The following is a 57462-nucleotide window of genomic DNA, read 5'->3' as shown; positions in this document are numbered from 1 at the left end:
GCATCAGCGTCAACGTCACGCTGATCTTCTCGCTGGAGCGCTACCGCGAGGTGATGGACGCCTACCTGGCCGGTCTGGAGAAGGCCAAGGCGGCCGGCCTGGACCTGTCCCTGATCCGTTCGGTGGCGTCGTTCTTCGTGTCCCGTGTGGACAGCGAGATCGACAAGCGGCTGGAGAAGCTGGGCACGGACGAGGCCAAGGCGCTCAAGGGCAAGGCCGCGCTGGCCAACGCCCGGCTGGCGTACCAGGCGTACGAGGAGGTCTTCTCCTCGGAGCGCTGGGCCGCCCTGGAGAAGGCCGGCGCGCACAAGCAGCGTCCGCTGTGGGCCTCGACCGGTGTCAAGGACCCGGCCTACAAGGACACCCTGTACGTGGACGAGCTGGTCGCCCCGGGCACGGTCAACACCATGCCGGAGGCCACGCTGGAGGCCACCGCGGCGCGCGGCGAGATCACCGGTGACACGGTGCGCGGCACGTACGCGGCGGCCCGGGCCGACCTCGACGCGCTCGCCGCGCTCGGGATCTCGTACGACGAGGTCGTGCAGCTCCTGGAGGACGAGGGCGTGGAGAAGTTCGAGGCCTCCTGGAACGACCTGCTCAAGTCGACCGAGGCGGAACTCAAGCGCCTCGCACCTTCGGAGGGCTGAACCCTTGACCGCTGTTCATGGAGCGAACCCGCTTCGTGACGCCGCGGACCGGCGGCTCCCGCGTATCGCGGGGCCGTCGGGCCTGGTCATCTTCGGCGTCACGGGCGATTTGTCCCGCAAAAAGCTGATGCCTGCCGTCTACGACCTGGCCAACCGCGGACTGCTTCCGCCGGGTTTCTCGCTCGTCGGGTTCGCCCGCCGCGAGTGGGAGAACGAGGACTTCGCCCAGGAGGTGTACACAGCGGTCAAGGAGCACGCGCGTACGCCGTTCCGCGAGGAGGTCTGGCAGCAACTCAGCCAGGGCATGCGCTTCGTCCAGGGCACCTTCGACGACGACGTGGCCTTCGAGACCCTCCGGGACACCATCAACGAGCTCGACAAGGCACAGGGCACCGGCGGCAACTTCGCCTTCTACCTGTCCGTGCCGCCGAAGTTCTTCCCCACGGTCGTCCAGCAGCTGAAGAAGCACGGGCTGGCCGACCAGAAGGAGGACTCCTGGCGCCGCGCCGTCATCGAGAAGCCCTTCGGGCACGACCTGGCCAGCGCCCAGGAGCTCAACCGGATCGTCCACGAGGTCTTCCCGCCCAACGAGGTCTTCCGGATCGACCACTACCTGGGCAAGGAGACGGTCCAGAACATCCTGGCGCTGCGCTTCGCCAACACGATGTTCGAGCCGCTGTGGAACCGGTCCTACGTCGACCACGTGCAGATCACCATGGCCGAGGACATCGGCATCGGCGGCCGGGCCGGCTACTACGACGGCATCGGCGCCGCCCGTGACGTCATCCAGAACCACCTCCTCCAGCTGCTCGCGCTGACCGCGATGGAGGAGCCCGCGTCCTTCGACGCGGACGCGCTGGTCGCCGAGAAGACCAAGGTGCTGGGCGCGGTCCGGCTGCCCAAGGACCTCGGCAAGGAGACCGTACGGGCGCAGTACTCGGCGGGCTGGCAGGGCGGCGAACAGGCCGTCGGCTACCTCCAGGAAGACGGCATCGACCCGAAGTCGAAGACCGACACCTACGCCGCGATCAAGCTGTCGATCGACAACCGCCGCTGGGCGGGCGTCCCCTTCTACCTGCGCACCGGCAAGCGGCTGGGCCGCCGGGTCACCGAGATCGCGGTGGTCTTCCAGCGTGCGCCGCACTCCCCGTTCGACACCACCACCACCGAGGAGCTGGGACAGAACGCCCTGGTCATCCGGGTGCAGCCGGACGAGGGCGTGACCGTGCGGTTCGGGTCCAAGGTGCCCGGCACCTCCATGGAGGTCCGGGACGTGTCGATGGACTTCGCGTACGGCGAGTCCTTCACGGAGTCCAGCCCCGAGGCGTACGAGCGCCTGATCCTGGACGTGCTGCTGGGTGACGCCAACCTCTTCCCGCGGGTGGAGGAGGTCGAGCAGTCCTGGCGGATCCTCGACCCGATCGAGGAGTACTGGGACAGGCACGGCAAGCCCGCGCAGTACCCGGCGGGCACCTGGGGCCCGGCCGAGGCGGACGAAATGCTCGCACGAGACGGACGGAGCTGGCGTCGGCCATGAAGATCGATCTGACGGAAACCACGGCCAGCAAGGTCAACAAGGCGCTGGTGCAGGGCCGTCGCGCCGTCGGCACCCCGGCCATCGGCATGGTACTCACCCTCGTCATCGTCACCGACGAGGAGCACGCCTACGACGCCCTGAAGGCCGCCAACGAAGCGTCCCGCGAGCACCCCTCGCGCACGCTCGTCGTCATCAAGCGGGTCAGCCGGTCGCCGCGCGACCGCGCCAAGGCTCGCCTGGACGCCGAAGTGCGGGTCGGCACGGACGCCGGTACCGGTGAGACGGTGGTGCTGCGGCTGTACGGCGAGGCGATCGACCACGCCCAGTCCGTGGTGCTGCCGCTGCTGCTGCCGGACGCGCCGGTCGTCGTCTGGTGGGCGGTCAACGCCCCGCTGGACCCCGCCAAGGACCCGCTCGGTGCGCTGGCCCAGCGCCGGGTCACCGATGCCTACGCCTCCGAGGAGCCCGTCCGGGAGCTGTCGGCGCGTGCGGAAACGTACACTCCGGGTGACACCGACCTGGCGTGGACGCGCATCACGCCCTGGCGTTCGATGCTGGCGGCGGCGCTCGACCAGGCCCCGTGCACGGTCACCTCGGCCGAGGTCGAGGGTGAGGAGTTCAACCCCAGCTGCGAGCTGCTCGCCATGTGGCTGGCGGACCGGCTGAACGTCCCGGTGACCCGCAAGGTGTCGCCCGGCCCCGGCCTGACCTCCGTGAGCATGGAGTCCGCCGTCGGCTCGATCGTGCTGCACCGGCCGAACGGCTCGGTGGCCACGCTCTCCATGCCGAACCAGCCGGACCGCCATGTGGCGCTCAAGCGGCGGGAGACCTCGGACCTGCTCGCCGAGGAGCTGCGCCGGCTCGACCCGGACGACATCTACGCCGCCGCGCTGAAGTTCGGCGTGGACCGGATCGGCGACGGGCAGCCGGCCGGGCGGCCCGCCGCGGAGCCGGCCCCGTCGGGCGACGCCCCCTCCGGACCTGCGGCGAAGAAGGCGAAGCAGGCACCCGTCAAGGGCGCCAAGAAGGCGGCCGCCTCGTGAGCGCTCCGCAGGTCGTCGTCCACCGCGACAAGGAGCTGATGGCCCAGGCCGCGGCGGCCCGGCTGATCACGAAGATCGTGGACGCCCAGACCGCCCGCGGCTCCGCCTCCGTGGTCCTGACCGGCGGGCGCAACGGCAACGCGCTGCTCGCGGCGCTGGCCGAGGCGCCCGCGCGGGACGCGGTGGACTGGTCCCGGCTCGACCTGTGGTGGGGCGATGAGCGCTTCCTGCCGGAGGGGAACCCCGAGCGGAACCACACCCAGGCGTGCCAGGCGCTGCTGGACAGCGTGCCGGTGGACCCGGCGAGGGTGCACCCGATGGAGCCGTCCGGGGGCCGGTTCGGCCAGAACGCGGACGCGGCGGCCGAGGCGTACGCCCTCGAACTCGCCGCCGCGGCCGGGCCCGAGAACCACGCGAGCGTCCCGTCCTTCGACGTCCTGTTGCTGGGCGTCGGACCGGACACCCATGTGGCCTCGCTCTTCCCGGAGTTGCCCGCCGTCTACGAGCAGGAGCGGACGGTGGTCGGGGTGCACGGCGCGCCCAAGCCGCCGCCCACCCGGATCACGCTCACCCTGCCCGCGATCCGCGCGGCACGGGAGGTCTGGCTGCTGGCGGCCGGCGAGGACAAGGCCAACGCCGCGGCCATCGCGCTCTCCGGCGCGGGGGAGGTCCAGGCCCCGGCGGCCGGCGCCCGCGGCCGCGGCCGCACCCTGTGGCTGCTGGACGAGGCGGCGGCTTCACAGCTGCCGCGGGATCTCTACCCGCCGGCCTAGCCGCGGACGCGGCATCGGCGCGTACGGGGAAGGGCCCCACACCCGAGAGGTGTGGGGCCCTTCCCGTGCGGCGAGCCTCAGCGCCCGCGCAGCTCACGGTACTTGGCGACCAGCGCGGACGTGGAGGCGTCCAGCCCGGCCACCTCCGCCCCCTCGGTCAGCGCGGGCTCGACCCGCTTCGCGAGGACCTTGCCCAGCTCCACGCCCCACTGGTCGAAGGAGTCGATGTTCCACACCGCGCCCTGGACGAACACCTTGTGCTCGTAGAGCGCGATCAGCTGCCCGAGCACGGAGGGGCTGAGCTCCCCGGCCAGGACGGTGGTGGTGGGGTGGTTGCCGTGGAACGTCCGGTGCGGGACCAGCTCCTCGGCGACGCCCTCGGCGCGCACCTCGTCCGCCGTCTTGCCGAAGGCCAGCGCCTGGCCCTGGGCGAAGAGGTTGGCCATCAGCAGGTCGTGCTGGGCGGCCAGGCCCGGCCACAGGTCGTCGACCGGCCGGGCGAAACCGATGAGGTCGGCCGGGATCATCTTCGTGCCCTGATGGAGCAGCTGGTAGTAGGCGTGCTGGCCGTTCGTGCCGGGTGTGCCCCAGACGACGGGGCCGGTCTGCCAGCCGACCCGGTGGCCCTCGCGGTCCACGGACTTGCCGTTGGACTCCATGTCCAGCTGCTGGAGGTACGCGGTGAACTTGGACAGGTAGTGGCTGTACGGCAGCACCGCGTGCGACTGGGCGTCCCAGAAGTTGCCGTACCAGATGCCCAGCAGGCCCAGCAGCAGCGGGGCGTTCTCCTGTGGCGGTGCGGTGCGGAAGTGCTCGTCGACCAGGTGGAAGCCGGCCAGCATCTCCCGGAACCGTTCCTTGCCGATCGCGATCATCAGCGAGAGGCCGATCGCCGAGTCGTAGGAGTAGCGTCCGCCGACCCAGTCCCAGAACTCGAACATGTTGTCCGGGTTGATCCCGAACTCGGTGACCTTCTCGGCATTGGTCGACAGCGCCACGAAGTGCTTGGCGACGGCCTCTCCTCCGGCCCGCAGGCCGGTGAGCAGCCAGTCGCGCGCCGAGGTGGCGTTGGTGATGGTCTCGATGGTGGTGAAGGTCTTCGAGGCGATGATGAACAGCGTCTCGGCCGGGTCCAGATCGCGGATCGCCTCGTGCAGATCGGCGCCGTCCACGTTGGAGACGAAGCGGAACTGCATGTCCCGGTGGGTGAAGGCGCGCAGCGCCTCGTACGCCATCGCCGGGCCCAGATCCGAGCCGCCGATACCGATGTTGACGACGGTCCTGATGCGCCTGCCGGTGTGGCCCTTCCAGTCGCCGGAGCGCACCCGGTCGGAGAAGGTGCCCATCTTCGTCAGGACGGACTGCACGGCGGGGACGACGTTCTCCCCGTCGCTCTTGATGACCGCCGAGCCGGGCGCGCGCAGCGCGGTGTGCAGGACGGAGCGCTGCTCGGTGTTGTTGATCTTGTCGCCGCGGAACATCGCGTCCCGGAGCTCCGCCACACCGGTCGCCGCGGCCAGGTCACCCAGCAGCCGCAGCGTCTCGTCCGTGACGAGGTGCTTGGAGTAGTCCAGATGCAGATCGCCGACCTGGAGCGTGTAGCGCTCGGCGCGCGCCGGGTCCCGTTCGAACAGCTCGCGCAGCTGCACCTCCCCCAGCTGCTCCCGGTGCTTGCTCAGCGCGGTCCACTCAGGCATCTGGTCGAGCCTGCTGCGGCCTTCTGCGTTCATCTCGGACATCAGCCTTCTTCATCTCGTACCGGCCCCGCCACCCCCAACCTAAGGGATCAGCGCGCGGGATGCGGTATGGGGCATCCGTCCGCTTCCGGCGGAGGCGCCGGGGGACACGGGACGGCCCGGCCGGAGGGGTCGTTCTCCCTCCGGCCGGGCCGTCCGGTGTACGTACGGGTCCGTCAGATCTCACCGCGGAGCTTGGCGAGCGCCTCCGCGAGAATCGCCTCGCCGTCGGCGTCGCTACGGCGCTCCCGGACGTAGGCGAGGTGGGTCTTGTAGGGCTCGGTGCGCGGCGGGTCCGGCGGGCTGTCCCGGTCCTTGCCGGCCGGGAAGCCACAGCGCGGGCAGTCCCAGGTGTCCGGGACCTGCGCGTCGCCGGCGAAGCTGGGCTGCGTCTCGTGCCCGTTGGAGCACCAGAAGGAGATGCGGATGCGCGGCGCGGACTCGCCGCGCTCGGCCTCCCCCATCGGCCCCGCTCCGACCCGACTTCCTCGGATCGCGTTGCCACTTGCCACGGTCGTAACTCCCTGCGTAAAGGTGCTGCAAAGCCTTCACATCAGCTGCGCTGCGGAACGTCACAGTCTACGTAAAGCCCAACGCGCGTCCAGTGGCCGGAGTTACCCGTCCGGGGACGCCGCCTCATGATAGGCCGCGTCTCCGACGGGACATCAGCTGCCGAGCTTCATCAGGACGCCGAGAACGACGATGCAGGCGAACCACAGCAGACCGATCACGATGGTGATGCGGTCCAGGTTGCGCTCGGCGACCGAGGAGCCGCCGACCGAGGACTGCATACCGCCGCCGAACATGTCGGACAGACCGCCGCCCTTCCCCTTGTGCATGAGCACCAGCATCATCAGCAGCAGGCTGAAGACGATGAGGGCGATCGAGAATCCGATGACCACGGCTGGACCAACTCTCTAGGACTGACTGACAGACGTACGTACGGAACGGGTGCGGGGCCGGAGGCGGTGCCGCCGCACCGATCCCGGCCCCGACAGGGTACGACGAGGGCTCCCCCTCGTCATAGCTGCTACTGGTCGCGGAAGCGGACGATCTTCACGAATTCCTCCGCGTCCAGCGAGGCGCCGCCGATCAGCGCGCCGTCGACGTCCGGCTGCGCCATGATCGCCGCGACGTTGCCGGACTTGACCGAGCCGCCGTACTGGATGCGGACCTTGTCGGCCAGCTCCTGGCTGTAGAGCTCGGCGAGGCGGCCGCGGATCGCACCGCAGACCTCCTGCGCGTCCTCCGGGGTGGCGACCTCGCCGGTGCCGATGGCCCACACCGGCTCGTAGGCGATCACGATGGTCTCGGCCTGCTCGGCCGGGACGTCCTTCAGACCGCCGTCGAGCTGGGCGAGGGTGTGCGCGACCTGGTTGCCGGCCTTGCGGACGTCCAGGCCCTCGCCGACGCAGAGGATCGGGGTCAGGCCGTGCCGGAAGGCGGCCTTGACCTTGGCGTTGCAGATCTCCTCGTTCTCGCCGTGGTACTGGCGGCGCTCACTGTGGCCGATGGCCACGAACGCGCACTTGAGCTTGGCGAGCATCGCGCCGGAGATCTCACCGGTGTAGGCACCGGAGTCCTGCGCCGAGACGTCCTGGGCGCCGTACTTGATCTTGAGCTTGTCGCCGTCGACCAGGGTCTGGACCGAGCGCAGGTCGGTGAAGGGCGGCAGGACCGCGACCTCCACGGCGTCGAAGTCCTTGTCGGTGAGGGCGAAGGCGAGCTTCTGGACGTGCGCGATGGCCTCGAGGTGGTTGAGGTTCATCTTCCAGTTGCCCGCCATCAGCGGGGTGCGGGTGGTCATGCGGTGTCAGTCCTCCAGAGCGGCGAGGCCGGGGAGCGTCTTGCCTTCGAGGTACTCGAGGCTGGCGCCGCCGCCGGTCGAAATATGGCCGAAAGCATTCTCGTCGAAGCCGAGCGAGCGCACGGCGGCGGCCGAGTCACCGCCGCCGACGACGGTGAAGCCGTCGCAGTTGAGCAGCGCCCGCGCGATGGCGGTGGTGCCGCCCGCGTAGTCGGGGTGCTCGGCGACGCCGACCGGGCCGTTCCAGAAGACGGTCTCGGCGTCGGCGATCTTCTCGGCGAACAGCTCGCGGGTCTTCGGGCCGATGTCCAGGCCCTCCTTGTCGGAGGGGATCTGGTCGGCGTCGACCGTGACGAAGTCCGCGGGGGCCTTGGTCTTCAGGTCCGGGAAGTCGGCCGAGGCCAGGATGTCGACCGGGAGCACCAGCTCGACGCCGTTCGCCTCGGCGCGCTCCATGTACTCGGTCACCTTCGGGATCTGGTCCTCCTGAAGGAGGGAGATGCCGACCTCGTAGCCCTTGGCCTTGAGGAAGGTGTACGCCATACCGCCGCCGATCAGCAGGCGGTCGGCCTTGCCCAGCAGCTCGTCGATGACGGCGAGCTTGTCGGAGACCTTGGCGCCGCCGAGCACGACCACGTACGGGCGCCTGACGTCCTCGGTGAGCTTCTTCAGGACACCGACCTCGGTGGCGATCAGGTCACCGGCGGCGTGCGGAAGGCGCTTGGGCAGGTCGTAGACGGAGGCGTGCTTGCGGTGCACGGCACCGAAACCGTCGCCCACGTACAGGTCCGCCAGGGCGGCAAGCTGGTCGGCGAAGGCGCCCCGCTCGGCATCGTCCTTGCTGGTCTCCCCGGCGTTGAAGCGCAGGTTCTCCAGCACGGCGACCTGGCCGTCGGACAGGCCGGCGACCACGGCCCCGGCGGACTCGCCGACCGTGTCGGTGGCGAACGCGACGTCCTGCCCGAGGATTTCGCCGAGCCGCTCGGCGGCCGGGGCCAGCGAGAAGGCCGGGTCCGGGGCGCCCTTGGGACGGCCCAGGTGGGAGGCGACGATCACCTTGGCGCCGCGCTCGGCGAGCTTGGCGATCGTCGGGGCGACGGCGCGGATCCGGCCGTCGTCGGTGATGGTGGTGCCGTCCAGCGGCACGTTCAGGTCGGCGCGGACGAAGACCCGCTTACCCGCTACCTGGAGGTCGTCGATCGTCTTCATGAGGAGTGACTCCATCACATGGGTCGGTCGGTCGCGGAACGGGGCCCGTACGACGCGTCCTCGCGCCGTACGAGCCCCTTCCTCACATCTCGGTGCCTGGGTGTCAGCCAGGGATCAGAGCTGGCCGCCGACGAACACGGTCAGATCCACCAGGCGGTTGGAGTAGCCCCACTCGTTGTCGTACCAGCCGACGACCTTGACCTGCTTGCCCTGGACCATGGTCAGCTGCGAGTCGAAGGTGCAGGAGGCCGGCCAGTTGACGATGTCCGAGGAGACGATCGGGTCCTCGGTGTACTCCAGGACACCCTTGAGCTGACCCTCGGCGGCCTTCTGGAAGGCGGCGTTGATCTCTTCCTTGGTGGTCTCGCGGCCGAGCTCCAGGACGAGGTCGGTGACCGAGCCGGTGGGGACCGGAACGCGCATGGCGATACCGTCCAGCTTGCCCTTGAGCTGCGGGAGGACCAGCGCGGTGGCCTTGGCGGCACCGGTCGAGGTCGGGATGATGTTCTCCGCGGCGGCGCGGGCGCGACGCAGGTCGGAGTGCGGGAAGTCCAGGATGCGCTGGTCGTTGGTGTACGCGTGGACCGTGGTCATCATGCCCTTGACGATGCCGAAGTCCTCGTCGAGAACCTTGGCCATCGGCGCCACGCAGTTGGTGGTGCAGGAGGCGTTGGAGATGACGTGGTGCTGGGCCGCGTCGTACTTGTCCTGGTTGACGCCCATCACGATGGTGATGTCCTCGTTCTTGGCCGGGGCCGAGATGAGGACCTTCTTCGCACCGGCGGCGAGGTGCTTGGCGGCGTCCTCGCGCTTGGTGAAGATGCCGGTGGACTCGATGACGATGTCGGCGCCCAGCTCGCCCCAGGGGAGGTTCGCGGGGTCGCGCTCGGCCATCGTCTTGAAGGTCATGTCACCGACGGTGATGGTGTCGTCGGTGTGGCTGACGTCGGCCTTCAGGCGGCCCAGGATGCTGTCGTACTTCAGCAGGTGGACCAGGGTGGCGTTGTCGGTCAGGTCGTTGACACCGACGACCTCGATGTCGGCACCCTGCTCCAGCAGCGCGCGGAAGTAGTTGCGGCCGATACGACCAAAACCATTGATGCCTACGCGGATCGTCACGAACCGATCTCCTCGTTGGTACGCCGGCTCCGACACCGGCGAGCTGTATGGGATGTCCCCGACCGCCTCCGACCCTACCCCCTGAAGGAGACGCACGTGACATTGACATTGAGCCTGCACATGCGTAGATGGGCGCGCCCAAATGGGCTCGCTTCCGGCCGTCCGACGGCGCTTGTCAGCCGACCATGCCCTCGGCGAGTTCCTCGGTGAGGTTGGACTCCGTGCCGGGGATGCCCAGGTCCTGGGCGCGCTTGTCGGCCATCGCCAGCAGGCGGCGGATCCGGCCGGCGACCGCGTCCTTGGTCAGCGGCGGGTCGGCGAGGGCGCCCAGCTCCTCCAGGGAGGCCTGCTTGTGCTCCATACGGAGCCGGCCGGCCGCCGCGAGGTGCTCGGGGACCTCCTCGCCGAGGATCTCCAGGGCGCGCTGGACCCGGGCGCCGGCCGCGACCGCGGCGCGCGCCGAGCGGCGGAGGTTGGCGTCGTCGAAGTTGGCGAGGCGGTTGGCGGTGGCCCGGACCTCGCGGCGCATCCGCCGCTCCTCCCAGGCGAGCACCGACTCATGGGCGCCGAGCCGCGTCAGCAGCGCGCCGATCGCGTCACCGTCCCGGACGACCACCCGGTCCACACCGCGGACCTCACGGGCCTTGGCGCCGATGCCGAGCCGGCGGGCCGCGCCGACCAGGGCGAGCGCCGCCTCGGGACCGGGGCAGGTGACCTCCAGGGAGGAGGACCGGCCGGGCTCGGTGAGGGAGCCGTGGGCGAGGAAGGCGCCGCGCCAGGCCGCCTCGGCGTCGCAGGTCGCCCCGGAGACCACCTGCGGGGGCAGGCCCCGGATGGGACGGCCGCGGCCGTCCACCAGGCCGGTCTGGCGGGCCAGCTGATCGCCGCCGGCCACCACCCGGACCACGTACCGGCTGCCGCGCCGCAGCCCGCCGGGGGCCATCACCACCAGGTCGGAGCTGTGCCCGAAGATCTCCAGGATGTCCTTGCGCAGCCGGCGGGCGGCGATGCCCGTGTCCAGCTCCGCCTCGATCACAATGCGTCCGCTGACCAGGTGCAGACCTCCCGCGAACCGCAGGATCGACGAGACCTCCGACTTCCGGCAGCAGGTCCGGGTGACGGGGAGCCGGGAGATCTCATCCTTCACCGCAGCCGTCATCGCCATGGGCCGATCCTTCCATGCATCCGAAAAATACGGTCGTACGCGGCTGCCAGCAGCTCCGGGTCGTGCCGGTCAGGGGCTCCCCCGGCACCCGGCCGGGCGTCGTCACCTTGCGCGGCGACCGCCGCCAGCTCGACCTCGCTGCCGACGAGCTGCTTGGCGGCAACCGTCAGACCGTCGATGTCGGGCACGGCGGCCCTGTCGGCCAGCACCACGTCGAAGGCGAGTTTAGGGGCGTGTCGGGCCAAAACCTCCAAATGACGCTGCGGGGAGAAGCCATCGGTTTCGCCGGGTTGCGGCGCGAGGTTGAGGGAGAGGACCTTCCGGGCCTTGGTCTCCTCCAGTGCCTCGCGCAGCTCCGGCACCAGCAGATGCGGGATCACGGAGGAGAACCAGGAACCGGGGCCGAGCACCACCCAGTCGGCGTCCCGCACCGCGGCGACCGCCTCGGGGACGGCCGGCGGTTCCTCGGGGACGACATGGACGGCCAGCACCTCGCCGGGGGTCAGCGCGACGGTGGCCTGGCCGCGGACCGTGGAGACGTCGTCCGGGCGCGCCGGGTCATGGCCCCGGACCTGGGCCTGGAGCTCCAGGGGCACCGCCGACATGGGCAGCACCCGGCCGTGCGCGCCGAGCAGCCTGCCGACCAGGTCGAGCGCCTGGACATGGTCGCCGAGCTGCTCCCACAGGGCGACGATCAGCAGATTGCCGACCGCGTGGTCGTGCAGCTCGCCCTCGCTCTGGAAGCGGTGCCGGATCACCCGGGCCCAGGTCTGGCCCCAGTCGTCGTCGCCGCACAGCGCGGCCAGCGCCTTGCGCAGGTCGCCGGGCGGCAGCACACCCAGCTCGTCGCGGAGCCGGCCGCTGGAGCCGCCGTCGTCGGCGACCGTGACCACGGCCGTCAGGTCGCCGGTGATACGGCGCAGCGCGGCCAGCGAGGCGGACAGGCCCATGCCGCCGCCGAGCGCCACCACCTTGGGCGTGGCGCCCTTCGTCGTACGGACGCTCGGGACGAATCTGCGGACCCGGCGGAGCCGTGGGGTACGGCCGCTCACTCGCGCCCCATGTCCCGGTGGACGACGACCGTTTCCACGCCCTCGGAGACCAGGCGGCGGGCCAGCTTCTCGGACATCGCCACGCTGCGGTGCTTGCCGCCCGTGCAGCCGACGGCGATGGTCACATAGCGCTTGCCCTCGCGGCGGTAGCCTTCGGCGACGATCCGCAGCAGCTCGACGTAGCCGTCCAGGAACTCCTTGGAGCCGGGCTGGCTGAAGACGTAGCCGGCGACCTCCTCGTTCAGGCCGGTGAAGGGGCGCAGCTCGGGCACCCAGTGCGGGTTGGGGATGAAGCGGCAGTCGACGACCAGATCGGCGTCGACCGGCAGGCCGTACTTGAAGCCGAAGGACATGACCGTGGCCCGCAGCTCGGGGACCTCCTCGCCGGCGAACTGGGCGTCCATCTTGGCGCGCAGCTCGTGGACGTTGAGACTGGAGGTGTCGATGACCAGGTCGGCGTCGCCGCGCAGCTCGCGCAGCAGATCGCGCTCGGCGGCGATACCGTCGACGATCCGGCCGTCGCCCTGGAGGGGGTGCGGGCGGCGCACCGACTCGAAGCGGCGCACCAGGGCCTCGTCGGAGGACTCCAGGAAGACGATACGGCGCTTGACGTTCTGCGCGTCCAGGGCGGCCAGCGACTCCTTGAGGTTGGCGAAGAAGCGGCGGCCGCGGACGTCGACGACGACCGCGATCCGGGCGACGTTGCCCTGGGAGCGGGCGCCCAGATCGACCATCGGCGGGATCAGCTCGGGCGGGATGTTGTCGACCACGAACCAGCCGAGGTCCTCCAGGCACTTCGCGGCCGTGCTGCGGCCGGCGCCGGACATCCCGGAGATGATCACCAGCTCGGGGATCGCGGCGCTCTCCCCCTGGCCGGACTCGCGCATCATGCCCGTACTCACCTGTGCACCGTCTCTCTCGGTTTCCCGCGGCTCGTGCTCTGTACTGCTCATCGTTCCTTCCCCCGTTCTGCGGACAACGCGGCCGGCGGGGCCCCGTCATCCTCCATGATCTCTCCTGTGGCGGTGTTCACCGCGGGAGCGGACGGCGCCGCTCCGGCCAGCGCGGCGGCGACCGTCTCGGCGGTCTTGCGGCCGATGCCCGGGACCTCGCGGATCTCGTCGACCGTCGCGGCCCGCAGTCTCTTCAACGAGCCGAAGTGCTTGAGGAGTGCCGTGCGGCGGGTGTCGCCCAGGCCCTCGATGGCGTCGAGCGGCGAGGACTTCAGCCGCTTGGTGCGCTTGCCGCGCTGGTAGGTGATCGCGAAGCGGTGGGCTTCGTCACGGACGCGCTGGAGGAGGTAGAGGCCCTCGCTGCTGCGCGGCAGCACCACCGGGTCGTCGTCCCCGGGCAGCCAGACCTCCTCGAGGCGCTTGGCCAGGCCGCAGACCGCGACGTCGTCGATGCCGAGCTCGTCCAGGGCCCGTCGGGCGGCCGCCACCTGCGGGGCGCCGCCGTCGACGACCACCAGCTGGGGCGGGTAGGCGAAGCGCTTGGGGCGGCCGTCGTCGTCGACCGGGCCGTTGCCGGCGGTACCGGCGCCGAGGTCCGTGGGACCGTTGCCGGCCGTCTCGATGCCGGGGTCCGTGGGACCGATGCCGGCCGTCTCGGTGCCGAGAGCCGGGAGGCCGTTGCCGGCCGTACCGGTGCCGGTGTCCGTGAGGCCGTCGCCGGCCGTCGCGGCGTCCGCGCGGGCCTCGCCGTCCGGCTCCTCCGTCCACTCCCCCGACTTCTGCTTCTCCTGGACGTAGCGCCGGAAGCGGCGGCCGACGACCTCGTGCATGGACCGGACGTCGTCCTGGCCCTCGCCGTGCCAGACCTGGGTGTCGCCGATCCGGCCCTTGATCTGGAAGCGGCGGTACTCGCTCTTCCGGGCGAGGCCGTCCTCGAACACCACCATCGAGGCGACCACGTCCTGGCCCTGGAGGTGGGAGATGTCGAAGCACTCGATGCGCAGCGGCACCGAATCCAGCCCGAGGGCCTCGGCGATCTCCTCGAGCGCCCGGGAGCGGGTGGTCAGGTCGGAGGCGCGCTTGGTCTTGTGCAGGGCCAGCGCCTGCTGGGCGTTGCGGCCGACCGTCGCCATCAGGTCCTTCTTGTCGCCGCGCTGCGGGATGCGCAGCGAGACCCGGGAGCCGCGGCGCTGGGCGAGCCACTGCGCGACCGGTTCGACGGGCTCGGGGAGGGCGGGGACCAGGACCTCCTTGGGGACGGCGTCGCCCTGCTCGTCGCCGTACAGCTGCTGGAGGGCGTGTTCGACGAGATCGCCGGTGGTGACCGCCTCGACCTTGTCCGTCACCCAGCCGCGCTGGCCGCGTACCCGGCCGCCGCGGACGTGGAAGATCTGGACGGCGGCTTCCAGTTCGTCCTCGGCGACGGCGATCAGGTCGGCGTCGGTGGCGTCCGTGAACACCACGGCGTTCTTCTCCATGGCCCGCCTCAGCGCGCCTATGTCGTCGCGCAGCCGGGCGGCCCGCTCGTACTCCATCTCCTCGGCGGCGTCCTGCATCCGCCCCTCCAGGCGGCGGAGGTACGCGCCGGTGCGGCCGGCCATGAAGTCGCAGAACTCCTCGGCGAGTTCGCGGTGCTCGTCGGCGGAGACCCGGCCGACGCAGGGGGCCGAGCACTTGCCGATGTAGCCGAGCAGGCAGGGGCGGCCGATCTGGGCGGACCGCTTGAAGACACCGGCGGAGCAGGTCCGCACCGGGAAGACACGGAGCATCAGGTCGACGGTCTCGCGGATGGCCCAGGCGTGGGCGTACGGGCCGAAGTAGCGCACGCCCTTCTTCTTGGCGCCGCGCATGACCTGGACGCGCGGGAACTCCTCGTCGAGGGTCACCGCCAGATACGGATAGCTCTTGTCGTCGCGGTACTTGACGTTGAAGCGGGGGTCGAACTCCTTGATCCAGCTGTACTCGAGCTGGAGCGCCTCGACCTCGGTGGAGACCACGGTCCACTCGACGGAGGCGGCGGTGGTCACCATCGTCCGCGTGCGGGGGTGCAGCGCCGCCAGGTCCTGGAAGTAGTTGGCCAGGCGCTGGCGCAGGCTCTTGGCCTTGCCCACGTAGATGACACGGCCGTGCTCGTCGCGGAACTTATAGACCCCCGGCGAGTCGGGGATCTGTCCCGGCTTGGGTCGGTAGCTACTGGGGTCTGCCATGCCCACCACCCTACTGACCGCCACTGACAATCATGGTTTTCCGGCCCGCTTCCGGCCGGGGGCGGGGTGGGCGGTGGTGGGGTGGTGGGGTGGTGCGGGGAGCGCAGGGAAGAGGGGGATGGGGTGGGGGGAGGTGGCCGGCCCGGCGGGAACGCGGCTGCCTGGCCCGGCCAGGTCCGCCGCGGCCTCCCCCCACCCCCGGACCCCGCTCCCGCCCCCTCCCTCTCAAGGGGAGGAGGCGGAGGGGCGGGGGGCGCGGTCGGGCGCGTCGGCTCAGCGGCCGCTCCGCCGCCTGCGCACCGCCACCGTGGCCGACAGCCCCAGGGCGACCAGGGCGGCCGCGCCCGCCACGGTGGTGGCGGCGGTCACCGGGAGCCCGTCGGCCGCGAGCGCACCGGCCTCGGCGGGCGCCTGGCCGGCGGCGGAACCGGCCTCCGGCCCGTAGCCGCCCGCCTCGCCCCGCTTGTCGTACGCGGAGCCGGGGAGCTTGTCCCCGTACGCCTTCGCCACCCGCTTCCGGTACGCGGCGAGGGTGGTGCCGTGGGCGCCGACGGCCTTGCGGGCGTCCGCGTCCAGCGGCTCGACGCGGTCGCCGCGCAGCAGGTACCAGGCGTCGGTCTGCGGCTCGTGGAAGACCGTGCCGGAGGTGTCCCGGGCGGCGCCGGCCGCGGTGTAGCGGGTCTCGTCGTCCCCGTCGGCGATGTTGACGACCTTCCAGACGCCGTCCTTGCGCGCGGTCCACACGGACGCGGTGCGGCCGTCCGCGGCGACGGCCTTGGTGGCGAGGAACTCCACGCGGGCGACCGGGGCGTCGGCCTTGCCGCGGACGAAGTCCGGCGACAGCGTGTAGACGGGGACGGTGCCGCCCTCGATGTGCGGGGCGGCCTGCGGGGCGGCGGGGGCGGCCGCGCGGGCGCCGGGGGCGGCCTGCGGGGCGCCGCTCCCCTTGCGGTCGGCGGCGAAGAACCGCGTGAGGGTGTCCAGGGTGGCGGGGGCGGTCGCCGCCTGGTGGGCGGCGTCGACGCTCGCTCGGGCCGGGGCGTGCGGTGCGGGCACGGGCGCGGCGGAGGCGGCGTACGGGGCGAGGCCGACGACGGCGGTCGCGAGCGTGCCGGCGGCGAGGGCGCGCAGGGCGGTCGCGGTGCCGGCGGAGGTGCGCTTCGTCATGGCTCAGGCCCCTATCCGGTAGAGGGAGTGCGTCCAGGAGAAGGACCCGCCTCGCACGTAGTAGTCGAAGTCGCCCCAGTTGTAGCGGTTGTTGCTGGGCCAGGGGTCACCCCAGTAGACCCAGTTGCGGTCGGTGTCGTAGCCGTAGATGACGTGCATGTGGCCGCCGCCGGAGTTCCACTGGATGCGGGTCTCGATGGGGCGCTTGGCGTCGATCTCGCTCTGGACGGTGCCGTAGCGGAGCCAGCCCGACACGTAGGAGCCGGAGTTGATGCCCATCCAGTCGAGCCCGTTCTGCACATGGCCCAGGGTGGCCTGGTTGTTGGGGCAGGTGGAGCCCTGCTGGCGGTTGAACGCGGCGTTGCAGAACTCGTTCTGGCTGTAGTTCCGGCCGAACCAGGATGCGATGGTGTTTCCGGAGGCGGCCCAGCACCAGTTGGTCTTCTCCTGGGCCTGCATGGTGATGTTGAGGCGGTTGGCGGCGGCGCGCGGGGCGGCCGCGGTGTCCGCGGCGGTGACGGTGTGCGCCGGGCGTGCGAGGGGCGTGGCCGCGGCGGCGGTCGTTCCGGGCAGCCCGGTCAGTGCGGTCAGGGTGGCAGCGGTGAGGGCCGCGGCCGACAGCCATCTGCGGCGGGGGCGGCGTGCAAGGTGAGCACGGGTCATGGCGTTCCTCCCGACTGGGGGGTGAGGGGGAGAGGAGCGCATCCGGATGCTTGCGAGGAGCATCAGGTGTTGTCGGACGCAGGTCAACACGGTTCAATGCGAAATGACATGGGGGTGTGGACGGACGGGCCCGGATGTGAACACCCGGTGCCCGGCGTACTGCAGTGAACAGGCACGCAGAGCGTGCGACGTGCGATCCGGTTGTGAACATTCACGTCGCGCGCCGGAGGATTGAGACAATGGCACAGAACGCTCCCCAGTCGGCCGAGTTGGCGCAGCTGCTGCGGACCGGCCCGTTCCATCTCGCGCTGCGCTCCGCGCTCACCGCCCGGGGGCTCGCCCTCACCCGCGTCCAGCACAAACTCGCCCAGCGCGGCATCACCATCGGGGTGACCAGCCTCAGCTACTGGCAGCAGGGCGCCCGGCGCCCGCAGCGCCCCGAGTCGCTGCGGGCGGTGCGCGCCCTGGAAGAGGTCCTGGAGCTGCCGGCGTACTCCCTGCACCGCCTCCTGGTCCCGGAGGGCGGTGTCCGTCCGGAGGCCGAGCGGCCGGCGGCCCGTTCGTACCGTTCGCTGGTGGCGCCCGCCGACGCGTTGCAGCGCCTCTTCGCCGAGCTGGAGACCCCGGCGGACGGCGGGCTGCACACCGTGGGGCAGCACGAACGCGTACGGATCGGGTCCGAACGCCAGCTGATCGAACGGGAATCGTCCCAGGTGGTGCGGGCCCACCGGGACGGGGTGGACCGCTATATCGCCATCCACCGGGGCGAGTCGGGCTGCGATCCGTCCCGGGTGCGGGTGCGGACCGATGAGAACTGCCGGCTGGGCCGGGTACGGGGGAACGCCGAGGCCGGGGTGGTGGTCGCCGAGCTGCTCTTCGACACCCGGCTGCGGGCCGGCGAGACTCATGTCTTCGGCTACGCCTTCGAGGACGGCAGCGGTGGTCCGAGCACCGAGTACCTGCGGGGTTTCAGCTTCGCCGGCGGCCAGTACGTCCTGCAGGTGCGCTTCGAGGAGGCGGCGCTGCCGGTGCGCTGCCGCCGCTTCACCCAGGTCTCGGCGGCGGCCCCGCGCAGCGCCCAGCAGGAGCTGACGCTGAACGGCCGGCACCACAGTGTCCACCTCGTGGAGCAGGGCGTACGGCCGGGGATACTCGGGATCGGGTGGGATTGGGGTTAGGGCAGCATCGGGTGGGATTGGGGTTAGGGCAGCATCGGGTGGGATTGGGGTTAGAGCAGCATCGGGTGGGACTGGGGTGAGCACGGCGTCGCGTGGGACGCGGGTGAGAGCAGCTCGGGTGGGGCTGAGACCGGGGCCGGCCGGGCCGGCCCGGCCGGAGTGGCTCAGCCCGCTATCAGCTTGCCGTTCTCGGCCCTGACCGGGATCTCCTCCAGCGGGCGGCCGGCCGGGCCCTGGGCGACCTCGCCGGTGGCCGCCATGAAGCGGCTGCCGTGCAGCGGACAGACGCCCTGCCCCCGCTCGATCTGGTTGAGGACCGCGCCCATGTGCGTACACACGGCGCTGAAGCACTTGAACTCGCCCTTGACCGGCTGCGAGACCAGCATCCGCTGCTTGCCGTAGAGCTTGGCGCCGCCGACCGGCACCTCCGAGGCCGGACCCAGCTCGACCGGAGCATCCGAAGCCGGCCGGTCGCTCGACTCCTGCCCGCCCGCGGCACAGGCGGCGGCGCCGAAGCACGCGACACCCGCGAGCGCGGCCCCGCGCAGCACGGTCCGGCGGTCGGGGGACTGGCTCATAGCTGCTCCAGGATGACAAGGTCAGGTTGAGGGGGCCGGACGGTCGACGGGGTCGGACGGTTGCGGGACCCGACGATACCGGTGCAGAAGGTTCCGCATCCGGCCGGGCCGGGCATCCCCGCAGCAGCTCCGGTCCGCTCGCCTCCGGGCCGCACCACACGTCCGTCGGCCGCTCACCGCCCACTCCCCGACCGCTCCCCCGGCCACACCTGCCACTACCCAGCCGCTCCGGAAAGGAACCACACCCCGTGATCGTCGTCGCCGGCGAGGCGCTGATCGACCTCGTCCCCGGCCCACCACAGGCCCCGTCTCAGGACGGCCAGTTGCCGCCGCTGCTGCCACGACGCGGCGGCGGGCCGTACAACACCGCCATCGCCCTGGGGCGGCTGGGCTCGCCCACCGCGTTCTGCTCGCGGATCTCCACCGATGCCTTCGGCGAGGCGCTGCTGCGCGGGCTGCGCGACGCCGGCGTGGACACCTCGCCGGTGCAGCGCGGCGGTGAGCCGACCACCCTCGCAGTGGCGGACATCAGCCCGGACGGCTCGGCCGGCTACGGCTTCTACGCGGACGGCACCGCGGACCGGCTCTTCGCCCTGCCGCCGGCGTTGCCCGACGCCACCCGGGCGCTCTCGCTGGGCACCTGCTCGCTCGTCCTGGAGCCGGGCGCCGGCGCGTACGAGGCGCTGCTGCGCCGCGAGGCACGGCGGGGTGTCTTCACCGCGCTCGACCCCAACATCCGGCCCGGCCTGATCCCGGACCCGGACGCCTACCGGGCCCGTTTCCGCTCCTGGCTGCCCGATGTCGCGCTGCTGAAGCTGTCGGAGGAGGACGCGCTGTGGCTGGCGGGGGCGGCCGACGATCCGGCGCCGGCCTCCGCGTCCGGCACCGAGGTGGTGACCGCGGCGGCCCGCGAGTGGCTGGCCGCGGGTCCCGCGGCGGTCGTGATCACCCGGGGCGGTGACGGGCTGACGGTGCTGACGCCGGACGGCGGTGAGCTGAGCGTCCCTGGCGAGCGGGTCACGGTGGTCGACACGATCGGCGCGGGCGACACGGTCAATGCCGCGCTGCTGCACCGTCTGGACGCCCATCACGCCCTCTCCCGCACCGCCGTCGCCGCTCTCGGCCCCGGTGACTGGCAGGACATCCTGGGCTTCGCCGCCCGCGCGGCCGCCCTCACCTGCTCCCGGGCGGGTGCGGAACCACCGTTCGCGACCGAGCTGGCGACGTAGCGAGGCGCCCCGCTCGCACCCCGCCGTCCCGTACGACGGCAGGGCCGTCGCCCGCCCCCCCATGGAAGGGGACCGGCGACGGCCCTGTCGGCGCGGGATCAGCCCCGCCGGACCAGCCCCGCAGGCTCAGGCCTTGCGGGCCCGCGCAGCCGTCTTCTTGACCGCCGTCTTCTTGACCGCCGTCTTGCCGGCCGCCGTTTTCTTGGCCGCGGTCGTCTTCGCCGTAGCGCTCTCCTTGGCCGCGGTGCTCTTCTTGGCCGCGGTGCTCTTCGCCGCGGCCTTCTTCGCCACGGCCTTCTTCGCCACCGCCTTCTTGGCAGCCGTCTTCTTCGCCGGCCCCGGGTTCGGTGCCGAGCCCGCCACCGTCGCCGCGTCGCTGACCCGGTCGCCGAGGATCTCCCGGAGGAACTTCCCGGTGTGGCTGGCCGGAACGGACGCGATCTCCTCCGGCGTGCCCTCGGCGACGACCAGTCCGCCGCCGTTGCCGCCCTCGGGACCCATGTCGATGATCCAGTCCGCCGTCTTGATCACATCGAGGTTGTGCTCGATGACGATCACCGTGTTGCCCTTGTCGACCAGCCCGGACAGCACGTTGATCAGCTTGCTGATGTCGTCGAAGTGCAGACCGGTGGTCGGCTCGTCGAGGACGTAGACCGTGCTGCCCGTCGAGCGCTTCTGCAGCTCGCTGGCGAGCTTGACGCGCTGCGCCTCACCACCGGAGAGCGTCGGCGCGGACTGCCCCAGGCGGACGTAGCCGAGGCCGACCTCGTTGAGCGTCTTGAGGTGCCGGGAGATGGTCGGCACCGCCTCGAAGAAGCTCAGCGCCTCCTCGATGGGCATGTCCAGCACCTCGGCGATGGACTTGCCCTTGTAATGGACCTCCAGCGTCTCGCGGTTGTAGCGCGCGCCGTGGCAGACCTCGCACGGCACGTACACATCCGGCAGGAAGTTCATCTCGATCTTGATCGTGCCGTCACCGGAGCAGTTCTCGCAGCGGCCGCCCTTGACGTTGAAGGAGAAGCGTCCCGGCAGATAGCCGCGGACCTTGGCCTCCATCGTCTCCGCGAAGAGCTTGCGGACGTGGTCGAAGACACCGGTGTACGTGGCCGGGTTGGAGCGCGGGGTGCGGCCGATCGGCGACTGGTCTACATGGACGACCTTGTCCACCAGATCGTCACCGGCGACCCGGGTGTGGCGTCCCGGCACCGACTTGGCGCCGTTCAGCTCCCGCGCCAGGTGGGTGTAGAGGATGTCGTTGACCAGCGTCGACTTGCCGGAGCCGGAAACGCCGGTGACGGCGGAGAACACCCCGAGCGGGAACGACACGTCGATGTCGCGGAGGTTGTTCTCCTTCGCACCGTGGACCGTCAGCTGCCGCGCGGAGTCGGCGGGCCGGCGGATGTCCGGTGTCGCGATGGCCTTCTTGCCGGAGAGGTACTGGCCGGTGACCGACTCCTCGTTGGCCAGCAACTGCTTCATCGGGCCGCTGTGCACGACCTTGCCGCCGTGCTCACCGGCGCCCGGGCCGATGTCCACGACCCAGTCCGCGACCTTGATGGTGTCCTCGTCGTGCTCCACCACGATCAGGGTGTTGCCCATGTCCCGCAGCCGCACCAGGGTCTCGATCAGCCGGTGGTTGTCGCGCTGGTGCAGACCGATCGACGGCTCGTCGAGGACGTAGAGCACGCCCACCAGGCCCGAGCCGATCTGAGTGGCCAGCCGGATGCGCTGGGCCTCGCCGCCGGAGAGCGTGCCGGCCGCGCGGTTCAGCGAGAGGTAGTCCAGGCCGACGTCGACCAGGAACTTCAGCCGCTCGTTGACCTCCTTGAGGACCCGCTCGGCGATCTTCTTCTCACGGGCGTCGAGCTTCATCTCGCGCAGGAAGTCGGCGCAGTCGCTGATCGACATGGCCGCGACCTCGGCGATCGACCTCCCCTGGACCGTGACGGCGAGCACGATCGGCTTGAGCCGCGTGCCCTCACACGTCGGGCAGGGCACCTCGCGCATATAGCCCTCGAAGCGCTCGCGGCTGCTGTCGCTCTCCGCTTCGGAGTGCCGGCGCTTGACGAACGGCACCGCGCCCTCGAAGGCGGTGGTGTAGGCCCGCTGGCGGCCGTACCGGTTGCGGTAGCGCACCTCGATCTGGGTCTTGTGGCCGTACAGCAGGGCCTTCTTGGCGCGGACGGGCAGTCCGGCCCAGGGGATGTCCGTACGGAACCCGAGGGCGTCCGCCAGCGCGCCGATCAGGCGGCCGAAGTAGTCCTTGGTGTGGCCGCCGGACCAGGGGTGTATGGCGCCCTCGTCCAGCGAGCGGTCCTCGTCGGGGATGATCAGCTCGGGGTCGACCTCCATGCGCGTGCCGATACCGGTGCAGTCCGGGCAGGCGCCGAAGGGCGAGTTGAAGGAGAAGGAGCGGGGTTCGAGCTCCTCGAAGGACAGATCGTCGTAGGCGCAGTACAGATGCTCCGAGTACATCCGCTCGCGCTGCGGGTCGTCCGGTTCCAGATCGACGAAGTCGAGGATGACCATGCCGCCGGAGAGCCCGAGGGCGGTCTCCACCGAGTCGGTCAGGCGGCGCTTGGCGCTGTCCTTGACCGTGAGGCGGTCGACGACCACCTCGATGGTGTGCTTCTCCTGCTTCTTCAGCGTGGGCGGCTCGGCGAGGTGGACCGTCTCCCCGTCGACCCGCGCCCGGCTGTAGCCCTTGGTCTGGAGGTCGGAGAAGAGATCGACGAACTCGCCCTTGCGCTCGCGCACCAGGGGGGAGAGCACCTGGAAGCGGCTCCCCTCCGGGAGCTCCAGCACCTTGTCGACGATGGCCTGCGGCGACTGCCGGGCGATCGGCCGTGCGCACTCGGGGCAGTGCGGCTTGCCGATACGGGCGAAGAGCAGGCGGAGGTAGTCGTAGACCTCCGTGATCGTGCCGACCGTCGAGCGCGGGTTGCGCGAGGTCGACTTCTGGTCGATCGACACCGCGGGGGACAGGCCCTCGATGAAGTCCACATCGGGCTTGTCCATCTGCCCGAGGAACTGGCGGGCGTAGGAGGAGAGCGACTCGACATAGCGCCGCTGCCCCTCGGCGAAGATCGTGTCGAAGGCGAGCGAGGACTTGCCCGACCCGGAGAGCCCCGTGAAGACGATGAGGGAGTCGCGGGGGAGGTCGAGCGAGACGTTCTTGAGGTTGTGCTCGCGAGCGCCACGGACGATGAGACGGTCGGCCACGCCGGTCGGCACCTTTCTTGGAGAGGGGCGGGAGCCGCGGCTCCGCGTCCGCCGCCCGGTGGATGGGACGAGCTCGATGACCGAGCCCGGAGGGATGAGCAGAGGCGGCGAAACGGAGCGGAGCCCCCGACCCAGGGTATGGGGCCCGTCGCGGCACTGTCGTTGGGATGCCACACACGAGCCTATAGCACGCGCATTCGATTTACGGGGCCCGTCGGCCCTCTTCACCCAAACGTGTGGCGGCGCCGTATCCTTCCCGTCCCGCCGCACGCCCGCACGCTGCGGAAATACCGCGACGCACGGAATGCGGCGCCGCACCAGCCGACGGCCGCCCCGTCCGCGTCCCCGGTCCGGCTCCCCGCGATGATCAGCGTCGGCCCACTCCCCCGCCCGCCTCCGTGGCGCTAGCGTCGACCCATGACCGTCACCGAGCCGGCACCCTCAGAATTCCCGCACGACGCAGCAGCCGTCCGCGAGGCCACCGACCGGCTGCTGGTGTCGGTGAGCAAGCTCGACGACGCCGCGATCGGCGAACCGTCGCTGCTCCCCGGCTGGACCCGCGGCCATGTACTGGCCCATGTGGCGCGCAACGCGGACGCCCTCGTCAACCTCCTCACCTGGGCCCGTACGGACGTCCGTACCCCGATGTACGCGAGCGCCGAGGCCCGCGACGCCGATATCGCACGGGACGCCGACCGCCCCCTGGCCGCGCATCTGGAGGACCTCAGGGAGAGCGCCGCGCGGTTCGACGCGGCGTCCGACGCGCTGCCGGAGGCGCGCCGGACGTTCGAGGTCGAGATGCGCAACGGCGTCGTCGAGCAGGCCGCCCGGCTGCCGCTGCGCCGCCTGGCCGAGGTCGAACTGCACCACGTCGACCTGGGCGTCGGCCACACCGTCGAGCAGCTGTCGCCCGCCTTCCTCGACCGGGAACTGACGTTCCTCACCACGGTGAAGTTCGCCGGCCACCCGGATCTGCCCGCCCTGGAGCTGCGCGCCGGCGACGGCCGCCGCTGGCGCACCACCGGCCCGGCCACCGGTCCCGGCGCCGGGGCCGCGCCCGTGGTGGTCTCGGGCTCCGCGGCGGCCCTGGTCGGCTGGCTCACCGGCCGCGGCGACGGCAGCGGGCTCGACAGCCACGGCTCCGCGCTGCCTGTCGTACCCCCGCTCTAGAGTGGGTTCATGGCCTACAGCGGAGCAGTGAAGGTCGGCGGAGCGGCCGACGTGCATGAGCTGACCGACCTGATGATCTCGAAGGTCGCGGTCGGTCCGACGGACAACAACGCCTATGTGCTGCGGTGCCGCGCGACCGATGAGCAGCTGCTGATCGACGCGGCCGCCGAGCCGCACACCCTCCTCGCGCTGATCGGCGACAGCGGTATCGCGTCCGTCGTCACCACCCACCGGCACGGTGACCACTGGGGCGCGCTGCGCGAGGTGGTCGATGCGACGGGTGCGCGGACGTACGCGGGCCGGTACGACGCCGAGGGCATCCCGGTGCCCACGGACGTGCTGGTCGACGACGGCGACACCCTCACCGTCGGGCGCGTCAAGCTCACGGCGCGCCATCTGGTCGGCCACACCCCTGGCAGCATCGCGCTGATCTACGACGACCCGCACGGCGCGCCCCATCTGTTCACCGGTGACTGCCTGTTCCCCGGCGGCGTCGGCAACACCTGGGGCGATGCGGAGAGCTTCACCAGCCTGATCGACGGGGTACAGAGCAAGCTCTTCGACCAACTCCCCGACGAGACCTGGGTCTACCCGGGCCACGGCAGCGACACCACCCTCGGCGCGGAGCGCCCCCACCTCGCGGAGTGGCGCGAACGGGGCTGGTAGCAGGGGGAAGAACCACCGTCCAACTCCCCGGCGCCCCGGGGCGGTTCGCCTCCTGGCAGCCGGGCGCCCGGCCTCGCTCCGCACGGGAGCGGGACCGGGCGCCGTCAGCAGTCAGCCGTCAGCGGTGCGCCGGGGACGCCGGGCCTCAGGCGTCGACGCGCTCCTCGCCGACAGCCTCCGCCTCGGCCGCCGCCTGCTTCTTCGAGGCGCGCAGGCTGGTGAGCGTGGTGACGACGAGCACGGCGCAGATGACGCCCAGGGAGACCGGAATGCTGATCTCCGGGACGGCGACGCCGGACTCGTGCAGAGCGTGCAGGACCAGCTTCACGCCGATGAAGCCGAGGATGACCGACAGTCCGTAGGAGAGGTGGACGAGCTTCTTCAGCAGACCGCCGATGAGGAAGTACAGCTGCCGCAGGCCCATCAGGGCGAAGGCGTTGGCGGTGAAGACGATGTACGGGTCCTGGGTGAGGCCGAAGATCGCCGGGATGGAGTCCAGCGCGAAGAGGACGTCGGTGGTGCCGATCGCCAGCATGACGATCAGCATCGGCGTCATCAGCCGCTTGCCGTTCTCGACGACGAACAGCTTGGTGCCGCGGTAGGTGTCGGTCGACGGGAAGCGCTTCTCGACCATCTTCAGGAAGCGGTTCTCCTCGAACTCCGCTTCTTTTCCGTCGGATGCAGTCTGCTCTTCGGCGCGCGCCTCCTTGATGAGCTTCCAGGCGGTCCAGATGAGGAACGCGCCGAAGAGGTAGAAGATCCAGGAGAAGTTGGCGATGATCGCGGCGCCGGCGCCGATGAAGACGGCGCGGAGCACCAGGGCGATGAGCACGCCGACCATCAGTACCCGCTGCTGGTAGACCGTCGGGACCGCGAACTTCGCCATGACGAGGACGAAGACGAAGAGGTTGTCGACGCTCAGGGACTTCTCGGTGATGAAGCCGGCGAAGAACTCACCGGCGGGCTGTCCGCCGCCGAGGACGAGCAGACCCAGACCGAAGAGCGCGGCGAGCGCGATCCAGACGGCGGTCCAGATACCGGCCTCCTTGAGGGAGACCTCATGCGGTTTGCGGCCGCCGATGAAGAAGTCGGCGGCGATCAGGGCGCACAGACCGGCGATGGTCAGTGCCCACAGGGTCAGGGAAACGTCCACTGCTCCTCCGGCAGAGTCGTACGGCACTTACAGCGTCGTTGCTGCCGGAGGTCTCCCCTCCGCACAAAGAAGGGTAAAGGAAGACCAAGAAAGAGTAAAGAAATGGGTAAAGGTGCTGCTCAGGTGGGGTGCCTGGGACCGGGGGGCGTGCGGCTCAGAGGTGGAGCGCTCGGCGGGCCTCCGCGACCCGGGCCAGCACCTGACGCAGCACCTCGCTGCCCGGGGGCACCAGCGCCGGCTCATACGTCCAGGCATGCCCCACCCAGGGGTCGGCCAGATGCGCGTCAGGTACCGGAGTGATCCGCAGCAGCGCACGCCACAGCGGATCCAGCTCCGGGCCGTACGCCCGGGCCTGGGCGCGGTCGGCGACCATCAGCAGATGCACCCCGGCCGCGGGCCCCTCGTCGGCCAGATAGCGGAGCCGGGTGACGGCGCGGTCGTCGAAACCGTGCGGGAAGTCATGGACGATCAGCAGTTGCCGGGCGGTGTCCAGATCCGGCGGAAGGGAATCCGCGGCCCGGCCGCGCGCGGCCATCTGGACGAGGTCCACCCGCCGGATCAGTCCTTCCAGGACCGCGGCCACGCCCTTGGCCCCGGGCGGCGGGGCCGCGGGCAGCACACCGGTCTCCAGGAGCGGGGCGAGCGCGGGCGCCGCCGTACCGCCCGGATCGATGACCTGGACCGCGACGTCTCCCGCGGGGTGGACGGCGAGCAGCCGGGCCGCGACGGCGACGGCGGTCTCCAGGGCGAGCCGGCGGAGCGTGGCCTCGTCCGGCGGGCCGTCGGTCAGCGCACTGCCCAGCTCCCGCCGGGCGTACGCCCGCTCGGGGCCGGGACCGGTCCCTGTGACGCCCCCGGCGTAGCCGTCGGGCCCGCTGTCGATCCACAGACCGCGCTCCAGAGGGAGCCGTACGAGCAGGGGGATGCGCAGGTCCAGGACCTCGGGGAGGTGCAGATCCCCCAGCCGCAGCGCCATCGGGCGCTCCTGCGGGGTGGCGTAGCGGTGCCAGACGGGGTGGTCCCAGCGGGCGAAGGCGGGCGGTAGCGCGGGCTCCACGACCTCCGACTCGGCCGTGAGCTGGGCGAGGTCGCGGTCGAGGGCGGCGCGGGCCTGGGTGAGGAGGGTGGCGTGCCGGTCACGGGCGGCGGCACGGGCGGCGTCGGCGGCCGGGCCCAGACGGTCGCGGGGGTCGGTGAGGGCCTGGTCGACCTCCTCCTCCAGACGTGCCGCGGCGAAGTCGGACGCGCTGCGGTAGGCCGCGACCGAACGGGCCAGGTCCTCGAACATTCCCCAGACCTGGTGGTAGAGCCGCTCCTCCATGCTCCACCCGGCGGCATCGCCGGCCACCGGGGCCGGGGGGCCGTCGGGGTCACCTCCTGCGGCTTGGACGGCCGGCGCCGGGGTGGCGGGGGTGGCGGCCGGTTCCGGAGCGTCCGGGGCAGCCGGGGTGACAGCCGGTTCCGGAGCGTCCGGTACGGCGGCGCGACGCCCGGGGTGCCGGTAGTCGACCGGACCATCGGCCGCCGGGGCAGACGGGCCGGGCGAGGCGGCTCCGGCCTTGGCGGACGGACCGGGCGCGGATCCTGGCCTGGACGAGGACGAGGCCCCGGCGACGCGTCCGGACGCGAGCCCCGGGGCGTCGGCCGCCGCCGGGCTCCCCGATGCGGGCCGTGGGGACGGTCCGGGCTGGTGGGACGGTTCCGGCCGGTCGGCCCGGCTCGCTGTGACGGGGGCGTGGGCGGGCGCGGGGACCTCCTGGGCATGCCCCGGCCGGACCGCCTCCTCGATCTCCGCGGCCAGCTCCGCCGCCCGCGGCAGACCCTGGTCGCGCAGGAGTGCGGCCAGGCCCTCGGCGTACCCCTGGCCCACCGCCCGCACCTTCCAGGCGCCCTGCCTGCGGTAGAGCTCCACGGCGACGACGGCTGATTCGGAGCCGAGACCGGTGAGGCCGTAGCGGGCGAGGGCCGTGCCGTCGGGCGCGGTGACCACGACGGACGGTGCGGCGATGGCACCGAAGGTGGCCGGCGTGCCGGTCCTGGTGGGCAGCGCCAGCAGCACGCTCACCCGGTGGGCGGCCGCGGGCAGGGCGTCCAGATCGACCGCGATACGGTGCTCGGCGGCCGCCTGGCGGGGAACCTCGATGCCGGTGCGCCGGGGCGCTCCCGGATGGGCCACCGCCTCGGCGCCGGAGAGCCTGCCCTGCTCGTCGCCGAGCGTCACTCCGGCCACGACGGGGCCGCCCGCCACGATCCGGATCTCCACCCGGGTCCGGTCCAGCGGATGGTTCTGGCCCCGGACCAGCTCGGCCGTCATCGTCGCTCCCCCTGTTGTGGTACGTCCCGGGCCGGCCCCGGGTACGGGCCCGGGAGTGCGGCCGCGCGGCCCGGGTACGCGCTGCCGCGGTGTGCGGTGCTCCTGCCGCGGTGTGCGGTGCTTACAGGTGCGGCAGGATCGCCGGGACCAGGTCCTGGAACGTACGGCCGACGCAGGGCTCGCCGATGGCGGTCATCTGCCAGCCGTTGCCCACACGGTGCACCTTCGACATGACCTGGGCGGTGTAGTTGCCGCCGCCCGTGAGGGTGTAGCGGGCCAGCTCCTGACCGGTGGTCTCGTCGACCAGGCGGCAGAAGGCGTCCTGCACCTCGGCGAAGGTCTGGCCGGTGAAGGAGTTGACGGTGAACACGATCTGATCGATGTGCACCGGCACCCGCATCAGGTCGACCAGGATCGCCTCGTCGTCACCGCCCTGGCCCGCGCCGCCGACCAGGTTGTCACCGGTGTGCCGGACCGCGCCGTCGTCGCTGACCAGGTGCTGGAAGAAGACGACGTCCATCGGCTTCTTGTCGGCGAAGAGCACCGCCGAGGCGTCGAGGTCGATCTCGCTGGTACGCCGTCCGAACAGGCCGCGGCGTGGCGCCGAGCGCCACCCCAGCCCCATCCGCACCGCGGTCAGCGTGCCTCCGTCGGACTTCTGCAGGCTGATGCCCTGCCCCTTGGACAAATTGACCGACACGCGCCGTCCCCTCTCTCTCCTGTCCCGCCCAGCTTTCCGGCGGCCCCTCCGACCCTACGCACCACGGCGGACCGGGAGCGCACCAGGCCCGCGTTTTGTGGCGTTTCTGCAACACCGGGACGGACCGGACGCCCGTCCCGGCTCCCCTCACCTCACTTCACCCCGGTCTCCCTCATCTGCCGCAGCTCCTTCTTCAGTTCACTCACCTCGTCGCGCAGCCGGGCGGCGACCTCGAACTGCAACTCGGCCGCGGCGGCCCGCATCCGCTCCGTCATCTCCTCGATGAGCTCGGCCAGTTCGGCGGCAGGACGGTCCGTCAGCACCTCGCCGGCGGTGCCGCCCTTGCCCTTCGCGGCCTTCCCGCCCTTGGCACCGAGCGCGGGGACCGGCGCCTTGCCCTTGGCGTCCTTGGCCTCGCCCCTCCTGCGGTACCCCGTGCCCAGCAGCTCCTCGGTGTCGATCTCCTCCCGGGCGATGGTCGCGACGATGTCGCCGATCTTCTTGCGGAGCGGCTGCGGGTCGATGCCGTTGGCCTTGTTGTACGCCAGCTGCTTCTCCCGGCGGCGGTTGGTCTCCCCGATGGCCTTCTCCATCGCCGGGGTGACCTTGTCCGCGTACATGTGCACCTGTCCGGAGACGTTGCGCGCCGCACGGCCGATCGTCTGGATCAGCGCCGATCCGGAGCGCAGGAACCCCTCCTTGTCGGCGTCCAGAATCGCCACCAGGGACACCTCGGGGAGGTCCAGGCCCTCACGCAGCAGGTTGATGCCGACCAGGACGTCGTACTCACCCGATCGCAGCTCGCGGAGGAGCTCCACGCGCCGCAGGGTGTCCACGTCGCTGTGCAGATAGCGGACCTGGATGCCCAGCTCGAGGAAGTAGTCCGTGAGGTCCTCGGCCATCTTCTTGGTGAGGGTGGTGACCAGGACCCGCTCGTCCTTCTCCGTGCGCGTCCGGATCTCGTGCACCAGGTCGTCGATCTGCCCGTCGGTGGGCTTGACCACCACCTCCGGGTCGACCAGGCCGGTCGGGCGGATGATCTGCTCCACGAAGCCGTCGCCGCGGGCGAGCTCGTACGGGCCGGGGGTGGCGGACAGGTAGACGGTCTGACCGATCCGTTCCAGGAACTCCTCCCACTTCAGCGGCCGGTTGTCCAGGGCGGACGGCAGCCGGAACCCGTGGTCCACCAGGGTGCGCTTGCGCGAGGCGTCGCCCTCGTACATGGCGCCGATCTGCGGCACGGTGACATGCGACTCGTCGATGACCAGGAGGAAGTCCTCCGGGAAGTAGTCGATGAGGGTGTTGGGCGCGGAGCCGGGCTCACGGCCGTCCATATGCATCGAGTAGTTCTCGATGCCCGAGCAGGAGCCGATCTGCCGCATCATCTCGATGTCGTACGTGGTCCGCATGCGCAGCCGCTGGGCCTCCAGCTGCTTGCCCTGCTTCTCCAGTGCGGCGAGGCGGTCCGCCAGCTCGGCCTCGATGCCGGCGATGGCCCGCTCCATCCGCTCCGGGCCGGCGATGTAGTGGCTCGCCGGGAAGATGTACAGCTGCTGGTCGTCGCTGATCACCTCACCCGTGAGCGGGTGGAGGGTGGAGAGCGCCTCGATCTCGTCGCCGAACATCTCGATCCGCACCGCGAGCTCCTCGTAGACCGGGAAGATCTCGATGGTGTCGCCGCGGACCCGGAAGGTGCCCCGGGTGAAGGCCACGTCGTTGCGGGTGTACTGGATGTCGACGAACCGGCGCAGCAGCGCGTCCCGGTCGATCTCGTCGCCGACCTTCAGCGGAACCATCCGATCGACGTACTCCTGCGGCGTGCCCAGGCCGTAGATGCAGGACACCGAGGCGACCACGACCACGTCCCGCCGGGTGAGCAGCGAGTTCGTCGCGGAGTGGCGCAGCCGTTCGACCTCCTCGTTGATGGAGGAGTCCTTCTCGATGTACGTATCGGACTGCGGGACGTACGCCTCGGGCTGGTAGTAGTCGTAGTAGGAGACGAAGTATTCGACGGCGTTGTTCGGCAGCAGCTCACGGAATTCGTTGGCGAGCTGGGCCGCGAGGGTCTTGTTGGGCGCCATCACGAGCGTCGGGCGCTGCAGCTTCTCGATCATCCACGCGGTGGTCGCCGACTTGCCGGTGCCGGTCGCACCCAGCAGGACGACATCCTTCTCACCCCCGCGGATGCGCTGCTCCAGCTCGGCGATGGCCGCCGGCTGGTCGCCGCTGGGCTGGAAGGGGCTGACGACCTCGAAGGGCGCCACCGTGCGTTCGATCTTTGATACGGGCCGCATGGGATCCACCGTACGACCCGCCACTGACAATCGACGCGGCGACTACTCCGACCTGCGGTTTCACGGCGGCAGGGGCGGACATCCGAGGGCGGGGCGACGGCCGGGGACCGCCGCGCGGCAGCGCCGGCGGGTCCGCGCGCGGGCGCGCTCGCGGCGGAACCGGCCGCACCCCGTGCCCGGTCCGGCGCGTGCACGGAACCGCCGTGCCGGCCCGTGCGCGAGAGGGCCGACGCCTCCCTTCGCGCCGCCCTCGTACCGCATATCACCAAAACCGGTCAGAAGCACGACGGGTGACGCGTCATCGGGCCAAGATGCGCGGATGCCGTGCCTCCGGCAAGTTGGACGACGTCGGATCGTACGTCTGTTGCACGGCTAATCCGGGCATCCTGCAACTACGGACGTTCCACCCGGAAAACCGGACACTTCTCGTTCAGCGCCCGGCCACCTCACGACTGCTTCCCGCTATGGCCCGGCTGCGAGCCTCTCCCTTCCGACCCCGTTCCACGTCACCTCACGCCACCTCACGCCAACGACGTCACGAGGAGTCCGCATGCGTATCCGCCCCGTCGCCACCGCTGTCGCCGGTGCGCTCATGGGTCTGTCCGCGCTCGTCCTCTCCCCCTCCGCCGCCCAGGCCGCACCGCACGGACACACTCCGGAGACGGTCGCCCATCGCGGCGCCTCGTCGTACGCGCCCGAGAACACGCTCGCCGCCGTCCACCAGGCCGCCCGGCTCGGCATCGAGTGGGTCGAGAACGACGTCCAGCGCACCAAGGACGGTGAGCTGGTCATCCTCCACGACAACTCGCTCGCCCGGACCACCGACGCCGAGGAGGTCTTCCCCGACCGCGCCCCCTGGAACGTCGGGGACTTCACCCTCCGGGAGATCGAGAAGCTCGACGCGGGCAGCTGGTTCGGACCGGAGTTCGAAGGCGAGCGGGTGCCGACCCTCGAGGACTACATGGACGAGGTCGAGCGCAACGACCAGAGCCTGCTGATGGAGCTCAAGGCGCCGGAGCTCTATCCGGGCATCGAGGTCCAGGCCCTCAGGGAGCTGCGCCGCTCGGGCTGGCTGGACCGGCACCACATCAAGCGCCGCCTGATCGTCCAGAGCTTCAACGCCGACAGCATCAAGATGGTCCACACGCTGCAGCCGAGGATCAAGACGGGCTTCCTCGGCAATCCGTCCGTCGCCGACCTGCCGAAGTACGCGAAGTACTGCGACCAGATCAACCCCGTCCACACGGCGGTCACCCGGGAGTACATCGCCGCCGTACACGGCCTCAGGGGCCCGCACCGCCGTGCGCTGGAGCTGTACACCTGGACCATCGACGACCCGGCCACCGCGGTCAAGGTCGCCGGGCTGGGCGTCGACGGGATCATCACCAACAAGCCCGACGTGGTGCGGGACGCACTGGAGGGCAAGGGCCGCCGCCACCTCGGCTGAGCCCCCGGAGCCGGCGGGGAACGGGTGCCGGCCGGGCCGCCGGTCCTCCCGTTCCCGCAGCCCCGCCGCTCCTGTCCTCCACCGCTCCACCGCTCCGTCGCTCTATCGCTCCCTCTGTCGCTCCCTTCCCGTCGCCGCTCCCCTCGCGTTGTCAGTGGGGCGTCCTACCCTGATCAGGTGATGCATTCCGAGCAGGTTCCCGCGCCGTCGGCGGAGGCCGTGGTCCGGCGCGACTGGGCCTTTACGCGCCTGTCGACCCCGATCGGTCCGCTGCTGCTGGCCGCGACCAGGGAGGGCCTGGTCCAGGTCGTCTTCCATGCCGACGAGCCGGCGGCCCTCCCCCAGCGGCCGGTGGGACGTACCTCCAGTGCGCTGAGCCGTCTGGAGCAGTTCTTCGGGGGCCCGCCGCTGCCGGAGATACCGCATCTGGCAACGGCCGCCGCCGAGCTCACCGCCTACTTCGCCGGGGAGCTGCGGTCCTTCACCGTCCCCCTGGACTGGTCGCTGTCCTCCGGCTTCCACGCCCGGGTCCTGCATGCCCTGGCCGAGAGCGTGCCCTATGGCAGCGTGGTCGGCTATCAGGACCTCGCCGACCGGGTCGGGGAGCCGGGAGCGGCCCGCGCGGTGGGCGCGGCGATGGGCTCCAATCCGCTGCCGGTCGTCGTGCCCTGCCACCGCGTCGTAGCCGCGGACGGCGGGATCGGCGGTTTCAGCGGCGGTCTGGAGACCAAGCGCCTGCTGCTGGCCCTCGAAGGTGTGCTGCCCGCTCCGCTGTTCTGACCCCGGCCTGTTCCGACCCTGCCTGTTCTGACCCCGGCCTGTTCCGACCCTGCCTGTTCTGACCCCGGCCCGTTCCGACCCTGCCTGTTCCGCCCCCTGCCGTCACCGGTCCCCGCCGGGTCCGGCCCCTACGAAGGGCACCGTCCCATGTCCCGCCAGATCGCCCTGCTCCGCGGAATCAACGTCGGAGGCCACAACTCCTTCCCCAAGGCCCGGCAGCTGGCGCTCGCCGAGTCGCTGGGCTTCACGGACGTCTCCGTGCTGCTGCAGACCGGCAACCTCGTCTTCGCGGACCCCGGTACTCCGCCCGAGGAGACGGCACGCGTGCTGTGCGAGGGGATAGCCGCCGAGCTCGGCCTGACGGTGCCCGTCGTCGTCCGCACCCGCGACGAGCTGGCCGCCGTGGTGGCCGCGAATCCGTTTCCGCAGGCCGTACCGGAGCCCAAGAGCCTGCATGTGACGTTCCTGTCGGCGGCGCCGGCCGACACCTCGCGGCTGGACGCGCTCGACCAGGCCGCCTTCGCACCCGACCGGTTCCGGCTGACCGGACGCGAACTGTACCTGTGGTGCCCGGGCGGCATCGGCCGCTCCAAACTCGCCGAGCGGGTGAGCCGCGCACCGCTCGGCGTGACGGCGACGGCCCGGAACTGGAACACCGTCACCAAGCTCCTGGCCCTCGCGGACGGTTGACCTCCCCGGAGACCACACCGGCCTGGATCACCATGCCGTGGGCGCCGCCGTTGACGGTGTTGTGCACCTCCCGGACCGTCGGGGCGTCCTGCGCGGGCGCCACCTCGTCGAGCAGGGCGCGGAGTTCGGCCGCCGCTGCCGGGTCGTCGCGCAGCAGCCGTCGCAGCCGTAGCTGCCAGGCCGTGGTCACCCCGGCCACCGCGTTCTGGTCGCCCTCCTCCCGGGCCACCACGATGTCGGCACGCGCGTCGTCCAGTTCGGCGGCGAGGGCCTCCTCGTCGGCCGCGCCCCGGCGCCGGGCGAGGAAGCCCGCCATACGGCGGCGGACGGTCGCCCAGCCCTCCGTCGCCATCTGCTGCACCAGCGCCGTCGCCCCCGCCGTGGCAAGCGCCGCCAACTCCGCATCCATCAGGCCTCCTTGTGGGTCTTGTAGGTGGGTGGTATGGGTCTTGTGGGTGGGATGGGTCTTGCGGGTGGTGTGGGTGGCCCGTGTCCGGTGGCCGCCGTGGCTCAGGCCTGCGCGTCCGGCCGGGCCGCTCCGTAGCGGCTGAGTTCGGCCGCCGCCTGCTTCGTCGCCTCGATGACGCTGTTGGGTGCCACCGGCATCACGGATTTGAGCTTGAGTAGCAGGGCCGCACCCATGATGGAACCGTCCCACATGATCGGCGCGGCACAAGAGTTCCATCCGGCCATGCACTCCTCGTACCCGAGCGCGTAGCCGAGGTCGCGTACCTCCGCGAGGGACGCCAGCAGCGCCTCGTTGTCCCCGTAGGCGCCCGGTCCGGCCTGGTCCGGTACGGGCTCGGCCAGCACCCGCTGCTGGAGCGCCGGGGGGAGGTAGGCGAGGATCGTCCGCCCGGAGGCACCGGTGCGCAGCGAGCGCGTCACGGACAGCACATCGCGCGGTGTCATTCCCAGCTCCGCGAGGTCGGAGTCACCGACGGCCATGTCGACGCACTGCCTTTGCGCGCCGGAGAACGGGGCGACCATGTAGAGGAACGCCAGCCCGCCGTCGGTGGCCTCCCTCAGCTCGCTGAGCACCGTCTGGGCGCCGTCGAGGCGGTGGTCGAGCGCGGTGAAGGCGAGCTGGGCGGCCGAGGTCCGCAGCCGGTAGAGGCCCCGGTCGACCCGCTCGAAGATCCGCTGGTAGATACCGGACTGCAGGATGCGGTAGACGACCGAGTCGTCCAGGCCGGTGAAGTCGGCGATCTCGCCCGGACCATGGGCAGATCCGCCCAGCTCGGCGAAGGCCGTCTGGACGAGGAAGACCCGCTCGGCATGAGTGGATCCCGACGTCCGAGAGCCCACGGAGGGACCGCTTCCGCCGGCCGTCCGGCGCGCCGTCCCGGCGCGGCCCGGGACATCCGGATCCGTGGTGGTCGCGCCGGCCGTGCCGGTCGGTGTGGTGCTGTTGCCCATCGTGTGCTCTCTCCCCTGGCAGTGTTCCGTGCGCCGGCGCACGGCGGTTCGGCTACGCGCGTCCGCCCGGAACTACCGGGTGGCGTCCAGGGCCAGCTTCCCGGTGGGGGTGCGGGCCGCGAGGTCGTGGTGGGCCCGGGCCGCCTCACCGAGGCCGTGGACGGCACCGGTCAGCGGCTTGAGGGAACCGTCGGCCACCGCGTCGAACAGCGCCTTCATGGATGTCGGGAGCGCCGTCCGGTCCGCGTAGAGCTGCGGCAGCCAGAAGCCCGAGACGGTGAGGGACCGCTGCATCAGGTCCCGGGTCGGCACGCTCGCCGGCTCGCCGCCGGCGAATCCGTACACGGCGAGCCGGCCACGCGGTGCGACGGCGGCGAGGGTCCGCTCGAAGGTGGCACCGCCGGTCATCTCCAGCGCCGCGGCGACCGGGCCGCCCGCCGCGTCCAGGATGCGCTCCGTCAGGTCCTCGGCGGCCGAGTCGACGACCGCGTGGGCGCCCAGCTCCCGGGCCAGCTCACGCTTTTCCGGGGAGCCCGCGAGGCCGATGACCTTCGCGCCGGCCCGCGCGGCGAGCTGGACGGCCAGGGAACCGACGCCGCCCGCCGCGGCCGGTACGACGACGGTCTCGCCCTCGGTGATACGCAGCGAGGTGAAGAGCAGATGCCAGGCGCTGTTGCCCTGGAGTGCCAGCGCGACCGCCTGCTCGTCGCTGACGGCGTCGGGGACGTCCCAGGTCACACGGCGGTGCAGCAGTGCCCGCTCCGCGTATCCGCCGCCGCGGCACAGGCCGACGACGCGCCGGGTGCCGTCCACGGTCCCCACGACCTCGTTGCCGGGTATGTACGGCAGCTCGACGGGTGCCAGGTAGGTGTTCCCCCGTACGTGCACGTCCGCGTAGTTGATGCCGGCCAGGGCGACGTCGACCAGCGCGTGTCCGCCGCGGGGTGCGGGCTCGGGCACGTCCTCCAGCCTCAGCACGTCCGGGCCGCCGAATTCTCGCATCACGATCGCGCGCACGTCTCTCCCTCGGGTTCTGCGGTGCGGTGCCCGCACAGGGTAGGCACGGCACCCTCCGGACCGGGGACCCCCGATCATTTCGCGCCAACCATGCGGGGGTTCCCACGCGATTTCCCTCTCCCCCGCCTTCTCCCCACGGAAATTTCCCTACCGCTTTCTCGCGACACGAGAAACTGGCCAGGAGTTTTCCACCCATTACGCCGTTTTACTCCAGATTTACCCATCGGTAGTCCCGGGGTGGCTCTGTCGCGTCTCTCGCTCAAACATGGCTACCGGATGTGATCGGCGCCGCCTACGATCCGGAATTGTGTCCGTCGTTGACCAGTGTTGACGGCCGCGTCCCCAGGGGGAGTGCGCTCCGCGAGGCAGCCGCACCCGCCCCACCGCACCCGGTGACACGGGCGGGTGGCGGAGGACGTGACCGCGCGCGGAGCGGCCCGGGCACGGCCTGAGGGGGAATCATGATGGGGAAATCGGGGGGCGGCAGGCCGGCATTCGCGCCGGCCTGCCGGGACCCACAGCGAGCACGGCCACTTCCGCCGGCGTCTCTGCGCATCCTGCGAACCGCGACCGCGTCCCTGCCGCTGTCCTTGCCGTCCTCGCTGACGGCTTCGTTCACAGCCGCCGCCGACGCCGTCATCGCCGCCGCGCGCCGGCGCTCCCGACCGTACGCGGCACCGCCCTACCTTGACGTGCCCCGCTCGCGCCGGGGGACCGCGCGCCGCCGAGAAAGGGAGCGCCCATGAACGCGCCGAGCAGTACGAACAGCAGCGGGCTGCAGTTCCTCCACCCGCACCTCGCCGTGGTGCTCGGCGGCGGCTTCACCGGCATGCTCGCCGCCGCGGCGCTCGCCGGGCACGCCGACGTCATCGTCGTCGAGCGCGAACGGCTGCCGCGGACTCCCGCCCTGCCCACGGACCTTCCGCAGGCCCGGCACGCCCATCTGCTCGCCGCCGACGGCGCCCGGAAGGTCGATGCCGTGCTGCCCGGGAGCATCGAGCAGTGGCTCGCCGAGGGCGCCCGACGGGTCCCGATGCCGGCCGAACTCGCCGCCCACTCACCGCTGGCCCGGTTAGGCCGCCGGCGTCTGCCGTACCTGATCGCCTGCTCCCGTGACCTCCTCGACCGGGTCATCCGCCGGCAGGTTCCCGCCCTCCCCGGCGTCACCGTCCTCGACGGAACCGAAGCGGAAGGACTGACCGGCACCGCGGAACACATCACGGGGGTACGCGTCCGGGACACCACGTCCGGGGAAACGTATCGGCTCGACGCCGACCTCGTCGTCGACGCCACCGGCCGGCACTCCACCACCCAGGACCGGCTGCGGGCCATGGGACTGCCCAGCGCCGCCGAGGACGTCGCGGACTCCGGGACGGTCTCGGCGACCCGGATCTTCCGCGCCCCCGACCGCTTGCGGCACCTGCCGGTGCTGACCTCCCGCTCGGTCCGCAGCGCCCCGTCCCCCAAGCTCTCGGCTCCGCTCGAGCAGGGAGGCGCCCCCCTCGCGCACACCGGTCCGCCGCGCGGGGTGCCCGCCGCGACGGCCACCCTCGTCCCCATCGAGGGCGGCCGCTGGCTGGTCACCCTCACCGGCACCGGGGACGACCGGCCGACCGAACACGCCCGGCGGTTCGTGCCGTTCGCCCGCCGCACGGGCAACTCCACCATCGGCGACCTGATCGCCGGCGCCGAGCCGCTGAGCGAGGTGCGGCTGTCCCGCGACACCTCCAGCCGACGGCGCCGCTACGACCAACTGCCCGCCTGGCCCACGGGCTTCGTCGCGCTCGGCGGCGCCGTGGTCTCCCTGACTCCCGATTTCGGCCAGGGCCTTTCCATCGCCGCCCACAGCGCCGCGGCCCTCCGTACGGCGCTCCGCCGGCACGGCATGGACGATCCGGCCCTCGCCCGGAGGGTGCAGCGTGCCATCGGCCGCCTCGTGCACGAACCCTGGGTCCTGACCACCGGAGAGGCCCTCCGCTCCCCCTCCGCCGCCCGCCCCGCCGTCTGCCGCGCCTACGCCGATGTCGTCACCCCGTCCGTCCGCACGGCTCGCTTCCTGCCGCGCCCGGCGGCGCTGCGCCTGCTGCGGAGCACGGCACGGATCCGCCCGGCGCGAGGTGGCTCCGCGGGCTGGGAGACACCCCCGATATCCCTCCAGCCGCCCCTGCCCAGCACGAACGAACCCTCCTCGGCCACCGGGCCGTGGCCTCCTGCCTAGGCCCACCTGCCGTCTGGGCCCTGGCCTGGGCCGGTGGGGATCCGGAGGCCGTCATCCGGAGGCCGTCAACGGGTCGGGTACGGCCGTCCCGCCCGTCCCCTGGGGGTGCGCGGGGAGCCCCAGGAGCCGGTGGGCGAGCGCGAGCGGTGCCTGCCGGTCGCGGGTGGGCGCGGCGGCGTGGGTGCGGTGCGCGGGGAGGCGTTCGACGGTCGTGGTGCCGGTGTCGGATTCCAGGGCGGGTGCGTAGCCGGCGGCACGCAGGGCGTCCAGGGTGGCGGCCGGCGGACGGCCGCTGACCAGGACGGTCGGTGCGACGACGCGCAGCACGAGGTCGCGCAGGGCACGGTGGGCGGCGAGCTCCTTGATCAGAGTTTCGTCGTCGGAGCGGACGCAGCAGGCGGCGGGCAGGACCCGCATCCGGCCGTGGGCACGGGCGGCGTCCTGGACGAGGTAGCGCAGCGGCTGCGGCAGGGCGCCGGTCGCCGAGGCGCGGGTGAGGTCGCCGAGGAGGGTGTCGGCGGTGTGCCCGGCATCCAGCGCACGGCGTACGGAGGCGGGGGTGAAGCGCCAGGTGACGGCGTGCCCCTCGGACTCGCGGTCGGCCGCGGAGGCGAGCAGTCCGTCGAGCGGGGCGGCCGGGCGGCCGGGGACCACGGCGGTCAGATCGGCCTGGAAGTGGGCCTGTTCGAGCGGCGGCGGGAGCAGGTCGGTGAGCGCCGCGTCGAGGGAGTGCGGGTCGGCGAGCAGCGCCCGTCCCAGCGGGGTGAGTGTGCCGTGGGCGACCAGGCCCAGGCAGGCGGCCTCGTGGAGGGTGTGGGCGGCACGCTCCTCGGCCATCGGCTGGTGGGTGACAGCGAGGGGGCGGTGCCAGTCCGCGGCCCGCAGGAGGGCGTGCAGCGGGGCGTCGGCGGTCCGCGCGCCCTGCTCCGGCCACGGCTCCCGTGAGGGTGATGCGGTGACCGACAGGGGTGGGAGGGGGGCTCCGGCGCCGAGGGGGACGGTCGCCAGGGCGGCGAGGAGGGCGTACCGGAGGGCCGGTGCGTGCCGGTCGTGACCGCGAACCAGCGCGGTCGGGGTCTCCCCGAAGGGGGTATGGGTGGGGATGTCCCAGAGGTCGGACCAGGCTGCCAGCACGGGGGCGAGGCGCCGGCCGGACGGACGGGCCAGCCAGTCGTCGTAGGCGCTGGTGGGCAGGGCCGTGATGCCGGCCGGGGTGCGGGTCAGGGCGATCAGGCCGGCGGCGAGGGTGAGGTCGAGGAGGAGCCGGGTGTGCGGTTCGGTGGCGCCGGCCGCCTTGGCCAGCCGCTTGATCTCCCGTACGGTCAGGCCGCCCGACTTGCGCAGCGCGGCGGGCTGCGCGGCGAGGGAGGCCAGCAGGCGCTCCAGGGTGGCGGAGAGGGCGGCCGCCGCGGCCCGGGACTCATCGTGCGGTGACGTCACGGGGGCCGGTCCGGTGAGCCCCTCGGGTGCGGCGGTGGCCTCCGGGGCGGGACGCGGGGCGTCCGGGAGGAACGGGCCGAGGTCGTGGGCGGCCAGGAGTTGCGGGGCGCGGGGCGGGACGACGACGGCGCCGTCCTCGGCCGGGGCGGCGAGTCCGGTCTCGTAGAGGGCCCGCAGGGCGGCTTCGGCGGCATCGCGGGCGGGCCCCGTGGCGTCGAGGGCGGCGAAGACGTCCTCGGGCGGGACGGGGGCGGTGGCCATGTGGGCGAAGGACAGGCGGTGCGCCATCAGGGACTGGTAGTCGGCTCCCGGGGCGGGCGCGGCGGGGCCGGGGGCGTCCTGCGCGGCGCGCTCCTGGCTGATGCGGGCGGTGGTGGCGAGCACCTGCAGCCCGGGGTGATCGAGGTGCAGCACCAGGTGGTGGAGGGTTTCGTAGGACCACAACGCGCTTGCCAGGCCGCGCAGTTCGGTGGGCGCGGGGCGGCGGGAGAGCGGCTCGGCATGGCGGGTGAGGAGCGCGGCGAGCTGCTCGGGGGTGCGCTGGGCGAGGGACCGGGTGAGTGTGTCGAGACCTTCCACGGCCTTGAGGCTAGTCATCGCGCGAGGAGGGTGGTCAGGGCGCCCACCGGGTCGGCGTCGGCGGCCCCGGCGGGCCACCAGTCCCCGGCGCCGGGCTCGGACTCGTAGGGGTACCAGCGGTTGTCGTGGCCGAAGCGGAGCTGGATGCCGCGGTCCGGGTCGGTGAGGTGGTTGTGGTGCGGGCGCAGGGCGGGGAGGCCCGCGGCCAGGAGGGCGCTGCGGGCCCGGTCGAAGTCGCCGGCCGGGGGGTTCCATGAGGCGTCCAGGAGGGCGAGGCCTTCGGGGCCGCCCTGCCGCCAGGCGGCCACGGAGCGGGCCACGTCCGTGGCGGATCGGCCGGTGGCCGCCGCGAGGTCGCGGTAGAGGACGCGGGTGGCGGAGGTCAGTCCCGCGGTGGGGTGGGCGGTGGCGGCCAGGCGGATGGCGTCCTGCCGGGGAGGGAGGTCCGGGAACGGGCTGGGGTGGTCCGGCGGCCCGCCACCGAGGGCCGGGGGTGCGGCCGCGGAGACACAGGCGTGGGCGCGGACCGCGGCGTCGGCGGCCAGGAGTTCGAGCATGGCGGGGTCGAAGGGGAGGCCTTCGCCGTCCGGGAGGGCGGGCGGCTGGCCGGGGTGCGGGGGCACCGGCAGGGGCGGCGGGAGCGGCGGCCGGGCGCGGTCGGCGAGAGCCACGCGGGCGAGGACGCCGGACGGCGCGGGCGTCCCCGGTTCCGCTGCCGTCCGCGGTTCCGCGGGCTCCCCGGGGGCGGCTCCGGAGGCCGCGGCCGCTTCCCCGGCAGCGGTGCGTACGGTTCCCGGTGTTCCTGGCGTTCCCGGTGTTCGCGGTCTTCCCGGTCTTCCCCGTGTTCCTTCGGTTCCCTGCCCGCCGGTGGCCGGTCGCGTGGCGGTGTGCGGGTACGCGCGGGCTTCGCGGGTGCTCAGGGCGGCGTTGCGGCGGGAGAGGTCGTCGAGGAGTTCACGTTCGCCCCGGCCGCGCATCAGCAGCAGGACGAAGGGGTCCGCGTCCAGGAGTCTGGCCACCTGGAAGCAGAGCGCGGCGGCGTGCTTGCAGGGCCGTCCGTCATCGGGGCACGAGCACCGGGGGACCAGGTCGCCCGGCCCCGGCAGGAGGCGCTCCTCGCGTTCGGCCAGCGCCCGGGGCAGCTTCTTGGCCAGCAGGTCGGTGAGCCGGCCGGGCTCCGCGGCGATCGCCTCCAGAAGGCTGTGCCACTCCTGGTCGGTGAGGGTTCTGAGACGGATTTCGGCGAGGTAGGGGCGGGGGCGGCTGCCGCGTACGGTGGCGATGACCCGGCCCGGGGTGACAGTGATGGTGTCGACATGGCCGTCGCGGGCGTACGTCCGGCCACGGGCGAGCCGGGCGCTGTCGAGGGCGGTGGTCTCCAGCGCGTCCAGCCAGGCGCTTCCCCACCACGATTCGGCGAACAGCCCCCGGGCACCGGGTCTGGCCGGCAGGGGCGGGAAGGTACGGGAGCGGTCCGCGCGGACCGTCCGGTCCGCCGCGGCGGCGCGGCCCTGGGTGGGGCGGCCCAGGGTGGGGCGCGGGGTCATCCGGGCCTCCTCAGGGAGACGAGATCGGCCAGCTCGGCATCGGACAGTTCGGTGAACGCCGTCTCTCCCCCGGAGAGCACGGCGTCGGCGAGCGCCCTTTTGGCGCCGAGGAGTTGGGCGATGTTGTCCTCGACCGTGCCCTCGGCGATCAGGCGGTGGACCTGGACGGGCTGGGTCTGACCGATCCGGTAGGCGCGGTCGGTGGCCTGCTCCTCCACCGCCGGGTTCCACCAGCGGTCGTAGTGGATCACATGTCCGGCGCGGGTGAGGTTCAGCCCGGTCCCCGCCGCCTTCAGGGACAGCAGGAAGACCGGCGTCTGCCCGGCCTGGAAGCGGTCGACCATCCTCTCCCGTTCGGCGACGGGGGTCCCGCCGTGCAGCAGCTGGACCGGGACGCCGCGCGTCCCCAGATGCCGTTCGAGCAGCCGCGCCATGTCCACGTACTGGGTGAAGACCAAGGTGGCGCCGCCCTCGGCGAGGATGGTGTCCAGGAGTTCGTCGAGCAGCTGGAGCTTCCCGGAGCGGGCGGCCAGGCCCGGTGCGGCCTCCTTGAGGTACTGCGCGGGGTGGTTGCAGATCTGTTTGAGGGCCGTGAGCAGCTTCATGACCAGGCCGCGGCGCGCGATGCCCTCGGCGGTCTCGATCCGGGTGAGGGTTTCCCGGACCACGGCCTGGTACAGCGCGGCCTGTTCGCGGCCCAGCGCCACCGGGTGGTCCGTCTCGGTCTTGGGCGGCAGTTCGGGCACGATGCCGGGATCGGACTTCTTGCGGCGCAGGATGAACGGGCGGACCAGCCTGGCCAGCCGCTCGGCGGCCTCCGGGGCCTCGCCTCCTTCCACCTCGCGGGCGTGGAGCGCGCGGAACGTCTTCAACGGGCCGAGGAGTCCCGGGGTCGTCCAGTCCAGGAGCGCCCACAGCTCGGAGAGGTTGTTCTCGACCGGTGTGCCGGTGAGGGCGATCCGGGCCGGGGCCCGGATACCGCGCAGTGCCTTGGCCGTCGAGGAGCGCGGGTTCTTCACGTGCTGGGCCTCGTCGGCGACGACCCACGCCCAGGTGCGGGCGGCCAGTTGGGCGGCGCTGCTGCGCATCGTCCCGTAGGTGGTCAGGACGAAGCCGCCGGCCAGGCCGTCGAGGCTGCGGCCGGTGCCGTGGAAGCGGCGTACGGGCGTACCCGGGGCGAAGCGCTCGATCTCGCGCTGCCAGTTGCCGAGGAGCGAGGCGGGGCAGACCACGAGCACCGGTTCCGTGGGGCGCCGGTGCTGATGGAGCGCGATGACGGTGAGGGTCTTGCCCAGGCCCATGTCGTCGGCGAGGCAGCCGCCGAGGCCGGCGGAGGTCATGGTGTCGAGCCAGGTCATGCCCCGTAGCTGGTAGTCGCGGAGGGTTGCCCGCAGGCCGGGCGGCTGGGGCAGGGTGCGGGTCCGGGCGGTGAGGCGGCCGCGGAGCGCGGCGAGCGCCCCCAGGGGCACCACCTCGACCTCCTCGCCGTCCACCTCCGCGGTGCCGTTGAGCGTCGCGGCGAGGGCATCGGCCGGTTCCAGATAGCCCAGTTCACGCTTACGGGCCTTGCGTACGAGCCCGGGGTCGACCAGGACCCACTGGTCGCGCAGTCTGACGACGGGCCGGTGCGCCTCGGCGAGGGCGTCCATCTCCGCCTCCGTGAGCGGCACCCCGTCCATCGCCACCTGCCAGCGGAACCGGGCCAGTTCGCGGGTGTCGAAGAAGCCGAAACCGTCCGCGGCGGAGCCCGGCGCCGGGCGCAGCACCGCCGTCGCGGTCAGCCCGCGAGCCAGCTCCCTGGGCCAGTGGACGGCCACTCCCGCGGCGCGCAGGCGGGGCGCGGCGTCCCCCAGCAGCTCGGACAACTCGTCCTCACCGAGGGGCAGTACGTCGGGGACCGGCCGCTCCAGGAGGTGGGCGAGCGGCGCCCAGACGCGGGCGGCGCGGCGCAGCGCCAGGAGGGTGTCGACGCGGGCGCGCGGCCCGAAGTGGTCGGGGCCCACCCCCTCCCACAGGGCGCCGGCGTCGGCCACCAGCGTCGGGTCGGTGAGGCTCTGCACCTGCAGGACCGCGGCCGCCGCACCGTGCTCGCCGCTCCCGCCGTACCCGGATTCCTCTCCCCTGTCGAAGAGCTTGTGCGCTGCGAGATCGAGACGCAGGGAGAGCCGCACCCCGGCGTCGGCACCGGCCGCGACCTCGGCGGCCCATTCCCGGGCGCCCGGGAGGTGCTGGGGCTCGGTCGCGGCGAACGGCGCGCCGGCCACGAGTCCGGCCGCGGGCGTGCGCGGCAGGGCGTCGACGACCGCGTCCACGTAGTGCCGCACCAGAACCCCGGGGTCGTGCAACTGGAGCGGACGACTGCCGGGCAGCGGCACGGCGTAGGCCTCGGCGGGCATGGCGGCGGCGATGGCACGCAGGTGTGCGAGGTCTTCCGGGTCGAGCGGCCCGGCGCGCCAGGCATCGGCGTCATCGCTGGTCAGCCCCGGCAGCAGGCGGCCGCGCGCGGCGAGCTGCAGCGCGTGCAGGGTGGCCGCGCCCCAGCAGCGGGCGGCCGGGTCGGCGGCCGGGTCGTGCCGGGCCCGGATCAGCAGCGGTACGGCCTCGGCGAGCGGGAGCAGCACGGCCGGGACCGTACGGGCCCGCGCCCCCTTGCCGTGACGGCGGGCGACGGTCAGCCGGCCGGCCTCCACCGCCCCGTCCTCGCCCGGTACCGCTCTGTCTCCTCCCCGGGGCGCGGCCTCCGGGAGCGGACCGTCGTCGGGGCGCCAGAGAGCGATCCGCCCGGCGCGCGGCAGCCGGTCGGGCAGAAAGACCGCGGCGCAGCGGGCCATCGCGCTGTATCCGCTGTATCCGGCACCCTCCTCCGGCCCTGTCATCCCATCCCCCGTTTTCCGGCCGCCCATCCTCCGGCCTGCGAGTCTACGGTCGTCCCCATACGCGTCCCCGGCCCTCCCGCCGCTCGCTCACCACTCCTCCCGCTCCGCTCTCGCGGACTGCCGCGGCAGTCCGTCCCGCGCATGCGTTCACTGGAATTCGATGGAAGCAGACGGCACTGACAACGCGCCCCGGACTTCCTCCCGCGCAAGCGCCGGAGGGCCGGAGAGCCGGAGAGCCGGAGAGTCGGAGTTATCCACAGGCCGCAGAAGTTTTCTCGCGCTCCCGCCACAATCCGTTACCGTCAGTGACGGATTCACTCTCGGTAATCAACGAGTCGACGCAGGTAAGGAGCCACGCATGACCACGCACTCCACTCACTCCACCCACATCCCCAACCCCCACCGCACACCCACGCCCGAACAGCACGCCGCGGCGGAGGCCTTCCCCACCGGCGCCCACCTCGTGATCCAGGCCGGCGCCGGCACGGGCAAGACCACGACCCTCGCGATGCTTGCGCACTCGGCGCGGCGGCAGGGCCGGCTCGGCCGCTATATCGCCTTCAACAGAGCCGTCGCCCGGCACGCCGCCCGGGAATTCCCCGCCGAGGTGGCCTGCGGAACGGCCCACGCCCTCGCCTACACCGCCGTGGGCCGGAAGTACCGGGCGCGGATGAACGCCCCACGGCAGGCCGGCTGGCGCACCGGCGCGGCGTTGGGTATCGACGACGGCATGTCCGTCCGGATCGGCGCCCGCAAGGTCGACAACAAGGCGCTCTCCCACACGGTCCTGCGTACCGTCACCCGCTTCTGCCAGTCGGCGGACAGCAAGATCGCCGCCCACCACGTCCCGCCGTTGCGCGGAGCCGAGTCTCCGCCGCTGCACGCCGCCCTCGCCGACCTCGTCCTCCCCTTCGCGCACAAGGCCTGGGCCGATCTGCAGCATCCGGACCACGGCGCCGTCCGCTTCGAGCACGACCACTACCTGAAGATGTGGGCGCTGAGCGCCCCCGTCATCCCGGCGGACTTCCTGCTGCTGGACGAGGCGCAGGACACCAACCCGGTGGTCGAGCAAGTCGTCACGGCCCAACGCGACCACGCCCAGCTCGTCCTGGTCGGGGACTCCGCACAGGCCATCTACGGCTGGCGCGGCGCGCGGGACGTGATGACCGGATTCGACGGCAGACAGCTCAGCCTCTCCCACTCCTTCCGCTTCGGACCGGCACTGGCCGCCGAGGCCAACCGCTGGCTGACGATCGTCGGCGCACCGATCCGGCTCACGGGTTCCCCCTGCCGGGAGACGGAGTTACGCCCGCTCCGTGCGCCGGAAGCCATCCTGTGCCGGACGAACGTGGGGGCGATGGTCGAAGTGATACGGCAGCTGGACGCGGACCGCCGGGTCGCGCTCGCCGGCGGCGGCGAGGCACTGAGCGCCCTCGCCCGCGCCGCGCACGATCTCGAGGCCGGCCGCCGCACCACCCATCCCGAGCTGACGCTCTTCGAGACCTGGCCGGAACTCCGCGAGTACGCCGAGTCCGACCCGGCCGGCCGGGATCTGCTGCCGCTGCTGGAGCTCGTCGACGAACACGGCACGGCATCCCTCCTGCGCGCGCTGGACCGGCTCTCTCCCGAGGACTCCGCCGAGGTGACGGTGTCCACGGCGCACCGTGCCAAGGGCCGGGAGTGGGCGAGTGTACGCATCGCGGACGACTTCACCGGCCCTGACGACCTCGACGAACACGACGCGGACGGGGCACCGCTCCCCGGGCCGGTCGACATCGACGAGGCCCGTCTGGCGTATGTCGCCGTCACCCGCGCCCGGTCACTGTTCGACATCGGCGGGCTGTCCTGGATCAACAGCCACCCGGCCGGCGACCCGCATCCCCCGGAGGGCAGCCGAGGACATCGAGAACATGACGAATCCGGACGACGGACAGGGGCCGGAGCGACACGTGACGAGCGGCCCGGCCGGGAGGATCCTGGAGATGGGAGATGAGTGCCGATGCGTACGGGAGATGAGCCCCTGCACGCGCGCAGCCCGCTGAGACTGCGCTGTGGGCTGGCGCTATGGGGCTTGCTGTGGGCCATCGCCGGGGCCGTGTTCTTCGCCGACGCCGGCCGGCCGGAGTGGGCAGCGGCGTGTGCCGCCTTGGCCGTGGTGGCGGCGACGGACCTGGTCGTGGTGGTCCGCCACATCCGCCAGGGACCGCACTACCAGCCCGGTCGGGACATACCTCCGTACGAGCCCGACCGCGGCCGGAACGACGCGTTCGGCATACGGAACGACCCCAGCCGCCGACGCGGTACCAGACCGTAACGGAGTGGCGCGCTCCCTAGGCGCTGTGTCCGCCGTCGCCGGGGGCGTCGCGCACGAAGCGGGCCGCGCGGATGAACTCCGGTCGTGGTTCGAGGGCGGCGGCCAGCCGGAAGTGGCGCAACGCCTCGTCGGAGCGGTTGGCGCGCTCCAGGGTGCGGCCGAGTGCGAAGTGGGCGAAAGCGTTGTCCGGCTCACGCTCCAGCACGATCTGGAACTCGAGTTCCGCCGGACGGAGTTGGGCGGCGAGAAAGAAGGCACGGGCACGCAGCAGCCGGGCCGCGGTGTTCTCGGGGTGTGCCGTGATGACAGAGTCCAGCAAGCGGATCGCGCCACGTGGGTCGCGGGCCGCCAACAGCTGCTCTGCGGCGCGGAAGTCGATGACATGCGTCTCGGGACTGCGCTCGGGCACTGCCTGCTCCTCTCGTACGCCGCCGCCGGTGCCTTACAGCCGGGGAGGCATGCGTCAACGACGGACCGTACGGCGTTACTGCGGCCACAACAATCCCCACGGACGCGGCATTCCCGAGCACAGGCTTGCGGGGCCGACGGCGGGACAGTACCCGGCGTCAGGCCTCCCGCAGGCGCTCCCATACGGCGCGGACCTGGGGTTCCAGGTCCTCCAGTGGACCGTCGTTGTCGATGACGAGGTCCGCGACGGCCAGCCGCTGTTCGCGGGTCGCCTGGGCCGCCATCCGGGCCTTCGCCTCGTCCTCCGCCATACCGCGCAACCGCACCAGCCGGTCCAGCTGGGTCCGCGGGGCGGCATCGACCACGACCACCAGGTCGTACAGCGGCGCCAGGCCGTTCTCCGCCAGCAGCGGCACGTCATGGACCACCACGGCGTCCGTTCCGGCCGCCGCTTCGAGCGCGGCCGATCGTGCACCCACCAGCGGGTGCACGATCGCGTTCAGCGCCTTGCGTCTCTCGGGGTCGGCGAACACGATGGCACCCAGCTTGGGCCGGTCCAGGGTTCCCTCGGGCGTGAGGACGCCGTCCCCGAACTCCTCGACCACCGCCGCCAGTCCGGGGGTCCCCGGCTCGACGACCTCGCGTGCGATCACGTCCGCGTCCACGATCACCGCGCCGTACGACGCCAGCAACCGCGAAACCTCACTCTTGCCCGCACCGATGCCGCCGGTCAGCCCCACCTTCACCATGGGCCCACGCTATACGGCCCTCCGGGGCGGCCGATGCCCGGGAGAGCGGCCGCCAGGGCAGCACCGGCCCGTTTCAGCGCCCGTCCCCGCCGCCGTCGCCCTCTCGTTCCGCCAGAAAGCGCTCGAATTCCCTCCCGATCTCGTCGGCAGACGGGAGCTCCACCGGCTCGGCCACCAGGTTGCCCCGGGTCTCCGCACCGGCCACCGCGTCGTACTGGTGCTCAAGCCCGCTGACCAGGGCGACCAGCTCCTCGTCGCCCTCCGAGATCTGCCGCTCGATCTCCTCCTGAGTCCTCAGCGCCTCCGTCCGCAGCGCATGGGCCGCACCGGGCAGCACCAGCCCGGTCGCGGCCGTCACCGCCTCCAGGGCGGTCAGCGCGGCATCCGGATAGGCGGACCGGGCGATGTAGTGCGGCACATGAGCGGCCACGCCCAGGACGTCGTGCCCCGCCTCGGCCAGCCGGAACTCGATCAGCGCCTCCGCGCTGCCGGGCACCTGGGCCTCGTCGAAGAAACTGGCGTGCCCCGGCATCAGGTCGGTGCGGTTGCCGTGCGGGGTGATGCCCACGGGACGGGTGTGCGGGACGCCCATGGGGATCCCGTGGAAGTTCACCGAGAGGCGCACCCCGAGCCGCTCCACGATCTGCTGCACGGCGGCCGCGAAGCGCTCCCACTCGACGTCCGGCTCGGGTCCGGACAGCAGCAGGAACGGCGCGCCGGTGGTGTCGCGCACCAGCCGCAGCTCGATGCGCGGAGTCTCGTACGCCGTCCAGCGGTCGCGTTCGAAGGTGAGCAGCGGACGGCGGGCGCGGTAGTCGACGAGGCGGTCGTGGTCGAAGCGTGCGACGACCTCGTTCGGCAGGCCGTCGAGCAGCCGGCGCACGATCTGGTCGCCGGTCTCGCCGGCGTCGATGTACCCGTCGAAGTGGTACAGCAACACCAGTCCGGCGGAGTCCCTGGAAGCGAGCGCCTCGACCTCGGCGAGCCCGCTCGGCACCCACGCGTACAAACTCTGGGGATCCAACACAGTGACCGCTCCTCCTCGTTCTCATGAACGCCAACGCACGATCACCCGCAGGCATTCCCGGTCCGGGACACGCCTCGCCCCTTTCCGGACACGCTGCCCGCGCCACGAGCAAGGAAGTTGGGCACTGCCCGTCCTTCTGCCCGCTCATCGCCGCCGGTCCGGGCGACCGCATCCGCCTCACCGACGGGGCATACGCCGGGAAGCACGACGAAGGCCCGCTCCCCCGGAAGGGAACGGGCCTTCGTCTATCGGCTAGTGCCTAGCGGCGAGCCGCCGCTGTCGGCGCAAGCTCAGCTCTGGCCGCCGGCCAGCTTCTCGCGGAGCGCGGCGAGCGCCTCGTCCGACGCCAGGGCGCCGGAGTTGTCCGCCGACTCCGAGGAGTACGAGCCGCCACCGGCCTGGCCACCGGCCTGGCCGCCGCCCTGGGCCGCCGGCGCCGCAGCGCCCTCGGCCGCAGCCTGCTCGTCGGCCTCGCGGGACTTGATGACCTGGGCCTGGTGCTGCTCGAAGCGCGCCTGGGCCTCAGCGTACTGCTGCTCCCACGCCTCGCGCTGGGCCTCGTAGCCCTCCAGCCAGTCGTTGGTCTCCGGGTCGAAGCCCTCGGGGTAGATGTAGTTGCCCTGGTCGTCGTAGGACGCGGCCATGCCGTACAGGGTCGGGTCGAACTCGACCGCCATCGGGTCGGCACCGAAGGACTCGTTGGCCTGCTTCAGCGAGAGGCTGATGCGACGGCGCTCGAGGTCGATGTCGATGACCTTGACGAAGATCTCGTCGTTGACCTGGACGACCTGCTCCGGGATCTCCACGTGGCGCTCGGCCAGCTCGGAGATGTGGACCAGGCCCTCGATGCCCTCGTCGACACGGACGAACGCACCGAACGGAACGAGCTTGGTGACCTTACCCGGGACGACCTGACCGATCTGGTGGGTCCGGGCGAACTGCTGCCACGGGTCTTCCTGGGTCGCCTTGAGCGACAGGGAGACGCGCTCGCGGTCCATGTCGACGTCCAGGACCTCGACCGTGACCTCCTGGCCGACCTCGACGACCTCGGACGGGTGGTCGATGTGCTTCCAGGACAGCTCGGAGACGTGGACCAGACCGTCGACGCCACCCAGGTCCACGAAGGCACCGAAGTTGACGATGGAGGAGACGACGCCGGAGCGCACCTGGCCCTTCTGCAGGGTGGTGAGGAAGGTCTGGCGGACCTCGCTCTGGGTCTGCTCCAGCCAGGCACGGCGGGACAGGACCACGTTGTTGCGGTTCTTGTCGAGCTCGATGATCTTGGCCTCGAGCTCCTTGCCCACGTAGGGCTGCAGGTCGCGGACGCGGCGCATCTCGACCAGGGAGGCCGGGAGGAAGCCACGGAGGCCGATGTCGAGGATGAGACCACCCTTGACGACCTCGATGACGGTACCGGTGACGATGCCGTCCTCTTCCTTGATCTTCTCGATGGTGCCCCAGGCACGCTCGTACTGGGCGCGCTTCTTCGAGAGGATCAGGCGGCCTTCCTTGTCCTCCTTCTGGAGGACGAGGGCCTCGATCTCGTCACCGACGGCGACGACCTCGTTGGGGTCGACGTCGTGCTTGATCGAGAGCTCACGGCTCGGGATGACGCCTTCGGTCTTGTAACCGATGTCGAGCAGGACCTCGTCCCGGTCGACCTTCACGATGACGCCGTCGACGATGTCGCCGTCGTTGAAGTACTTGATCGTCTCGTCGATCGCGGCGAGGAAGGCTTCCTCGTTACCGATGTCGTTGACCGCAACCTGCGGAGTGGTGGCGGTGGTCTCGGTGCTGCTCGTCATGTGGGAAAGGGCTCCGGTACGGACATTGAAGTCGTAGGTACTGCTACGCCGAGAGCCCGTATCGCTTCTGCATAAGCCGGACAGTGTCAGAGACGCTTTCTCCGGAAGTCCGTGGATGCCGGAGCACTCGGGACGACCCGGAACGCCTCAAAACCGAGAGGTGCATACAGATGCGAGCGCGGCCTGCTCCGTCCGAGGCGCGCAGGCCCGCAGCGCAACTTGTAGCATACGGGGGCAGCCGGACACGGTCAATGCGCGAACGCGTACACCCAGGACAGAACGCCCCATACCTGGCGCACACGGTGTTCCGCAAGGTCGTACGGCCTCACAGCCCTGCGGCTACAAGCACAGCGAAGACTACGACGACAGGCGCGATGAACCAAGACCACGAGCCGGAGGCGACCCGCCGTGACGCCTCGGACACCGAAAGCAGCCGCGCCAACCGGGGCTGGTGGGACAGCAACGCCGACGAGTACCAGAGCGAACACGGCGCGTTCCTCGGAGACGACCGGTTCGTCTGGGGCCCCGAAGGGCTGGACGAGGCGGACGCCGCACTGCTCGGCCCCGCCACCGGACTGAAGGGCCGGCGAGTCCTGGAGATCGGGGCCGGCGCGGCGCAGTGCTCCCGCTGGCTGGCGGCACAGGGCGCGCTCCCGGTGGCGCTCGACATCTCGCACCGGCAGCTCCAGCACGCACTGCGGATCGCCGACGCCACGACGGACGCGGTGACGCAGCTGGTGGAGGCGGACGCCGGGGCCCTGCCGTTCCGGGACGGCAGCTTCGACCTGGCCTGTTCCGCGTACGGCGCGCTGCCGTTCGTCGCGGACCCGGTGCGCGTGCTGCGCGAGGTCCGCCGGGTACTGCGGCCGGGCGGCCGCTTCGTCTTCTCGGTGACCCACCCCATCCGGTGGGCCTTCCCGGACGAGCCGGGCCCCGAGGGGCTGTCGGTCGCGGCCTCGTACTTCGACCGCACGCCGTACGTCGAGCAGGACGCGGCCGGCCGGGCGGTGTACGTCGAGCACCACCGGACACTGGGGGACCGCGTACGGGACGTGGTGACGGCCGGATTCCGGCTGCTGGATCTCGTCGAGCCGGAATGGCCGGAAGGGAACACCCAGGAATGGGGCGGCTGGTCCCCGCTGCGCGGGCATCTGATCCCGGGAACGGCGATCTTCGTGTGCGAGGCGGACGCGTAGCTCCCCGCAGGGGCCGGAGCCGATTCGCGGCGTACGAGGCATGTGTCCGCGCCCGGGGCACGGCGGGGGAAGTCCCGGGGCACAGCGGGGGAAGTGGCGCGGGCCGGCCGGAGCGGCAGCGCTGTCAGTGGCGGACGGCACACTGGGGGACGTGACCGACCGTGACGCCCTCGCCCAGCTGCCCGTACGGACCGCCCTGCCCGCGCTGCGCACCGCCCTCGACGAGGCCGGCAGCGCGGTGCTGTGCGCACCGCCCGGCACCGGCAAGACGACCCTGGTGCCGTTGGACCTCGCGGGTCTGACCGGCAACGGGCCGCTGCGGCGGGTGCTTGTCGCCGAGCCACGGCGGATCGCGGCCCGGGCGGCCGCACGGCGGATGGCCTGGCTGCTCGGCGAGAGCATCCCCGGCGGGGGCGGCAAGAACATCGCCGACGGGGGTGGTGGCCGGGCGACGGGCAGCAGAGTCGGCTTCACAGTGCGCGGTGAGCGGCGGGTGGGGCCGCACACCGCCGTGGAGGTGGTGACCACCGGCGTACTGCTGCAGCGGCTGCAGCGCGACCCGGAACTGGCCGGGGTGGATGTCGTGGTGCTGGACGAGTGCCATGAACGGCATCTCGACGCCGACACCTCCGCGGCGTTCCTCCTGGACGTACGGGAGACGCTCCGCCCCGACCTGCGACTGGTGGCCGCGTCGGCGACGACGGACGCCGAGGGGTGGGCCGGGCTGCTGGGCGGCTCGGCAGGGCCTGCCCCGGTGGTCGAGGCGGCGGGTGTGTCACATCCGGTGGAGGTGGTGTGGACGCCGCCGGAACGGCCGGTGCGGCCGCCGCACGGCATGCGGGTGGATCCGGCACTGCTGACACATATGGCGGGCGTGGTGCGCCGGGCGCTGCGCGAGCAGGCGGGCGACGTGCTCTGCTTCCTGCCCGGTGTCGGGGAGATCGGGCGGGTCGCCGGGGAACTGGCCGGGGTGGACGCCGAAGTGCTGCAGGTGCACGGGCGGGCACCGGCCGAGGTCCAGGACGCGGTACTGGCGGGCGGGGACGGCGTCCGGCGGGTGGTGCTGGCGACCTCGGTGGCGGAGTCGAGCCTGACCGTGCCGGGCGTGCGGGTCGTGGTGGACAGCGGACTGGCGCGGGTGCCCCGGATGGATCACGCACGGGGGCTGAGCGCGCTGACGACCGTACGGGCCTCCCGGGCGGCGGCCCGCCAGCGCGCGGGCCGGGCGGGGCGCGAGGCACCGGGTGTGGTCTACCGCTGCTGGCCGGAGGGCGAGGACGGGCGGCTGCCGGCGTTTCCCGAGCCGGAGATCAAGGTCGCCGACCTGACGGCGTTCGCCCTGCAGGCGGCCTGCTGGGGCGACCCGGCCGCCGACGGTCTGGCGCTGCTCGACGCGCCGCCGGCGGGTGCGCTGACCGCGGCCCGGGAGGTGCTCACGGCCGTCGGCGCTCTGGACACGGACGGCCGGGCCACGGACCGGGGCGTACGGATGGCCCGGCTCGGCGTGCATCCCCGGCTGGCGCGCGCCCTGCTGGACGGTGCGGCCGAGGTCGGCATACGGCGGGCCGCGGAAGTGGTCGCCCTGCTGAGCGAGGAGCCACCACGGTCGTACGGGGACGATCTGACGACCGCCTGGCGCACGGTACGCCGTGGCGGCGACGCGTACGCCGCACGGTGGCGGCAGGAAGCGCGGCGACTCACGGCAGCGGGACGGCAGGCCGGCGCGGCCGGAAGCACCGACGAGGGCGCGCCCAACGGCGGTGATGACGCCGTCGCCGGCCTCATCGCCGCGCTGGCGTTCCCGGAGCGGGTGGCGCGGGCCCGTGGTGTGGGGAGCTACCTCATGGCATCCGGGACCGGTGCCGAGCTGGCGGGGGCCGGGGCGGGGCCCGGGACCCGGGCCGGGGACGGTTCGCGGCTGCGGGACGCGGGGTGGCTGGCGGTCGCGGTGGCGGACCGGCCGGTGGCGGCGGCGTCGGCACGGGTGCGGCTGGCGGCGGTGATCGATGAGGAGACGGCACGCGTGGCGGCAGGCGCGTTGTACTCCTCGGGGGAAGAGGTCCGCTGGTCGGACGGCGAGGTGATGGCCCGGTCGGTAACCCGGCTGGGGGCGATCGAGCTGGCGTCACGTCCGCTGAGCGCACCCGACCCGGCACTGCTACGGCAGGCCGTGGTGTCGGGCCTTCGGCGGGAGGGCCTCGGTTTGCTGAGGTGGCCACCCGCCGCGGTGGCGCTGCGGCAGCGGATGGCGTTCGTACACCGCGAGTTGGGCGCTCCCTGGCCCGATGTGTCGGACGCGGCACTGCTGGAGCGGGTCGAGGACTGGCTGGGCGTGGAACTGGACAGGGCGCGCCGGCGGTCCGATCTGGAACGGGTGGATGCGGGCCAGGCACTGGCCCGGCTGCTGCCGTGGGCAACAGGAGAGGCGGCCCACTTCGACGCACTCGCCCCGGAGCGGATCGAGGTGCCGAGCGGTTCCCGCATACGGGTCGATTACGGCGGCGAGCAGCCCGTGCTGGCCGTGAAGCTGCAGGAACTCTTCGGCCTGCAGGAGTCGCCCCGATTGGCTCGCGGCCGGGTACCCGTACTGGTGCACCTGCTCTCCCCCGCCGGCCGGCCCGCCGCTGTCACGGCCGATCTCGCCTCCTTCTGGCGGGACGGATACCGTTCCGTACGAGCGGAGTTGCGCGGCCGCTACCCCAAACACCCCTGGCCGGAGGACCCTTCCACCGCCGAACCGACCCGGCACACATCAGCCCGCCTCAATCGCCACTGACCCTCACCACCATCCCAATCCAGAACTCCGGCCCCTCCGGACGCCCTCAGGCCCCTCTGAGGCGGGCCGATGTGCGCCGGCCGGGCCCCTTAAGGGCAATCCCCTACCCACCCCCTACCCACCCCCCACATCGCACCTCCACGCCCCTGAAATCACAGAACGTCACACGCAGCCGGAACAAAATCACGGTGCGTATTCGTTGCCGCAATATGAAGGAGGCACACAGCAGGCACAGGCAACCCACAGGCAACCCACAGGACACAGACTTCAGTCGGCGGGCGTCGGCTGGGCCGGCGACGGGGCCCGACCAGCGATGACGACCCCAGGGCCGGAACGCCGCCGGCTACTCGTGCGGGCACGGCTACGGGCCTCAAGGTACAGCGACAGTGAGAGCAGTACGGCGCCCAGTACGAGGAACCCCCACGGGAGGTAACTGGTGAGCAGCAGGACCAGCCGGCGCTGGGACGCGACAAGGGCGACGGTGGAGTCAACGTAGTCGTCGCGCATCTTCACATGGCCGGCGAACGCGGTGACCTTGCCGCCACCGGGCAGCAGGTAGCCACCGCGCAGCTCTTCCCTATGGATTTCCTGGCCGTTGACCGGAGCACCGGTAGTCGGGTCCACCCAGAACATCCGCTTGGTGGTGTACCACCGCGTGGTGCCCGTCTTCTCGACCGACTCCGGCGTGATGCCCTTGACCGGCAGCTTGCTGGGGAGCGGAACCTTGGTCCACGGGACGGTCTGCTCGAAGTAGTAGACCTCCAGACCTCGGAAGGTGCGGGTGCCCTTGTAGTGGATGGGGGCGGAGGTGCGGGTCTGGGCGTCAAAGTAGGTGTAGTCGCGCTTCTCGGTGAGGAACGGCCACTTGTACTCGATGCCCTCGCGGCGTACGGGGTCGCCGTCAACCATCTCGCCGGTGGCGTGCACGGGTTCCTGGGAGTGCGCGTCGAAGATGTAGCGCTCGGGGACTTCGGAGACCATCGCGCCGTCGGGGCCGACGACGTAGGACAGTGCGTCCCAGACGACGACATCGCGGCCGGCGGTCTTCTCGATGCGGTCGGATGCGGCGACGTTGCCCTTCAGCGTCTGAACGATGGTGACCTTGGGGACCTGCTCGGCCTTCATCGTGCCGTAGTCGATGAGGGTGGCGGGCTTGGCCTCCAGGACCATGTTCTGGTACTGGCCGGGCGGGACCTTGGCGAGCCGGGGGAAGGCGTACCAGCGCATGAGCGGGGACAGCGCGGTGAAGAAGACGGCGAAGGCGAGCAGGATCAGGCTGGCTGTACGGCGCATGGCGGGGGCGCGCCTCCCTCAAGGGTGCTTGGGGACGGTGGTGAGCAGCGGCTTGGGCGAGGTGGTGCCGCTGGGCGCACCGAACGCCGTGATGGCGAAGGTGAGAGCGAATGCCGCGACCAGTCCGACCGCGGCTGCTGTCAGGGCGCGCATGGCCGGCCTCCCGGTGAGCTGATACAGCGTCAGGCGGGGGCACCGTAGCAACGGGTGGGCGAGATGAGAACACGTTGCACCGGAGCAAGGGGAGAGTCAGAGCATCGGGGTGCTCGGAGAGCGGGAGCGTCGGGTGCACCGGGCGT

General features: G+C 72.0%; 46 protein-coding genes (1 of these 46 running past the window's edge). 16 read left to right on the top strand and 30 right to left on the bottom strand.

Annotated features, from left to right (window positions below; genetic code table 11):
- The 4 genes in view from tal to pgl are tightly spaced (at most 4 nt apart) and all read left to right on the top strand, a layout consistent with a single transcriptional unit that may run on beyond the window.
- Positions 1–647: the 3' portion of a transaldolase gene (gene tal, locus ACFY12_RS23135; protein ID WP_390717743.1), read on the top strand. Its footprint begins 472 nt before the window's first position; only the last 647 of its 1119 coding nucleotides appear in the window; the start codon falls outside the window, past its left edge; the stop codon is at positions 645–647.
- A gap of 4 nt (positions 648–651) precedes the next feature.
- Positions 652–2184 carry a glucose-6-phosphate dehydrogenase gene (gene zwf, locus ACFY12_RS23130; protein WP_390717742.1) on the top strand — a complete coding sequence of 511 codons (1533 nt, stop codon included), beginning with the start codon at positions 652–654 and terminating at the stop codon, positions 2182–2184.
- On the top strand, positions 2181–3227 hold the full coding sequence (gene opcA, locus ACFY12_RS23125; protein WP_390717741.1) for a glucose-6-phosphate dehydrogenase assembly protein OpcA: 1047 nt from the start codon (positions 2181–2183) through the stop codon (positions 3225–3227). Before zwf ends, opcA begins: the two co-directional genes overlap by 4 nt.
- On the top strand, positions 3224–4000 hold the full coding sequence (gene pgl, locus ACFY12_RS23120; RefSeq protein ID WP_390717740.1) for a 6-phosphogluconolactonase: 777 nt from the start codon (positions 3224–3226) through the stop codon (positions 3998–4000). The genes opcA and pgl overlap by 4 nt, the downstream gene beginning before the upstream one ends.
- Before the next feature lie 77 nt (positions 4001–4077).
- Here the strand turns inward: pgl and pgi are convergent, their stop codons facing one another.
- The 12 genes from pgi to ACFY12_RS23060 form a co-directional block, all read right to left on the bottom strand.
- On the bottom strand, positions 4078–5730 hold the full coding sequence (pgi, locus tag ACFY12_RS23115) for a glucose-6-phosphate isomerase (protein WP_390717869.1): 1653 nt from the start codon (positions 5728–5730) through the stop codon (positions 4078–4080).
- 182 nt (positions 5731–5912) lie between these two features.
- Entirely contained in the window at positions 5913–6248 is a 336-nt protein-coding gene (locus tag ACFY12_RS23110; protein ID WP_016578660.1) for an RNA polymerase-binding protein RbpA, read from the bottom strand.
- A gap of 153 nt (positions 6249–6401) precedes the next feature.
- Positions 6402–6638, bottom strand: coding sequence for a preprotein translocase subunit SecG (secG, locus tag ACFY12_RS23105; RefSeq protein WP_030411885.1), 237 nt, complete (start codon positions 6636–6638; stop codon positions 6402–6404).
- A gap of 128 nt (positions 6639–6766) precedes the next feature.
- Positions 6767–7543, bottom strand: a complete 777-nt coding sequence (gene tpiA / locus ACFY12_RS23100) for a triose-phosphate isomerase (RefSeq protein ID WP_390717739.1) — start codon at positions 7541–7543, stop codon at positions 6767–6769.
- Between the two features lie 6 nt (positions 7544–7549).
- Positions 7550–8752 carry a phosphoglycerate kinase gene (locus ACFY12_RS23095; protein ID WP_390717738.1) on the bottom strand — a complete coding sequence of 401 codons (1203 nt, stop codon included), beginning with the start codon at positions 8750–8752 and terminating at the stop codon, positions 7550–7552.
- Positions 8753–8866: 114 nt separating this feature from the next.
- On the bottom strand, positions 8867–9871 hold the full coding sequence (gap, locus tag ACFY12_RS23090; RefSeq protein WP_390717737.1) for a type I glyceraldehyde-3-phosphate dehydrogenase: 1005 nt from the start codon (positions 9869–9871) through the stop codon (positions 8867–8869).
- Positions 9872–10046: 175 nt separating this feature from the next.
- Positions 10047–11036: a DNA-binding protein WhiA gene (gene whiA, locus ACFY12_RS23085; RefSeq protein ID WP_018091880.1), complete on the bottom strand. Its 990-nt coding sequence runs from the start codon at positions 11034–11036 to the stop codon at positions 10047–10049.
- Positions 11027–12088: a uridine diphosphate-N-acetylglucosamine-binding protein YvcK gene (gene yvcK / locus ACFY12_RS23080; protein ID WP_390717736.1), complete on the bottom strand. Its 1062-nt coding sequence runs from the start codon at positions 12086–12088 to the stop codon at positions 11027–11029. Before yvcK ends, whiA begins: the two co-directional genes overlap by 10 nt.
- Positions 12085–13041 carry an RNase adapter RapZ gene (rapZ, locus tag ACFY12_RS23075; protein WP_390717735.1) on the bottom strand — a complete coding sequence of 319 codons (957 nt, stop codon included), beginning with the start codon at positions 13039–13041 and terminating at the stop codon, positions 12085–12087. The genes yvcK and rapZ overlap by 4 nt, the downstream gene beginning before the upstream one ends.
- Complete coding sequence (uvrC, locus tag ACFY12_RS23070) at positions 13038–15248, bottom strand: excinuclease ABC subunit UvrC (protein ID WP_390717734.1); 2211 nt, start codon at positions 15246–15248, stop codon at positions 13038–13040. The genes rapZ and uvrC overlap by 4 nt, the downstream gene beginning before the upstream one ends.
- A gap of 273 nt (positions 15249–15521) precedes the next feature.
- Entirely contained in the window at positions 15522–16415 is an 894-nt protein-coding gene (locus tag ACFY12_RS23065) for a hypothetical protein (RefSeq protein ID WP_390717733.1), read from the bottom strand.
- 3 nt (positions 16416–16418) lie between these two features.
- Positions 16419–17078 (bottom strand): papain-like cysteine protease family protein, encoded by a 660-nt coding sequence (locus ACFY12_RS23060; protein ID WP_390717732.1) that lies wholly within the window; start codon positions 17076–17078, stop codon positions 16419–16421.
- Positions 17079–17317: 239 nt separating this feature from the next.
- Here ACFY12_RS23060 and ACFY12_RS23055 point away from each other — a divergent pair, with 239 nt between their 5' ends.
- Positions 17318–18256 (top strand): hypothetical protein, encoded by a 939-nt coding sequence (locus ACFY12_RS23055; protein ID WP_390717731.1) that lies wholly within the window; start codon positions 17318–17320, stop codon positions 18254–18256.
- Positions 18257–18420: 164 nt separating this feature from the next.
- Here the strand turns inward: ACFY12_RS23055 and ACFY12_RS23050 are convergent, their stop codons facing one another.
- Complete coding sequence (locus ACFY12_RS23050) at positions 18421–18834, bottom strand: Rieske (2Fe-2S) protein (protein WP_390717730.1); 414 nt, start codon at positions 18832–18834, stop codon at positions 18421–18423.
- Positions 18835–19082: 248 nt separating this feature from the next.
- Here ACFY12_RS23050 and ACFY12_RS23045 point away from each other — a divergent pair, with 248 nt between their 5' ends.
- A complete protein-coding gene (locus ACFY12_RS23045; RefSeq protein WP_390717729.1) occupies positions 19083–20063 on the top strand; it encodes a carbohydrate kinase in 981 nt (326 codons plus the stop codon).
- A gap of 126 nt (positions 20064–20189) precedes the next feature.
- On the opposite strand, the gene uvrA is transcribed toward ACFY12_RS23045, so the two are convergent.
- Positions 20190–23285, bottom strand: coding sequence for an excinuclease ABC subunit UvrA (gene uvrA, locus ACFY12_RS23040; protein WP_390717728.1), 3096 nt, complete (start codon positions 23283–23285; stop codon positions 20190–20192).
- Positions 23286–23702: 417 nt separating this feature from the next.
- On the opposite strand from uvrA, the gene ACFY12_RS23035 reads away from it, so the two are divergent.
- A complete protein-coding gene (locus ACFY12_RS23035) occupies positions 23703–24455 on the top strand; it encodes a maleylpyruvate isomerase family mycothiol-dependent enzyme (RefSeq protein WP_390717727.1) in 753 nt (250 codons plus the stop codon).
- 9 nt (positions 24456–24464) lie between these two features.
- A complete protein-coding gene (locus ACFY12_RS23030; RefSeq protein WP_390717726.1) occupies positions 24465–25121 on the top strand; it encodes an MBL fold metallo-hydrolase in 657 nt (218 codons plus the stop codon).
- Between the two features lie 145 nt (positions 25122–25266).
- On the opposite strand, the gene ACFY12_RS23025 is transcribed toward ACFY12_RS23030, so the two are convergent.
- From ACFY12_RS23025 to uvrB, 4 genes are all read right to left on the bottom strand, one after another.
- A complete protein-coding gene (locus ACFY12_RS23025; RefSeq protein WP_390717725.1) occupies positions 25267–26274 on the bottom strand; it encodes a TerC family protein in 1008 nt (335 codons plus the stop codon).
- Between the two features lie 154 nt (positions 26275–26428).
- Positions 26429–28588 carry a TerD family protein gene (locus tag ACFY12_RS23020; protein WP_390717724.1) on the bottom strand — a complete coding sequence of 720 codons (2160 nt, stop codon included), beginning with the start codon at positions 28586–28588 and terminating at the stop codon, positions 26429–26431.
- A gap of 121 nt (positions 28589–28709) precedes the next feature.
- Positions 28710–29288 carry a TerD family protein gene (locus ACFY12_RS23015; RefSeq protein ID WP_390717723.1) on the bottom strand — a complete coding sequence of 193 codons (579 nt, stop codon included), beginning with the start codon at positions 29286–29288 and terminating at the stop codon, positions 28710–28712.
- A gap of 152 nt (positions 29289–29440) precedes the next feature.
- Positions 29441–31582, bottom strand: a complete 2142-nt coding sequence (uvrB, locus tag ACFY12_RS23010) for an excinuclease ABC subunit UvrB (protein WP_390717722.1) — start codon at positions 31580–31582, stop codon at positions 29441–29443.
- 550 nt (positions 31583–32132) lie between these two features.
- Here uvrB and ACFY12_RS23005 point away from each other — a divergent pair.
- From ACFY12_RS23005 to ACFY12_RS22995, 3 genes are all read left to right on the top strand, one after another.
- Positions 32133–33029: a glycerophosphodiester phosphodiesterase gene (locus ACFY12_RS23005; protein WP_390717721.1), complete on the top strand. Its 897-nt coding sequence runs from the start codon at positions 32133–32135 to the stop codon at positions 33027–33029.
- 180 nt (positions 33030–33209) lie between these two features.
- The gene (locus ACFY12_RS23000) at positions 33210–33809 is read left to right on the top strand and encodes a methylated-DNA--[protein]-cysteine S-methyltransferase (protein ID WP_390717868.1); all 600 of its coding nucleotides are present in this window, start codon (positions 33210–33212) and stop codon (positions 33807–33809) included.
- Positions 33810–33956: 147 nt separating this feature from the next.
- Positions 33957–34499, top strand: a complete 543-nt coding sequence (locus ACFY12_RS22995; RefSeq protein WP_390717720.1) for a DUF1697 domain-containing protein — start codon at positions 33957–33959, stop codon at positions 34497–34499.
- Here the strand turns inward: ACFY12_RS22995 and ACFY12_RS22990 are convergent.
- From ACFY12_RS22990 to ACFY12_RS22980, 3 genes are all read right to left on the bottom strand, one after another.
- A complete protein-coding gene (locus ACFY12_RS22990; protein WP_390717719.1) occupies positions 34468–34908 on the bottom strand; it encodes a hypothetical protein in 441 nt (146 codons plus the stop codon). The two genes, ACFY12_RS22995 and ACFY12_RS22990, sit on opposite strands and share 32 nt — an antisense overlap.
- Before the next feature lie 101 nt (positions 34909–35009).
- Positions 35010–35918 carry an IclR family transcriptional regulator C-terminal domain-containing protein gene (locus tag ACFY12_RS22985; protein WP_390717718.1) on the bottom strand — a complete coding sequence of 303 codons (909 nt, stop codon included), beginning with the start codon at positions 35916–35918 and terminating at the stop codon, positions 35010–35012.
- A gap of 72 nt (positions 35919–35990) precedes the next feature.
- Positions 35991–36935 carry a zinc-binding alcohol dehydrogenase family protein gene (locus ACFY12_RS22980; RefSeq protein WP_390717717.1) on the bottom strand — a complete coding sequence of 315 codons (945 nt, stop codon included), beginning with the start codon at positions 36933–36935 and terminating at the stop codon, positions 35991–35993.
- 742 nt (positions 36936–37677) lie between these two features.
- On the opposite strand from ACFY12_RS22980, the gene ACFY12_RS22975 reads away from it, so the two are divergent.
- On the top strand, positions 37678–39153 hold the full coding sequence (locus ACFY12_RS22975) for an NAD(P)/FAD-dependent oxidoreductase (protein ID WP_390717716.1): 1476 nt from the start codon (positions 37678–37680) through the stop codon (positions 39151–39153).
- A gap of 51 nt (positions 39154–39204) precedes the next feature.
- On the opposite strand, the gene ACFY12_RS22970 is transcribed toward ACFY12_RS22975, so the two are convergent.
- Genes ACFY12_RS22970 through ACFY12_RS22960 form a run of 3 tightly spaced genes read right to left on the bottom strand, consistent with a single transcriptional unit; the run spans position 39205 to position 45595 of the window.
- Positions 39205–41172, bottom strand: coding sequence for a helicase-associated domain-containing protein (locus ACFY12_RS22970; protein ID WP_390717715.1), 1968 nt, complete (start codon positions 41170–41172; stop codon positions 39205–39207).
- Positions 41173–41186: 14 nt separating this feature from the next.
- Positions 41187–42719 (bottom strand): SWIM zinc finger family protein, encoded by a 1533-nt coding sequence (locus ACFY12_RS22965; RefSeq protein ID WP_390717714.1) that lies wholly within the window; start codon positions 42717–42719, stop codon positions 41187–41189.
- Entirely contained in the window at positions 42716–45595 is a 2880-nt protein-coding gene (locus tag ACFY12_RS22960) for a DEAD/DEAH box helicase (protein ID WP_390717713.1), read from the bottom strand. Before ACFY12_RS22960 ends, ACFY12_RS22965 begins: the two co-directional genes overlap by 4 nt.
- Before the next feature lie 358 nt (positions 45596–45953).
- Here ACFY12_RS22960 and ACFY12_RS22955 point away from each other — a divergent pair, with 358 nt between their 5' ends.
- Together ACFY12_RS22955 and ACFY12_RS22950 are read left to right on the top strand one after the other, a co-directional pair.
- A complete protein-coding gene (locus ACFY12_RS22955) occupies positions 45954–47588 on the top strand; it encodes a UvrD-helicase domain-containing protein (RefSeq protein WP_390717712.1) in 1635 nt (544 codons plus the stop codon).
- 6 nt (positions 47589–47594) lie between these two features.
- Entirely contained in the window at positions 47595–47909 is a 315-nt protein-coding gene (locus ACFY12_RS22950) for a DUF6343 family protein (protein WP_390717711.1), read from the top strand.
- 16 nt (positions 47910–47925) lie between these two features.
- On the opposite strand, the gene ACFY12_RS22945 is transcribed toward ACFY12_RS22950, so the two are convergent.
- The 4 genes from ACFY12_RS22945 to rpsA all read right to left on the bottom strand — a co-directional run bounded on the left by ACFY12_RS22945 (position 47926) and on the right by rpsA (position 51898).
- Positions 47926–48318 (bottom strand): tetratricopeptide repeat protein, encoded by a 393-nt coding sequence (locus ACFY12_RS22945; protein ID WP_390717710.1) that lies wholly within the window; start codon positions 48316–48318, stop codon positions 47926–47928.
- 157 nt (positions 48319–48475) lie between these two features.
- Positions 48476–49066 carry a dephospho-CoA kinase gene (gene coaE / locus ACFY12_RS22940; RefSeq protein WP_390717709.1) on the bottom strand — a complete coding sequence of 197 codons (591 nt, stop codon included), beginning with the start codon at positions 49064–49066 and terminating at the stop codon, positions 48476–48478.
- A 73-nt stretch (positions 49067–49139) separates the two neighbouring features.
- Positions 49140–50093 (bottom strand): PAC2 family protein, encoded by a 954-nt coding sequence (locus ACFY12_RS22935; protein WP_390717708.1) that lies wholly within the window; start codon positions 50091–50093, stop codon positions 49140–49142.
- A gap of 290 nt (positions 50094–50383) precedes the next feature.
- The gene (gene rpsA, locus ACFY12_RS22930; RefSeq protein ID WP_390717707.1) at positions 50384–51898 is read right to left on the bottom strand and encodes a 30S ribosomal protein S1; all 1515 of its coding nucleotides are present in this window, start codon (positions 51896–51898) and stop codon (positions 50384–50386) included.
- A 374-nt stretch (positions 51899–52272) separates the two neighbouring features.
- Here rpsA and ACFY12_RS22925 point away from each other — a divergent pair, with 374 nt between their 5' ends.
- Complete coding sequence (locus ACFY12_RS22925) at positions 52273–53094, top strand: class I SAM-dependent methyltransferase (protein ID WP_390717706.1); 822 nt, start codon at positions 52273–52275, stop codon at positions 53092–53094.
- Positions 53095–53245: 151 nt separating this feature from the next.
- Positions 53246–55870, top strand: coding sequence for an ATP-dependent helicase HrpB (hrpB, locus tag ACFY12_RS22920; RefSeq protein ID WP_390717705.1), 2625 nt, complete (start codon positions 53246–53248; stop codon positions 55868–55870).
- A gap of 267 nt (positions 55871–56137) precedes the next feature.
- Here the strand turns inward: hrpB and ACFY12_RS22915 are convergent, their stop codons facing one another.
- Together ACFY12_RS22915 and ACFY12_RS22910 are read right to left on the bottom strand one after the other, a co-directional pair.
- A complete protein-coding gene (locus tag ACFY12_RS22915) occupies positions 56138–57163 on the bottom strand; it encodes a DUF3068 domain-containing protein (RefSeq protein ID WP_390717704.1) in 1026 nt (341 codons plus the stop codon).
- A gap of 18 nt (positions 57164–57181) precedes the next feature.
- On the bottom strand, positions 57182–57316 hold the full coding sequence (locus tag ACFY12_RS22910; RefSeq protein ID WP_390717703.1) for an SPW_0924 family protein: 135 nt from the start codon (positions 57314–57316) through the stop codon (positions 57182–57184).
- Positions 57317–57462: the final 146 nt, after the last annotated feature.

It is taken from the genome of Streptomyces sp. NPDC001339 (genome assembly GCF_042895955.1).
Lineage (GTDB): Bacteria > Actinomycetota > Actinomycetes > Streptomycetales > Streptomycetaceae > Streptomyces.
The sequence above is the reverse complement of the archived record's forward strand: the minus strand, read 5'-3'. Positions and strand labels throughout refer to the sequence as shown.

What these genes read in the sequence shown, in the direction of transcription:
- opcA (WP_390717741.1), top strand. Translation starts at nt 2,181, where the DNA reads ATGAAGATCGATCTGACGGAAACCACGGCCAGCAAGGTCAACAAGGCG.
- pgi (WP_390717869.1), bottom strand. Translation starts at nt 5,730, where the DNA reads ATGAACGCAGAAGGCCGCAGCAGGCTCGACCAGATGCCTGAGTGGACC.
- tpiA (WP_390717739.1), bottom strand. Translation starts at nt 7,543, where the DNA reads ATGACCACCCGCACCCCGCTGATGGCGGGCAACTGGAAGATGAACCTC.
- ACFY12_RS23095 (WP_390717738.1), bottom strand. Translation starts at nt 8,752, where the DNA reads ATGAAGACGATCGACGACCTCCAGGTAGCGGGTAAGCGGGTCTTCGTC.
- whiA (WP_018091880.1), bottom strand. Translation starts at nt 11,036, where the DNA reads ATGGCGATGACGGCTGCGGTGAAGGATGAGATCTCCCGGCTCCCCGTC.
- rapZ (WP_390717735.1), bottom strand. Translation starts at nt 13,041, where the DNA reads ATGAGCAGTACAGAGCACGAGCCGCGGGAAACCGAGAGAGACGGTGCA.
- uvrC (WP_390717734.1), bottom strand. Translation starts at nt 15,248, where the DNA reads ATGGCAGACCCCAGTAGCTACCGACCCAAGCCGGGACAGATCCCCGAC.
- ACFY12_RS23065 (WP_390717733.1), bottom strand. Translation starts at nt 16,415, where the DNA reads ATGACGAAGCGCACCTCCGCCGGCACCGCGACCGCCCTGCGCGCCCTC.
- ACFY12_RS23060 (WP_390717732.1), bottom strand. Translation starts at nt 17,078, where the DNA reads ATGACCCGTGCTCACCTTGCACGCCGCCCCCGCCGCAGATGGCTGTCG.
- ACFY12_RS23055 (WP_390717731.1), top strand. Translation starts at nt 17,318, where the DNA reads ATGGCACAGAACGCTCCCCAGTCGGCCGAGTTGGCGCAGCTGCTGCGG.
- ACFY12_RS23050 (WP_390717730.1), bottom strand. Translation starts at nt 18,834, where the DNA reads ATGAGCCAGTCCCCCGACCGCCGGACCGTGCTGCGCGGGGCCGCGCTC.
- ACFY12_RS23035 (WP_390717727.1), top strand. Translation starts at nt 23,703, where the DNA reads ATGACCGTCACCGAGCCGGCACCCTCAGAATTCCCGCACGACGCAGCA.
- ACFY12_RS23030 (WP_390717726.1), top strand. Translation starts at nt 24,465, where the DNA reads ATGGCCTACAGCGGAGCAGTGAAGGTCGGCGGAGCGGCCGACGTGCAT.
- ACFY12_RS23020 (WP_390717724.1), bottom strand. Translation starts at nt 28,588, where the DNA reads ATGACGGCCGAGCTGGTCCGGGGCCAGAACCATCCGCTGGACCGGACC.
- uvrB (WP_390717722.1), bottom strand. Translation starts at nt 31,582, where the DNA reads ATGCGGCCCGTATCAAAGATCGAACGCACGGTGGCGCCCTTCGAGGTC.
- ACFY12_RS23005 (WP_390717721.1), top strand. Translation starts at nt 32,133, where the DNA reads ATGCGTATCCGCCCCGTCGCCACCGCTGTCGCCGGTGCGCTCATGGGT.
- ACFY12_RS23000 (WP_390717868.1), top strand. Translation starts at nt 33,210, where the DNA reads ATGCATTCCGAGCAGGTTCCCGCGCCGTCGGCGGAGGCCGTGGTCCGG.
- ACFY12_RS22995 (WP_390717720.1), top strand. Translation starts at nt 33,957, where the DNA reads ATGTCCCGCCAGATCGCCCTGCTCCGCGGAATCAACGTCGGAGGCCAC.
- ACFY12_RS22990 (WP_390717719.1), bottom strand. Translation starts at nt 34,908, where the DNA reads ATGGATGCGGAGTTGGCGGCGCTTGCCACGGCGGGGGCGACGGCGCTG.
- ACFY12_RS22985 (WP_390717718.1), bottom strand. Translation starts at nt 35,918, where the DNA reads ATGGGCAACAGCACCACACCGACCGGCACGGCCGGCGCGACCACCACG.
- ACFY12_RS22975 (WP_390717716.1), top strand. Translation starts at nt 37,678, where the DNA reads ATGAACGCGCCGAGCAGTACGAACAGCAGCGGGCTGCAGTTCCTCCAC.
- ACFY12_RS22965 (WP_390717714.1), bottom strand. Translation starts at nt 42,719, where the DNA reads ATGACCCCGCGCCCCACCCTGGGCCGCCCCACCCAGGGCCGCGCCGCC.
- ACFY12_RS22960 (WP_390717713.1), bottom strand. Translation starts at nt 45,595, where the DNA reads ATGACAGGGCCGGAGGAGGGTGCCGGATACAGCGGATACAGCGCGATG.
- ACFY12_RS22955 (WP_390717712.1), top strand. Translation starts at nt 45,954, where the DNA reads ATGACCACGCACTCCACTCACTCCACCCACATCCCCAACCCCCACCGC.
- ACFY12_RS22950 (WP_390717711.1), top strand. Translation starts at nt 47,595, where the DNA reads ATGCGTACGGGAGATGAGCCCCTGCACGCGCGCAGCCCGCTGAGACTG.
- coaE (WP_390717709.1), bottom strand. Translation starts at nt 49,066, where the DNA reads ATGGTGAAGGTGGGGCTGACCGGCGGCATCGGTGCGGGCAAGAGTGAG.
- rpsA (WP_390717707.1), bottom strand. Translation starts at nt 51,898, where the DNA reads ATGACGAGCAGCACCGAGACCACCGCCACCACTCCGCAGGTTGCGGTC.
- ACFY12_RS22925 (WP_390717706.1), top strand. Translation starts at nt 52,273, where the DNA reads ATGAACCAAGACCACGAGCCGGAGGCGACCCGCCGTGACGCCTCGGAC.
- ACFY12_RS22915 (WP_390717704.1), bottom strand. Translation starts at nt 57,163, where the DNA reads ATGCGCCGTACAGCCAGCCTGATCCTGCTCGCCTTCGCCGTCTTCTTC.
- ACFY12_RS22910 (WP_390717703.1), bottom strand. Translation starts at nt 57,316, where the DNA reads ATGCGCGCCCTGACAGCAGCCGCGGTCGGACTGGTCGCGGCATTCGCT.